This window comes from Thermostichus vulcanus str. 'Rupite' (assembly GCF_022848905.1).
Taxonomy (GTDB): domain Bacteria; phylum Cyanobacteriota; class Cyanobacteriia; order Thermostichales; family Thermostichaceae; genus Thermostichus; species Thermostichus vulcanus_A.
The window spans coordinates 1-48,578 of the sequence record NZ_JAFIRA010000029.1; the positions used below are offsets into that span (position 1 = coordinate 1).

Below are 48,578 nucleotides of genomic sequence, written 5' to 3' on the forward strand. Positions count from 1 at the left end.
AGCGTTCACGGTTTTGAGTGGTATCTAAGCTTAGAACGCTGGCTCCCCCTTCATCTCTTCAATCTCCAAAACTACCGCACAGCAAGGCACCCAGCTATCTGTAAGCAGCTTTTGTCAGTCAATCAGGTTTGAACCTGATCCCCCTCTTGGAAAAGTTTCAGGTTCTTTGGATTCCCCTCTCGATGACTTGCGAAATGAGTAGTTTCCCAATTTTATGTGGAGCATAAATCATGTTAGATATATCCTTCGATTTAAACAAAATAGGGAATGGTGTTATTGCTTTTGATCAGGAAACATATATGATCTCTCGGATTGATGATGCAATTCAATCGTATTTCAGAAGATATGATCATATGGGATATGAGTTAGATAACTACTTTGCCAACACAAAGAAGATCAGAACAAATGTCTCTCATCAGGATAAGCCCAACTGGTTTAATCAGAAAGGGATCCCTTGCTCTGTCCTTGCACCAGAAACTAACGGTTGGCAGACTGGGCGAGTGAAAGTAAAACTGCAAGTGACGCTTGAGTTTTACCCAGACAATCCAGAATCATTCATGGAAATTCCTGCAGAGAAAGATGAGTTGCATTTAGAGAATGGATCGCCTTTGGATGATCTACGTGTCATGGAAGAACAGTGAGAATGAAAGAAAAATATGGTGGGCAGAGAATCCTCATCCCTGCTGTTGTGAGAGAATATATCTTGCAAAGAGATGGGTTTCGCTGCTTGAGTTGCGGGAAAACTGCTTCCCAAGCAAAACTTCAGATTGATCACATTGTTCCCATCGCTCATGGGGGGAGCAATGATATCAGCAACCTACAAACCCTTTGTCGGGACTGTAACTTAAGGAAGAAAGACCGCCTGGATCCTCGATTTCGCCAACACTTTCGACTTTAATTTTGATCCTAAAGCGAGGGCGGATAAGTCAAAAACGGCATTGGGACTAAAGTCCCATGCACCAGTCCAACCTGAACTTCTAGGCCCTCTTTGGGTTCAAACTTCGTGCGAATGTATCCCAAGCCTATGTAGCCTTTTGAAGTTAAACCTACACTGGTCAAAGAGCCAATTTTATCCTCTCCATGCCAGATTTCTGACCCAGGTTCAGCTGTGCCACGCAAATGGATGCCCCAAAGAGTTTGTCGAATCCGCTTATAGGTGACTTGTTTAGCCAACACTTCCTGGCCAATGTAGCAACCTTTCGAGAGAGAAATGGCCCGCCAAAGTCCAGCCTCCAGGGGGTTGTAATCGGCGGTGAGCTCTCGGTCTGCGGCTGGGCGACCCGCTTCAAGGCGTAATTGTTCCCATTGCTCAGCTCCCCCGAGTTCCGCCCCAGCTTGCAGCAAACACTCTTGAAGGGGTGCTTTCCCGCTCAGCTCACCCCAAAGCCTAAAGCCCTGCTGTGTTAGGCCCGTCCCGCAAGCCAGGTGAACCCGGATCCCCTCGAGCTCCACCTGTCGGTGTTCATATTGTTCATTCGGGATTTGCTCCGAACCCATTAACCCTTGCAGTACCGACTTACTTTCGCTGCCCAGCAACACAAATCCAAAGGTCTGTTCCGTCTCGTCTGATAGCTGTGCTCCCCTGACGAACGGTAACATCCGCCCCAAGCTTTGAATAAGCGGGCTGCGTCGCTGCGGGGAAGTCCAGACCCAGCAGTTCTCTTCTCCTACATACACCGTGGTCAAATCCAGGATCCCTGCCGTGGGAGTGACAAAGACAGTCTCTGCTCCCTGTCCGGGTTTGAGGGCCTTGAGATCTTGCGTGCTTTGGTTGTGCAGGTACTCTAACCCAGGGGATCCCTTCATGTGCAGGCGACCCCAATCCGAATGGTCAAACAGCAGGGATCCAGTCCAATCCTCTCTTAGCTGTGCAGTGGGTGCTCCAGAAAGCCGAGACATGACTCACCCCAAATCCACATGGATCAGTATCGTTCTCTTTCATTCTCACCATTTCATCATTGATTAATTGACACTCCCCCGGTTAGAAACCGGGGGATTCTCCCTTCTAGCTCCCCACAGCTTGAAGCTGTGAGGGATTCATAGCACTCCGTGCCGTGCAGAGCACGAGGGAGTTCAGGGGATTGCCAACTACCCCATCCCCTGAGCCGACCCTACCTATTACGGGCAGGGCTTCTTTTAGACTCAAAGGACACGAAAACCCGTCCCACTGGGCAATGTTCATGACGCTCCGCGTCTTGCGTAGCAAGATTGCGGCATTCCAGTCGGCATCACAGCAATACCCGTCCTGCCCGGTGAACAAATGCCCACTCCTTTTCCCAATGGCCTCCGGCCCTGCGGAGCAGATCAATCCTGTCCTGTGGTCGGTTTTGGATGTGTAGGCAGCCGGACGTTTATGCAGCGTCCTGCCCGCCATTTCCAGCTTGTAGGCAACCTTCCACTCCAGGTCGTAGTACGACCAGGTATGGCGCGATTTCCCGGCATCCGAACGCGCCTTCTGGCTCTGTCTGGATTGGCGGATACCCGAGAGGTCTTCCATCCACACATCCGCATTTACCGCATTGGCAAACCGCACAATGCGACGGCTAACGGTGTGGTTGACCGCCCTCATCCAACGGGCTTCTTTGCGCTCCAGTCGCTTGAGTGCTCGGTATTTACCCGCCTGTTGCAACTGGGCACGACGCTTCTGGAAACGACGACGACGGTGAGCTACCTCTCCACCCCCAAAAAACACCGCCCGACCCCAGCGGGTGGCCGCCACTGCCAAACGGTTCTGCCCCCGGTCAACACCTAACCGTTCCGTACTCTTCACTTCGGGAACTTCCCAAGTGATAGACAGAACGGCATACCAAACCCCACGTATTTGCATCAGTTTTAGAGTCCCTCGCTCACAGTCCCGCTCAGCTAAAAGACGTTCGAGACGTTCAGCATAGTAGGAACTGCCAACCTCAAGGGGAACCCGCTTGTCACCCTGAATTGTGGGAAAACTCACTGAGTAGGTGCTACCTACTTTGTGCAGCTTCCAGTTTTGGTTGTTGACCTCTGGCCAGAACACTTTGAAGTGTTTGACCCGCTGGCCGGCTTTCCCCTTCAGGACACGAATCACCTGGTTGGAGAGGGCCGACTTGAGTGGGGTTACCACTTTGGCGGTTGTCAATGCTTTTCGTTCCTTTGGACTGATGCGGAGCAGTTCGTTTGCCAGCTCGGTTGTCGCACAAACCGTCTGGTTAAACATCTCTGCTTTGACCACATTGAGGTCAAGAAACTTGAGCTTGAGTGTGGTGGTGACCCGTTTCATGGGGACTATTGTATGTACTATTTCTGTTGCTGAATAAATTCAGTCTGTGCGCTTATATCCCCCGGTTAGAAACCGGGGGCTTTACGCTGCTCTTCGTAAGCAGACTCCTGCTGGGGTCTAGCAGGTCATCAGTTAAGTCTTACTTCCGAAAGCTTTGTAGCCACTGCTTAACCTAGAATAGGCTAGTTCACTCCGTTGCCTGTGGCAGATCCCTAGCGCACCTACCGTGATCGAGGTTGAAGTCCATCAACAGTTGCGGCAGCTTTTGCGGCAATCTCCTGAAGCCCTGTGGCCTCATCAATTGACGATGGCTCGTATGGTGGCGCGGGGGTTGCGGCTGGGTCGTAGCGCCTTGATTCAGGTGCCCAGCGGCGGCCAACATCGTCTGAGCTATTTGCTCCCGGCTTTGATGTGGCCCACTGCCACCCTCCTTTGTGCCACAGCCTCCGTGCAGGCTCAAATCCTTGGGGAAGAAATTCCCTGGCTACAACACACGTTGCAACTGCACAAACCGGTTTTACAGAAAGACCATTGGCCAGCCCCCGATTTTCAGGGGTTGCTGTTGGTGGATCCCTTGGATTGGCTGCGAGCGCGCCTGTACCCAACCTCCTCCGGTCGCGTTAGCGGGACAGACTCCTGGGTGCCGACCGGGATCCCTTTGATTATCGATGGGGCAGAAGATCTGGAAGATTGGGCCTACCAAGCTTTGACAGTCACCCTTCAAGCAACCGATTGGCAACAACTCCGACAAATCTTCCCTGCGCAGGCTGAACGGATCTCTCAAGTACAGGTGAGCTTGGCTCTGCAACTGTTGCGGCGACCCCTTTCCCGGTGCTTGTTGCAAGCGGATGAACTGGCCCACTTAGAACAGGTGCTGTCTTTAATCGGACATTACTCGGGTTGGTTGCCGGATCCCTGGGAACACCTTCGCCAACGGAGCCCTAGCGCACTGGAACAACGTTGGGTGTGGTGGGCCGAAGTGGATCGCGAAACCGGTAGCTTTACCCTCCACAACAGCCCATCTGCTCTTCAGGAGTGGCTGGCTTCTATCTGGGCAACTCAGCCAGTGGTGATCATTGGAGAAGCCCTGGATTTGGATCGCCAAGCCCAAACCTACCGGCAACGCCTGGGATTGCCGGATCTCACCCCTTTGCGGTTCCTGTCTGGAGAGGGATGGTCTCGTTCTAACCCTACTGTAGCTGCTACCAACGCTCCTTGTGTGGAGTTGGAATCTTTACAAGGCTTTTCCCTCTATTTGCCCCGCCTGCCTCTACCCAACAGCCCACTCTTCCAACATCATCTGCTACAAGAACTCAAGCACTTGGTTGCTCAGGCAAAGGGGTTTGTTGTGGTGCTGGTCTCGGATCAACCTCTACAAGCCCAGGTGGGTACTGCTTTGGCAGCAGAGTTTGGCTCGCGGGTACGGGTCAATAGTGTGTTGCCTGATGCTCGCGTCAGCGGGACGGAGTCCTGGCATGGCATTTTGGTGTGTGACTGGCACCACTGGCTACAACACAAGGCCAGCCTTCCCTGCCCGGTTCTGTTGGCGATTGCCACCTTACCGTTCCCGTCTGTGGAAGATCCGAGAGTGGCAGGGCGAGTTCAGCACATGCAGCGTACTCAGCAGGATTGGTTTCGTCAGTACCTTTTGCCAGTGGCTGCTGCCCAACTGCAACGTGCTGTTGCTCCCTTGCGTCAGGGCTCTGAATCAAGTTTGGTGGCCATTCTGGATAGCCGCATCATTGCCCGTAGCTATGGGGCATCCCTTCTCAATGCTTTAGGGCCAAGTTTACGGGTTGAGCAGCGCAGTCAATGGTTCGTCTCCCTCTAGGGATCCCAGTTTTTGTTTCCTGACGAAGCTTTGGTCGTCCCCAAGCAGGTATGTTATGGATGGTGACTGCAGAAAATTTGCCAAGAACCTGTCCTGTGAGATTTGATTCTATGAGTTTGATTCTATGAGGTTGAACCGATGACCGTTGAACGCTGGACAGATGCCATGCTGGACAAGCTGGGATCCGATGTGGCGGCTCTGCTGGAGGGGCAACGGTTAATTGTGCAAATCTACCAGCAGGAACACGATGCTCGTGTGGAGGATCGCCGCCGATTCAATGCTTTTATTGAGAGGCAGGAGCGACTCAACGAAGAACAGCAACGCATCAATCAGGAACAGCAACGTATCAATCAGGAACAGCAACGTATCAATCAAACGCTTCAACAAACGCTTCAACGACTGGAGATCTCGATAGCCCGCATTGAAGAGCATCTTCGCTTCAGCCGGGAAAATGGCCATCGCAACGGAGCGGAATAGCCAGAGTTTGTATCCTGGGCAGCCAAACCCGACTGGAATCCACGTTATTCTGAAAGTAGTTGATTTCTACTCTTCCTTGCCATGACAAGTCCTGCTCTCAGTTCTGATACGGCACTGTGTGTGCAAGCGGTTTGGAAGCCATTGCGTCAGGCGATTGTGGAAAGCTCTGGTTTTCAAGGATGGTTACAGGGACGCGAGTTGCCCAGCCAAGATGCTGAGCTGGATCAGCTGGTGCATCACTATCTTGAGCAGACCTTGTCTCACTTGGCCTATTGATCGGTAAAGATCTTTCTCTAAAGTAAGATCTCTCGGATCTTTTAGGGATCTTTTAGGATCCCCACAGCCCCAGCCAGAGGGGCAAAGTCAATAAAACCGCTAAATACCCCACCGCCAGAGCCGTCACAGTAACCTCCCGATCCAGGTCGTATTCTTCCGTGAGTACCAACGTGGCAATAGCGGGGGGCATACCGGACTGCAAAACCAGTACCAATTTGGCGAGTGGTGGATAAGAGGTGAAGGCTAAACCCACGCCCACCAGTAAAGGGACGAGCAATAGCTTAATACATAGGGCCACTCCGGCTGGACGAAAAGCTCCCCACTGTTTAACCTGTGCCAACCGCATCCCCAGCAGCAGCAAACTCAGGGGAATCATACCCCAAGCAAAAGCAGTAAGCCCCTGCGAGAGCCACCCCGGCAGCGGTTCACGCGCCAGCAGTAGGCCCATTCCAAAGGACCATAGGGCAGGGGTGCGCAGGATATGGATCCCGACTTGCCAGGCTTGGGTACAGGCGTTGCCGTAGCGGCTGGCCACCCAGACCCCAAACCCATAGGCCATAAGCAAGGTGCCCAACAGATCGTAAAACAATGCCCAGCCAAAGTAAGCTCTCCCTGCCACCGCCAAACAAATGGGGTAGCCCAAATAACCGGTATTCCCGAGGGTGGCTGCTAAATGGAAACTACCCTGCTGGGCACTGCTCCAGGAGATAAGAGCTGTCCGTGCTGCTCCTTCCCACCGCTGCTGTTGCCACCAGAGCCAAGTACTGGTCATTCCAAATCCCAGCCCCACCGACAGCCAGCAGATCAGGGGAGCAACCCAGATTTGTCCAGAGAGATCCACCCCCTGCATGAATCCGATGATACTGAGAGGTACCCCGACCCAAAACATGAACCGCCCCAGTGGATAGGGCCCTACCCAACGATCCCAGTGGGTGGGCATGCCTTTCTGGAGAAGGAACCCCAGCATTGTCCAGCCCAGCAACGGCAAGTAGACCTGAAAAAGGGTGGTGAACACGCAACAGTAGCCTCAAAGAGCGCATGGGATCCCGTCAGGGGTTTGGGATCCCATCAGGCAGGTGTCAGAAAGGGAGCTCCGAGGGTTCCCGTAGGGCAAAAATGCGCCGAATCACTTCTTCCACGACGCGATCCGGTGTAGAGGCTCCGGAGGTGATGCCAATTTGAACAGGCCCATTGGGCAGCCAACCTTCTGTAACCGTTATGTCTTGGTGCAGGGGCTTGTGACGGATGCGGTTACCAGGTTGGATACAGTCGGGGCCATCGATATGAAAAGAGGGCAACCCCTTTTCCAAAGCAATCTCTTGTAGGTGGGTGGTATTCGAAGAATTGAATCCACCAATCACCACCATGACATCCAAGGGATCCTCAATCAGCTCGAACATGGCATCCTGCCGTTCTTGGGTGGCGTTGCAGATGGTGTTGAAACTCATGAAGTGGTCATCCAACTGTTGCGGGCCATATTTACGCAGCATGGTGGTTTCAAACAGTTTGGCAATGGCGCGGGTTTCTCCTTCTAGCATGGTGGTTTGGTTGGCGATGCCGATCCGCTCTAGATCTTGATCCGGATCAAAGCCGGGAGAGGTGGCTTTGCTGAAACGCTGCTGAAAGTCTGCCGCATCTCCTCCTTCTAAAATGTAGCGAGCGACCCATTCTGCTTCTTCTAGGTTCAGCACCACCAGATATTTCTGGGCAAAGGAACTGGTGGCGAGGGTTTCTTCGTGATTGTATTTGCCGTGGATAACGGACGTGAATTGGGCCGCCCGATGCTTGTCCACTTGGTTCCAAACTCGGGAGACCCAAGGACAAGTGGTATCGACAATCTCATTCCCCTGTGACCGGAAAAACTCCATTTCCGACACACTCGCCCCAAAGGCTGGCCAAAGCACCACATCCTGCGGCTGAATTTGGGAAAAATCCTTTTTCCCATCCGGGCCTTTGCCGACAAAGCGGATCCCCATAGCCTCTAGGTGCTGATTGACTAGTGGATTGTGGATGATCTCATTGGTGATCCACAGTTGCCGATCCGGAAAGCGTCGCCGCGCCTCATAGGCATACTCCACAGCTCGTTCCACCCCCCAGCAGAAGCCAAAAGCCTTGGCCAGGCGAATGGTGATCTCTCCCTGTTGATAACGGTAAGACTGGGCGCGGATTTGCTCCACCAGCGGGCTTTTGTAAGTGGTTTGCAGATCCGATTGCACCTGATCCTTGTGTTCTTCAAACCCTTTGGCAAAGTAGGTAGCGGATCCCCGCAGGGCTTTGCGCAGTGCCCGTGGATCTTGTGGGGAGATTTCAGGAGAAGAGGGTTGGGAATGAGCCATTGTCACAACCGGTCAAGGGATCCTCTCTCAGCTTACGCCTACTCCTGAGCATTTGTGGTATCTACAAGGAAGCCTAGATCCTCAGAGGAACGGGATCCCGTCCTTTTCGCCTTCCAGGTTCGCACTACTCTGAAAAATAGCCTACAACCCTTTACACCAGGTGCACGCTAGCGCATCTGTCTCCGACAGGCTTTGCTAATGCCTCTTGTCCTACGCACGACCCGGAGGGTCACAGCGGCCCCAACACCAGTCACCTAGCACGGGGTCAATCCCCTTCGCGACAGCAGTGCGGAGCACTCTAGCCCTTTTGAAAGGGGTTAGGGACACCACCGCTTTGTAGTAAACCCGCGTTACTTTTGGGGTGGCGCAGCCTGCCGTAGACATTGTTGCTACGCAACGCTAATGCTACGCGACACGCGACTGCAGAGCATGAAAGAGCTGTATCTAGATTCAGAAGCTGTTTCTAAACTAACTTGCGGGTAGAGCGAGTTCGTCGATTGCCAGGAGTTTTTGCACAGGTAATATCCACTTCACTCTTTTTTAGCAGCTTCTAAGATTCAGAGTTAGAGTATGGCAACCGCCTCAGGTATTGGGGCCGTTTTCGGTTGGGTTGGTGAAGGGACTATGGCCATCATTTCCTCACGAGATGCTGATCACCCGCAACAGGGCACGCAACCAAGGAAGGTTCGTAAGGAATCTAAAGAACCTTTAGAGGCCACCCCAGACTCTCAACCCCAAAACCTCGCTGCCCCGGATCCCTTGCTCCTGAGGGTGGAAAATGCCCCCAAAACTGGTGAAGACTTGCTCCAGCCTCAAGCCCACCCCGCCGAAGGGCAAGAGGAATCTCTCCGTCCCCGCACTCTTGCGGAGTACATTGGCCAAACGGAACTCAAGGAAGTGCTGGCCATCGTGATCGCAGCGGCCCGGTCTCGCCAAGAGCCATTGGATCACCTGTTGTTCTACGGCCCACCCGGCTTGGGCAAAACCACCGTGGCGGCAGCTTTGGCGGCTGAAATGGGATCCCAGTTTTACATGACCACAGCCCCAGCCCTAGAAAGCCCACGGGACATTGCCGGGTATTTGGTACGCCTGAAGCGGGGGGATGTGCTCTTTATCGACGAGATCCACCGCCTGCCCAAAGTCACGGAAGAATTGCTCTATCCGGCCATGGAAGATTTTCGCCTCGATATCACCATTGGCAAGGGTCGCTCTGCCCGCATGACCTCTCTACCCTTGGAACGATTTACCCTGGTGGGGGCCACCACCCGCGTTGGGGCGCTCACGTCTCCGTTGCGGGATCGCTTTGGCCAGGTGCAGCGGCTACGCTTTTACGAACCTGACGAATTGGTGCAGATCGTGATGCGCACGGCTCGCCTCTTGAATACCTCTATCGATCCCGAGGGGGCGGCTGAGATTGCCCAACGTTCCCGAGGCACACCCCGTATTGCCAACCGCCTGTTCAAACGGGTGCGAGATTATGCCCAGGTGCGGGGGGATGGCCACATTAGCCAAGCGGTTGCCGCCGCTGCCCTGGAATTGTTCCATGTGGATCCGATGGGGCTGGATTGGACGGATCGCAAATTGTTGACCATGTTGGTGGAGCAGTTTGGGGGGGGGCCTGTCGGCCTGGATACGATGGCGGCGGTCACGGGTGAGGATCCCCAGACGATCGAGGAAGTCTACGAGCCTTACCTGTTGCAAATTGGATATCTGCAGCGCACCGCCCGTGGTCGGGTGATCACTCCTGCGGCTCTGCGGCATCTGGGTTACGAGGCTCAGTCGCCTTTACCCCTGTGGAGTTGAAGAACGGGATCCCTTTTCCCCGTCAAGAAACCCCCGGATCCCAGTGTGGAATCAGGGGGCTGGATGAATCCAGTGATGAATTCAGTTCAGCAAGCTAAGCAATGCCCTAGCTGCGATCATTGCCCACCGGGCTGAAGCTGGGCACCACCAGCTCTTTGTTTTGCTTGGTCAGGCGACCGTACAGATCTTGTGTGTTGGGGAAATTGGCGGCTGGCAAGGTGGGGAAGCGGCGATAGGGCACCACATCCTCATTGAAGACATCCCGATACTCTTGGGTGTTCAACAGGGCGCGCACAAAGGCTTTTACCCCTTGGGTGGCCAGGATCTGGTTGTACTTGCGGATCTCCTGCTGATTCAGTGGTGCACGCCCCAAGAAGTGCTTGGTGCCCAACTCGATCACCTTGGTATTCGGGTGGGGAGCATAGAATTCTGAGCGATACAGTTCCGAACACCCCAGCGCCTCGATGAACTCCTTGACGGTGATCTCCCCATTGCGCAACTTGGATTCGGCCACACTCAGCTCGGAACTGATGCTGTAAATGTCCATATCCCGCTCAAACACCTGCCGGTAAGCAGCGCGGATCAGGTTGTTCACTTCCGCCTTATTGGCGAGGCTGGTGAGCTTGAAGATCGGGGTTTCTTGGCGCACCTTTGGTACCCCCTGCTGCACTCGCCGCTGAATCTCCAACTCTCCCGAAGGCAGGTCTTGCGGCTGCCCCAACTTGACAAACAACGGGATATCGTCGTCGGTACGGATCGGCTTCGTTGCCGCCATATCGCTGGAACCGGGCCGCATCCGCCGCAGAGAAAGACCCCCAGGGGTGAGGTAGCGCTCGTAGGGCACTGTATCTTCCCCAAAGGCTTGCCGATATTCTTCACTGTCCAAGATCGTATCTACCACGGCATAGAACCCTTTCTTGGAGGCAATATCGAAGAGGGGGTTCATTTCCTGCCGCCCGTAGGTGGGCCGACCCAGCAGTTTGCGGTGGATAAACTCGATGGCTTTGCAGACGTAGAGGCTCGACCAGTACTTGTTGCGGAACAGATCCGATTTGGCCAGTTGGCGAATAAACTCCTTAACCGTGATCTCGCCGGATTCCAGCTTGATCTCCCAGCGGGTCAGCCGCTGCCCTTCGTAGGGCACATAACCGTACACCTGCTGATAACAGGCCCGAATCACCGCTTGGGTGGATCCCTCGCTGCCCGTTGCCCCAGAGCGGGCCCCAATTTTGCTGCTGCGGTTGATGGGGGTTTGGGTGAGTTTGAAGATCTTGGCCCCCAGGCTGCTGGGAATCGGGGCGGTGTTGGGGGTGGTGCGCTCGTTGGCTAGGGCAAAACCGCGCCGGATCAAGATGCGCTTGACATCTTTGTTGAACAGCGCTGGGCGAGTACTGGGGGAGCGAGTTTCTTTCGGGAAGATAGCCCCAAATTGGATCTCCAGTGGATCATTGCCAGAACCATACACGTGCTGATCCGGTAGAGGCCGATTGTAGCGGGCAAAGAGGGTGATGAATTGGGGCACTTTGCGCCGGGGAGCCGCGTAGTTGTAAAGGTCGAATTTGGCTCCCCAGTTGGCACTGGTTTGGGCTTCCACCCCCAGTTTGCGCAGGTAGGGTACAGTTTCTTCGCCGAAGTAGTCACCATATTCGCGGCTATCCACCAAGGCATCCACCAATCCGGCTAAGCCTTTGGTCGAGATGATTGAGAAGTAGGTCTGCACTTCCTCACGGGTTTCAGGAGCCCGCCCCAAGAAATGGCGGAAGGCTAGCTCCACCACTCGGCTGTTAATGAACGGTTCGTAGAATTGCTTGCGGTACAGCTCCGATTTCCCCAGGCGACGGATGAACTCCTTCATGGAGATCTCGCCGTTTTTCACCTTGGATTCCAGATCAGAAACCTTGAGGCTGTAGGCCCGCCGGATATCCCGCTCGAACACCTGGCGGTAAGCCGCTTTGATAACCTCTTCTTTCTCCGAATTGGAAAGCCCCGGCTTCATGGCGAATACCGGCACTTTCTCGGCAGCCAAGTTGTAAATCTGGGGCAGTTGTAGCCCTTGCAGACGGGTGCCATCGGCAGTGCTAGCGTTGCGTTGCCGCAGCTTGTCGGAAGGGCTAGGAGCAATGAACTCGCTGAGCAGAACATCGAAATATTGGTTGATAATGGCGATGGCAGCGGAATCCTTGCGGAAATAACCGGCGGAAGCCCGTTTCATCTCCTGAATGGCAACAATGGTAGCCTCCGCAGAACAGGCATTTTCGATAATCTCCCGCAAACCACGGGTGTTGACGGTGATGATGCTGGGATCCCCGGCGACTAGGGCATAGGTGACGTAGCGCAGGAACCAACTGATGTCCCTCAAGGATTTGCGCATATTGGCAGCGCCGTAGCGGGAGACGTTGATGGGACGAAAGTTAGGCGGAATTTCAACGCCACTGGCACTGAAAATGTTGCGAATAGCCTCGACAAAACCACCGGTAGATTCAACGTAGAAAGCGGTGCCCAGCTTGAAGCCTTCCTTCACATCCTCCACCACGTCCGGACGCTCTAGGTAGGCCATCGGCGACCCGCCGGTAAAAATGCGGTTGGCAGCACGACTGACAATAATTTCGGAGTTATCTGCAATCACCTGGGCGATTTCCAGCCGTTTCAGGCCATTGGAGAAAAAATCATCAAGACGATCCAGCTCGGTGCGCCCCAGATAGCGATCCTGCTGTTCCGCTTGGGAGATGGTCGATACGGGCACGGTTTGGTAAAGACGGGGGCGGGAGACGACTGTGCCACCTGATGCGTTGATACCCATCGATCTTTTAAACTCCGTTTTGATCGAAAAAATTTGCCAGCAAAGGCCGAGGACGATGTCCTGTGAAAAGGGGCTACCTTGCGATCCAACCCGAACCCCTCGCTAAGAAGGATGGAAGCCGGATCCCTGAAGGAGAAGCCAAGCCTAGAATACTAGGGTGATGCACCCAGAGTGGGAGGGTTGTTGCAGTTTGTAACACTGTTTCTCATCCTGAAGACATGGATAAGACATGGATCCCAGCCCAGCTCTCCTCTTCTCCCACCCAAAGCTTACTGTGATCCGTGTCGATTGGCGGCAAGGGGATTACGCACAGGTTGCCACCCACTTGCAGCAGCAAATTGAACAGGGATCCCTGACCGCTGAGCTTTACTGGTGCCTGGGCTCAGCCCAACAGTTTCTGGGCCAGGAACTGGCAGCGCAGCTAACTTGGCAGGAGGGGGTGGCCCTCCTGATGGAGAGGGGTGTGCCAGAGATTGAGGCTCTTCATCAGTGGTTGAGAACCCTGCAGGAGTTGGCGGAAGAGTTGTGGGAAAGTGGCCACTGGCCGCAGGCGGCCATGCTGTACCAGCAGTGTTTGGAGGGGGTCGATTCTGTGGAGGGGCTGGAGCGGGCTTTTCCCACGGCTTTGGCGGCTCACCGAATTGGTTTGACCCAAGAGCGACGGCGGCTGTGGTCATCAGCGGCGGCTTGGTTTGAACAGGCTTGTCAACGGGATCCGACGGCGGCGGAGAGCTTTCTACAGTGGGGGCTGAGCCTATTCAAGTTGGGCCGATTGAAAGAGGCGATCGGGCCGCTCCAACAAGCTGCTCAGCTGCGCCCGGACTGGGCTGAGCCTTGGGTGCAATTGGGCTTGATCTGGCTGGATTTACGGGATCCCCAGCAGGCTTTGCACTGTTTCCAGGCGGCTGAGGCGCGGGATGCCACCGCTCAAGGACTGCACAGCTATTGGGTAGAAGCCTGGGTGCAGTTGGATCAGCCCGAGGCAGCCTGGCAACAGTGGCGGCGGGCTGTTGCAGTGGAAAAAGACCGGCTACGGGCCTTGGGGGTTAGCCCTGATGGGCAGGGCCCTCTGGAGCTTGGGTTACCGATGGAAGGGGAGGCGGATGAGGTGGCCTGGCCGGCAATGTATGCTGCTTGGCGGCAACGCTTCGCCCCACCTTCGGCAGGATCCCCCATCCCGCAGGCAGGGACTTCTCTGCAAAGCAAGCCGTCCGTGTCTGATCTCTGGCCCGTACCGACTCAGGGCTATCTCACTACGAAGCACTGGCACCAAACCACGGGAGAAGGGAGCTACCAACCCCTGGATCCGGCAGGGAGCATGAGCTTGAGATCCCCTCCTGCTCGGGATCCCAACCTGCTGCCAAAGCTACGCCCGCAACGGATTCCTTTGCCAGAGACTTTTGTGGCTCAAATCCCCCAGGGATCCGTCCATGCGGGCCATTATCCCCGCCACTTGTACGCCAGCTTCGGCAGTGCTGTCTTGACCCGCCAAGGGGAGCTGCTCACGGATTTGTCTCTATGTTTGCCACCGCCGGAATTTCTCGACCAGGACTACTGGCCGGATCACCTGCAACACCACCCGATTTTGGATTTACCGCATCTCCCCCCGCCGATCCGGTTGGATGGCCCCGTAGCCCTGTTGCCTTTAGGAGCGGTTAACTACTTCCACTGGATGGTGGATATTTTGCCCGCCCTCGATATCCTGCGGCGAGCCGGGATCCTCAGCTCCCCCCTCCCCATCCTGATTCACGGCTATCAGGGCAAGCCTTTTCAACAGCAAACCTTGGCCACCTTGGGGATCCCGTCAGAACGCATTCTCAGTTTCGAGCCGTTGGGGGGATCCCATGTGCAAGCCCAAACCTTGATCGTGCCCTCCACCGCCGGGCCGGTGGGCTGTCTGACCCCTCAGAGTTTGCAGGTGCTACAACGGTTGGCCCAATTGGTTCAACCTAGCTTGTCCCACTCATACCCCCGCCGCATTTACATCAGTCGCCGTTCTGCCCGTTGGCGACGGGTGATTAACGAAGCGGAGGTGCTGGCTGCTCTGCAACCTTGGGGCTTTGTGTCGGTACAGCTGGAAACCCTCTCCCTGCCGGAGCAAATTGCCCTGATGCAGGGGGCAGAAGTAGTGATCGGGATCCATGGAGCGGGCCTGACCAATCTCGCCTTTTGTCGGCCCCAGACCCTCGTGATGGAGATCCTGCCCAGCAATGCCCTGCTGCCCTACTTTTGGACGATTGCGCAGGTGGCAGCGTTAAGGTACTTCCCGTTGGTGGCCCCCGTTTGTGACCCGGCCTTGGTGGCCCTGCTTGCCAGCCCCGAGCTGGATCGAGAAGATGCCTGGGTTCCCATTCCCAACTTGCTGGAGGTGTTGGAACGGGCAGGACTGGATCCCTAAGAGGAAGATAAATTAAGAGAACCTAGCGAAACGGTTTTGTCGGGCTTACTCTGGCTTGCCCGCTGCTATGGGGATAGACAGTTTTGGGTTGTATTGTAATCACAGGGGTAAAGCCAATCATCGGAGCTACCTCCCACGCTCACCCATCCGCGAGTATTCTAAGCCAGGATGTTAGAGAAGATATGTTCACTCAAGCTGGCTCCTACTGGGCATGGAGAAAGAAACTCTCGATAGCTTTTTGTCCATCCAAGGGGTAATGGGAGTGGCACTCCTGAGCCGTACAGGTCGCCCTTACTTCTATCGATCTTTTCAGGATTTGGATAGCCGCCAGCAGCAGGCCCTTGCCCAGGGCTTGTTTCAGGTCTTGGAAACCATGCCTCAGGGGTTTGACTATTTCGACTTCCAGTTTGCCGAGCAGCGGGTGTTTGTCTACCCCCTCAGCGCCGAATGGGTGTTGCTGGTGGCGGTCAATGACGACATAGTGATGCCCGTCTACAGCTTGGCCGTGCATCGCCTGCGTACAGAACTGCAGCGGGATACCCAAAAGGGTCTGGTCACCTTTCGCCTCTTCACCAGCCAACTGGAGACCAGCTCAAGCGCTACTCAGCCGACAACCTCTACCCTCCCCTCCGCCGCTTCTGGTACGCGCATGGAGATGGATACCTTTATGCGCTCCCTGAACCGTCTCTGTCAAATTACAACTGGCTATCTGGGTAAAGCGGTGATCGTCAACTACTGGAAAGCAGCACGGCAGGAGGTGCTACAACAACAGGGATCCGACGCGGAATGGTTGAACCAGTTTGAGATCGAGCGCAGTGGCCAGATTCGCTATAGCGGTACCCTCAAGGAATTGGACGAGACCCATCAGAAGGTACTGCGGGATTGGGTACTGGCGTTTTTCCATCGTTGTGAAGAGGTGATTCATGATTTTCGCAACCTGATCAAATCGGCTGAACTGCGCCTGTAGAAGGAACGATGAAATCCCTCTAGATACTGCCATTGGAGGACTCTGTCTAGTTTTTGGCTGACGAAAATACAAGCTAAGCTATGACCATGACCGACCCGGATCACGCTAGGTGCAGAAGGGATCCCTGCCTAGGGATTGCTCCTTTTGCCGCCGCAAACCGGTGCAGTAAAGATCTGCTTTGCTACCGCGATGCCGCCGGATCCCTCGTTACCCTGTGCTTAGGGCACGCTACGCGAAGGAGTTGCCATGCTGAGAATCGTCACCCAGATGATCGAGGCTGAAGCCGAGCTGAGACGGATCTCGGAGCGCACTCAGGCCGAACAACACATTCACCGCGAGGCGACAGTGCGGGAGATCCTGCAATCGGTACGCCGTCAGGGGGATCGTGCCCTGCTGGAGTACACGGCTGAGTTTGACCAAGTGGAGTTGAGCCCCTCGGAACTCAGGGTGTCTGGGGCAGAGCTGGAAGCAGCCTACCAAGCAGTATCGCCTCAGTTGCTTACTGCCTTGCGACTGGCCAAAGAGCGCATTGAAGCTTTTCACCGCCAGCGGGTGCCTAGCAGTTGGGTGATGTTTCCCGCCCCTGAAATTATTCTCGGTAAGCAATATCGCCCGGTGGATCGAGCCGGTCTGTACATTCCTGGTGGGCGAGCGGCTTATCCCAGCACGGTGTTGATGAACGCCATCCCTGCCCAAGTGGCTGGGGTTCCTGAAATTGTTATGGTGACACCGCCGGGATCCGATGGATCCGGAGGGAAAGGGGTCAACCCTGCTATTTTGGTGGCCGCCCAAGAAGCCGGGATTCAAACCATCTATCGGGTCGGCGGAGCCCAAGCGATCGGAGCTTTGGCCTACGGAACGGAGACGATCCCGAAGGTGGATGTGATCACCGGCCCCGGTAACATTTATGTCACCCTGGCCAAGAAGCAGGTGTACGGCACGGTGGGGATCGACTCCCTAGCCGGGCCCTCTGAGGTGTTGATCATCGCTGACGAGAGCGCCAACCCGATCCATCTGGCGGCAGATTTGCTGGCCCAGGCGGAGCATGATCCCTTGGCAGCGGCGATTCTCCTCACCCCCGATCCGAAGTTGGCCCAACAGGTGCAACAGGCGGTGGCCACCCAAGTCGAGGCTCATCCCAATCGGCTGCTGGTGGAAAAGTCGGTGGCCAATTACGGGCTGATTGCCATCGTGCCGGATTTACAGACAGCCGCGGCTCTGTCCAATCTGTTTGCTCCGGAGCACCTGGAGTTGCAAGTGGCGGATCCCTGGGCTTTGTTGGAGCCGATTCGTCATGCGGGGGCGATTTTCTTCGGGCACCACACCCCGGAAGCCGTGGGGGATTATCTGGCCGGCCCGAATCACACACTGCCCACCGCCGGGGCAGCCCGTTATGCTTCCGCTTTGGGGGTCGAGACCTTTCTCAAGCATTCCAGCCTGATCCAGTACGGTCCTATGGCGCTGCGGGAGGTGGCAGGGGCGATTCAGGCCCTCACCCAGGCGGAGGGGTTACCCGCCCATGGCCAGTCGGTACAACTGCGCCTAGAGGAAGACCGCAGCTAAGAGCACCGCACAAGAGATCTCAAAGCCGTTGTCGAACCGCAGAAGGTGGGTGAAGGGGATGGTGAATCCGATCAAGCACAATGCTCTCCAATGTTGGGGAGGCATCCTTACCCTTCTGGTCATCTGGACTGGAAGGGGGATGGCCTTAGCAACTCCTCTCCTCCAAGACGGGATCCCATCCCCTTCGCTGCCTACTAAGTCCGTTGCCATTCCTTGGGATTGGGTCTATGGCTTGCGGGATCAAGCGCGGCAGCGGCAATGTACCTTGGTGGGTCTACTGCGCAGCGATCCCTTACCCGCTCCGGATGGGGATTGGCAGGTGTATACCCGTCTGGATTTGGTGGCCACGCCGGAAGTGGGGCGGTTGACGAGTGTTCTGTTTGCCGAAAATACCCGTACTGGGGCACTCCAGGTGCTGTATCAGGCGGCAGCTTCCGTCTATGCCCCTGCGGAGCCGTTGGATTTTGCCATGATCCTGCCTCTAGCCTGGCAAGATCACACCCTGCTGGCGCGGGAGTATGAGGGTTGGTTCCAGACGGATTTGAGTTGGGATCGCGCCGTGATCTGGCCCTTACCGGTCTCTTCCACAGGGATCCCGCCGGTTCAAATTTGGGATTCGCCACCCGCGCTGGGGTATGCTGAGCTGCTGGGTTGGGATCCCCAGGCGCAGGAACGGGTGTTGTTTGCGGTCGCGGATAGTCTTGGAGATCTGCCTCGTTTGGTGAGTGTTGGCTCAGATCAACAGATCCTGCTGCGGGCCACTGCGGTGACTCTTTCGCCCACTCCGTCTTCTCTAGAGGGTTGGCAGGGAGCTATGCCCGCAGACGAGGAACCCCTCTGCCACCAGGACCGCTTTGGACTGGAGTATTGAGGGGTGTTGGATGCAAGCATGAACACGGGGGATGAAATAACGATGTCTAGACCGGAAGTGCGGCGGGGCTGGCCTCTGGAGGCGTTTGTGGGGGATGTGATCGTCTGTACGCTGGAGGGATCCCATCTGGATCAGGTGACCGAGATTCGGGTGAGCCCAGCGGGCAAAGGGATCCGGGTTCGCTTTGGGGATCCCTTGGGGCAGGCGAAAGAAGCCGTGCAAGCCAGTGCCGAACAACTGACCGTCACCTTTGAGATCGATCCCAGTACCTATCCTGGAGAAAAGCGGATTGAGCTGATCTCTCCAGCCGGAGTGAGTGATCCGCTGCCTTTTTTGGTGATGTTGTAATCCGGATGAGGAGTTGACGATGCCGTTTCAGGGTGCCCCGACTGACCTGGGAGTGTTGGTGCTGGGGGTGGGTTTGTTGTTGGGGGCTGCGGCATGGGCCTGGCAGCTGCGGCGACGCAACCGAGCCGCCCAAGAGACAGAGACCGAAACGGTTTTGCCACCCCCACCGGCTGATCTCTCCCCAGCACAAACCGCCCAGCTGGATCCCTTCAACCGCGCCCTGTCCAAGCAACCGCAGGATCCCATCGCCTGGTACAACCGTGCTACCCTCCTCGACCAGATGGGTCAATACCAAGCGGCTCTGGCTAGCTACGACCGCGCTCTGGAGCTGAAGCCGGACTTTCCCCAAGCCTGGAACAACCGGGCCTCTGCCCTTGATGCTCTGGGCCGCCATCAGGAAGCGCTGGCCAGCTACGACCGTGCCCTGCAACTGCAGCCCGATTTCTTCGAAGCCTGCTTTAACCAAGCCAATACCCTTGGCCAGTTGGGTCGCTGGGAAGAAGCGTTGCGCGCCTACAACCGTGCCCTCAAGATCAGCCCGGATAGCCCAGAAGCCTGGTATCTACATGGGTTAACCCTGGCTTCTTTGGGTCGTTTCGAGGGATCCCTAACCAGCTACGACAAAGCACTCGCCATCAATCCGGTAGATGCCCAGGTGTGGCAAAGCCGTGGGTTAGCCCTGTTTCGGCTGGAACGCTACGCAGATGCTTTGGCCAGCTACGAACGGGCCCTGCAACTGGGGTTGGAATCGGCTGCCCTCTGGGCCAGCTACGGCCTCGCCCAGCACCGCCTGGGCAAGGCCATGGAAGCGCTCAACAGCTACGATCGTGCCCTAGAACGGGATCCGGAACGGGGACAAATTTGGGTTTATCGCGGCTTGGCCTTGATGGATTTGAACCTCTACGAGCTGGCCATTCACAGTTTTGCGCGAACCCTACAGTTGGATCCTGACCATGCAGAAGCCCATTACTCCCAAGCCTGTTGCTATGCCTGGGAGGGCCAAGTCCCCCAGGCGGTGCAAGCCCTAGAGCAAGCCCTGCGGTTGGATCCTGAACGATACCGCCCCATGTTAGCCTCGGAACCCTATTTCGACCTGATTCGGGAAGATCCCAGTTTTGCGGCCTTCTTGACAAGGGCGGATTCCTCGCTCTCATCAGCTACCACCTGAGATCGAAAGACCGTACTCAGGTGCCCGTCAGACGTAGAAAATACAACAATTTATTCGATCCGAGGGTAGAATCACGCTCTTTTGCGGATGAAACTTGAGTTTTTTCCGTAGAGATGCCGTTGCCCGGGCGAAGAAAGCTGGTCAAACTGAGAACGTCGGGGTTAGTAGCAAATCTCAGCCATTCTGAGTGATGTAGCTGACACTACCTCCAGCTTGCCTTACGGCCTGATTGGACGGAAATGCGTATATAAAAATACTGGGTTTTCTTTCTGTGGTTTCTCTAGTATACCTAGCCGTCAAAGTGGTTGCCCATGACGATTGCCCCTCGCCTCCCCCTTTCAGCTCTGACTCCGCTGCCTTCGCCCGATGCTCCTCTTGGCGATTCTGGATTCCCAGCCGCGTGTGACGCTATGGCATCTACTGAGGATGTTAAAACTCGCACTACTGAACTGTTGCGGCTGTACCACCAGCGTCCGGATCCCTGTTTGCGCAATCGTTTGGTGGAACTGAACCTGGGCTTGGTGCGTAAAGAAGCTCATCACTGGCGCAATCAATGCACGGAAGGGTACGACGACCTGATGCAAATTGGTTGCTTAGGGTTGATTCAGGCGATCGAACGCTTTGACATTACTCGTGGCTTGGCTTTTAGCTCCTTTGCCATGCCCTACATTCGGGGAGAAATTCAACACTACCTGCGGGACAAAAGCCCGACGATGCGGATCCCACGCCGCTGGGCTACCCTACAACGGCAAGCCAAGAAGGAGATCGCCCGGTTGCGGCAAGAGTTGGGCCGTCCTCCCTCCGAAGCCGAGGTGCGAGAAGCACTGGACTTGACGGAACAGGAATGGCAGGAGATGGAGCTAGCCCTACAAAACAGCCTTTTGCTCAGCCTGGATGCTCCCATTCAAACCGAAGAGGATAGCGTTGCTTTGGGTGAAATTGTTCCGGATCAGCGTTACCGCAGTTTTCAGTTGGCGGAAGAAGATCGCATTCGTCTCCAAAATGCCTTGGCCAAACTGGAGCAACGCACCCGCACCATTCTGGAGTTTGTCTTTTTCTACGACCTCACCCAAAAAGAGACGGCAGAGCGGCTGGGTATCAGTGCGGTCACCGTCTCGCGCCAGGTGAAAAAAGGTCTGGAACGCCTGACCAAGTTGTTAAATCAAGATATCTTTTGAGGCTGGGATCCGTCCGGGATCCCTACTCTTGGGTCTTGCGGGAAGTCCGTTCCTGCAACTTCTGCATTTCGGAGCGGACATCTAGAGCAATCTGCAGGGCAGCATCCAAGAGTCGTCCCTGTTCACTAGCCTGCTCACTCACTTGTAATGCCGTTAGGGTGGCAAGGTTGCTGGCAAACAGTTCACTTTGGCTGTCGATGAAGGCTTGGTTTTGCCGCAGAATCCGTTCTGTTTTCAGGGCCCGCACCAAATCCGCGCGGGTTAGTTTCAACCCCTCGATCACCTGAGCCCGTTGGGTTAGTTGTACCGTCCCATTGCCCGCCTCCTCCAGCTCATCGTTGATCTGAATCGCCTGGATTAGATTGTTGTACCGATCCACCTCTTCCAGCAGATTCAACAGCAGGGGCATGCGGCGGCTACGGACCATCCAGAAAGCCTGGTGCAGAGCCGCTAGAACCACAAAGATCCCCCATTCCAAGGCCAGGGATCCCCAGGTGACAGAGCGCAAACCAGGGATCAAAATTCGGCCCAAAAGGGTGAGCAGGGATCCATTCCAAACCACCAGCCGACAGAGCAGATCCAGTACCAGCAAAAGGCGCAAGGAATCCCAGAAGGCCGTAAAACTGCGCAGCCAACTCCAAGCCCCCCGAACAGAGCGAGGTCGGTACAGCCAGCCAACGGGCACCTGGGTTAGGCTCTCCACTTGGGCCGAGGAAATGCGCAGCCCTTTCAAATCCGGTCGCATCGCCCTAAGCGTCATAACAGTTGACCGTTGCGATTGACAGCCTATTCTTCTTCACTTTAACCATCAACCCTCTATTCCTTGCCCTGAGACGGAACCTCGGATCCCTTTGCCTGAGAATGCTTGATAAGATGTGGGTCGCCGTTGGTGTGCTGATTTGGAGGACAAGGGAATGGTGACCAGCCAACTGCGCCAACTGAAGGCCCATTTGGTCGATGCAGAAAACTTCGCCCCCTTCGGGCAGGTGATCTGCCCGATTCCCGACCACAAGCCCTTCGATGGCCAAGATGCCCAGTTGTCTTTGAATCAAGGCCAGCCCCGCTTCTACATCATGCGTCTGCCTCGTCGCGGTCTTAAATTTACCCAGATTACCCATCATGCCCATTGCACCCAATGTCTGGGATCCCTGAATGGCAAGGAGTGGTTCGTTGGGGTTGCGCCACCGGCGGATGAGCTGCATGTGGATCAGATCCAGGCATTTCGGGTGCCGGGGGATCGCTTCATCAAGTTGGAGATGGGCACTTGGCACGCTGGCCCCTACTTCGACCACGAAGAGTTTATCGATTTTTACAATCTAGAACTGTCTGACACCAACATCACGGATCATGAAACCGTGAACCTACTGCAGACCTACAACCTGGAGTTTCAGATCAATCCCTGATCGGTCTGTGGACACCCTGGAGTCAGCCGCTTGTCACGGCATCCTCTCGAGAGTCAGCTCTGCATCCTTTTGAACCGTCTGATTGACCTGATTAAATTGAATAACCGAGTTGAATAGCCAGTCGATAGGGCCTGGGCAGTGCAGGTTCAACCTTTGCACTCCGGTCGAGTACTCTTCAAGAAGTTTGAGGGATCCCATGCTGAGAACGGATGGATCAAGCCCAGTAGTAAGCCCAGCAGTGAACTCAACCAGGCCGTATCCCTTGGGGGCAATCCTCAAGCCCTTGGGGCTAGGTCTGGGCTTGTTATTGGCGAGTTTGTTCCTCTGGACGGGATCCCTGACCTGGCATTGGGCAGCCCACAGCCAAACCCCTGCTCTCACCGATGAACTCACCGTTGTCCGGTTGCCGGGGCAAAACTGGGCCAATATCGAGCGGCAACTGCAGCGCAGCAGCCTCACCTACCAAGTGATCGACCAGCTCAATCCGGCAGTTTTACAAGGGCGCAAGATCGTCTTTTTGCCAAATGTGAATCGCCTCACGCCTGCTCAGGCCACTGCCCTGAGCGAATGGATGCAACGGGAGGGCGGACAGGTGATTGTTAGTGGCCCTTTGGAAATTCCCGCTGAGGCTCGGGATCCCTTGCGCAACTTAATTGGGGCCTACTGGAGTGGGGATATTCCCATCGCCAGCCCGGTGCGCTTAACGGGGTTTGCTGGGGAATGGGCGCGTGGGGTGACTGCCAATGATGCCATTGCGGGGGGGGCCCTATTACCCACTGGCACCGAAAGCCGCTTGACCGCCGTTTGGGAAGGGGTAGGAGGAGATGCCTATGCCGTGATTGCCAGCCGACAAAGTGTGTACCTGGGTTGGCGCTGGGGAGAATTCCCCGACGAAACCGCTCAGTTGGATCGGCAGTGGCTGCAAGCCGCTTTACAACGTGCTCAAGGGGGATCCGCCCCCCTTGCGGAACAACCTGTGGCTCCACCCCCTCTGCCGATCAACACCTTCGAGCTGCTGGCGATGCGGCAAGAGTTAGGGGGGTTATTGGGGCGCGTGGAGGGATCCCTCTTGCTGACCCAGGCGACCCAAGGCGGGTCAGGCGCGACAGAGTACGAGCCGATTTTGGCGCGCGCCCGCGACGTTCTGCGACAACTGCCGGCCTGGGTAGAGGCGGGGCAATATACGCAAGCACGGCAGGCGTTCGAACAGGCACGAGCAGATTTGTGGGCCAACTACCCAGTGGATCGGCTGACGGCATTGCCGGAGGTACGGGCGATTTGGTTGGATCGGGGCACGATTGTCGAGTCCCGCTCGGAAACCGGGTTGGCGCAGGTGTTCGACCGGCTCGCCCAAGCCGGCATCAACACCGTCTTTTTCGAGACAATGAATGCTGGGTTTGCCATTCACCCTAGCCGCGTTGCCCCCCAACAAAACCCCTTGACTCGGGGCTGGGATCCCTTGCGAGCCGCGGTGCGCTTGGCCCATGAGCGCGGTATGGAGTTGCACGCCTGGATTTGGACCTTTGCGGTAGGCAATATCCGACACAACATCCTGCCGGAGATCAACCTACCCCAGGACTACATCGGCCCGGTGCTCACGGCTCATCCCGACTGGGCCAATATGGACGACCGGGGAAACCTCTTCCCGCGTGGGCAACCGGAAACCTGGCTGGATCCGGCCAACCCGCAGGTGCGCAGTTATCTTTTGGCTCTCACCCGCGAACTGGTGCAGGACTACCGGGTGGATGGGATCCACCTGGACTACATTCGCTATCCCTTTCAAAATGCCCCCAGCCGCAATGTGTTTGGTTTTGGCCGAGCGGCTCGACAAGGGTTTCAGCAGCTTTCCGGCGTGGATCCGCTGCAGTTGGATCCTCTCTCGGATCGCTCCCTCTGGCAGTTGTGGACGCGCTACCGCACCCAGCAAGTTAACGAGGTGGTGGAGTCCATTGCCCGTACTGCCCGCTCTCTGAATCCGCACGTGATCCTATCAGCAGCCGTCTATGCCCTGCCCCAAAACGAACGTCTACAAAAGCTGCAACAGGACTGGGAGGAGTGGATCCAAGCAGGGGAACTGGACTTGTTGATCCCCCTCACCTATGCGGGCAATACGCGGCGTTTGGCGCAACTGGTGCAACCGAACCTGGAAATCGTCAGCCGCTCCTCGGCCCTGTTTTTACCCAGCCTCAATTTGTTGAACCTGCCGGCGGTGGAATTTTTGGATCAAATGCAGGTGGTGCGGGATCTGCCCACCGGGGGGTTTGCCCTGTTTGCGGTGCGTCAGTTTACGCCTGAGCTGGAAGAAATCCTCAGCCGCTCAGCCATTGCCTCCGCTCGCATTCCCCATCGGGATCCCTTTGGGGCCATTCAGGATCGCTTCCAATCGCTCCAGCAGGAGTGGATGTTTTTGAGCGAACAGGGACAACTGCGGCTCCTAGAACCGGAACGAAGCCAATGGGTGGAGCAGATCGAGCAGGTGGAGGGATCCTTGGCGGCATTGGTGGCGGATCCCACCCTGGAAACACTGGCACAAGCCCGTCAACAGCTAGGCCGCCTCAGGGAAAATCTCGGTGCTTGGATGCGGGTGAAGTCTCTGCAAAACCCGTATCGAGTCCAGATCTGGGGTAACCGTCTGATGGCGTTGGAAATGATGTTGCGCTACGGAGAACAAATGCTGCTGAGAACTTCAGCTGCTACTTCCTTACGGGGTTAGGAGTTCTAGGCCCTGCCCGCTGCGTTCACTCCCATTTACTCTCTTGAAGACAGATGTGGACGGATCCCCAGAGTCTCCGGAGGAGGATGTGGAAATGGACAACTGCATTCCCGCCCAGTCGGGGTCAAAATCCGGCGGGAATCGGGTGCGCTGGTCAAAAAAGGCCCCCTCCAGATTCGTGAAGCGCAAATTAACGTGGCGCAAATCCGCTCCTCGCAGATCCGCCCCTTGCAACACCGTCCCCTGCAGCAGGGCTTCTTCAAGGCGGGATCCCCGCAAATTGGCCCCCCGTAGACAGGTTCTCCACAACCGGGCTCCCCGTAAATCGGCAAAGCGCAGATCCGCCCCCGCCAGCTGGGCTGTGTGCAGTTGGGTTTGGCGCAGATCCCCAAATTTCAAGTCAGCAAAACTAAGATCTCCCCCCATTAAGCTGGCCTGGGCCAATCTGGCCCGACAAAGCAAGGCTTGACGCAACCGCACATGCCAGAGACGTGCCGACCGCAGATCCCCACGGGATAGATTGATCCCATCAAAATCCCGTTGGCCTGCCGCATACCGTTCCAACAGCTCCCCGACACTGGCCACTGGTTTCATGTCGCTCATCCACCCCCACATCCCCAAGTGTAGAGCCCAGTTGGCAAATCGTGCCTCTCCACAGCAGAAATGAAGCCAGAAAGGGGGGCAATCTCGACTCCTCGTCTTCTCAACAGGCTTGATAGCCTAGAGGGAGCGAAACGGGATGACTATGTCAGATACTCCTGCGGTCTCAGTGCAACAGCTACAGAAACGCTATGGATCCACAGTGGCGGTAGCAGATGTGTCTTTCCAAGTGGAACCCGGCCAAATCTACGGCGTTCTCGGCCCCAACGGGGCAGGTAAAACCACCACCCTGCATTGCATTTGTACCCTTTTGCGTCCGGATGCGGGCCAGGTGGAGGTGTGTGGGATCCCGGTGCAGCAAAATCCCAGAGCCGTGCGGGAAAAACTGGGATTTGTGGCCCAGGAAGTGGCTTTGGATAAGGTTTTAACCGGACGGGAGCTATTGCAACTGCAAGCAGATATCTACCACATGCCACGCTCCTTAGCGCAGGAGCGGATAGCCGCCGTGTTGCAATTGTTGGGCCTGACGGATCGCGCCGACGAGCGCACCGGCACCTATTCCGGCGGGTTGCGCAAACGCTTGGATCTGGCGGCAGGGTTGTTGCATCAACCGCAGGTGCTGGTGTTGGATGAGCCGACGGTGGGCCTGGATATCCAGAGCCGGTTGGCGATCTGGGACTGCTTGCGCCAACTGAAGGAGATGGGCATCACGGTGTTGCTCAGCAGCCATTACTTAGAGGAAATCGACCTGCTGGCGGATCGGGTGGCCATTATCGACCGGGGCAGGGTGATTGCCGAAGGTACCCCAGAGGAGCTGAAAGCCCGCGTCGGCGGAGAACGCATCACCGTCAAGTTGCAGGAATTTGCCCCGGCGGAGCTAGCCCAACGGGGAGCCGAGTTGCTGGGATCCCTACCTTTTGTGCAGCAGGTGCTGATCAACAGTGCACAGGGCAATGCCCTGAACTTGGTGGTGAAAAAAGAAGCGGGGGAGGATCCCCTGGGATCCATCCGAGCCTACTTGCAGGAGCACGGATTGGAGGTGTTTAGCAGCAGCCAATCTCGTCCTAGCCTAGATGATGTGTACTTGGCAGCAACGGGGCAAACCCTCCTGGATGCGGAGCTAGCCGCTGCTGAGGCCATCGTGGGCAAAAAGAAAAAGTAGAGAAAAAGGTAAAGTTTGGGACCCTGTCTCTTTAACCATCCCATCCGACTCAACAGATCACTTCACTTGCACCGAGATTTTTCTATGACTCAAACTCTCTCTCAGCCTCAACCCAATCGGATCCCTATCTTCACCTCTGAATTTTGGCAGGAGACCTTTGCTCTAACCCGCCGCTGGTTCATTCAACTGAAGCGTCGCCCCACCACACTGTTGGTCGGCATCATCCAGCCTCTGCTGTGGCTGATTTTGTTTGGGGCCTTGTTCCAGAATGCGCCTGCAGGTATCTTTGGGGCTGGACAAAACTACACCCAGTTTTTGGGGGCAGGGGTGATCGTGTTCACGGCTTTTGGCGGGGCCTTGAATGCGGGAGTGCCGGTGATTTTCGACCGGGAATTTGGCTTTTTGAATCGGCTGTTGGTGGCTCCCCTCACCTCCCGCTTTTCGATTGTCTTGGCCTCTAGCCTGTTTATCGTCAGCCTGGCGTTGGTGCAGACGGCGGTGATTGTCGGGGCCGATTATGCCTTTGGAGCCGGGATCCCCAATGGAGCAGGGTTGGCAGTGGTGGCCTTGATCGTCGGCTTGCTGGTCTTGGGTTTTACAGCCCTGAGCTTGGGGTTGGCCTTTGCCATGCCGGGGCATCAGCAGCTGTTGGCCTTTATCTTTTTGGTGAACTTGCCTTTAATCTTCTCAAGTACCGCCTTGGCCCCCCTGAGTTTCATGCCCTCCTGGTTGCGTTGGGTGGCCAGCCTCAATCCGCTGACTTTTGCAATTGAACCGATTCGCCATCTCTACCGCAGCAGCGACTGGAGCTTTACCGATGTGGTGCTGCAAGCCCCCTGGGGGGATCTCACCCTAGCGGGATCCCTGGGTTTCTTGGCAGGGTTTGTGGTGGTGTCAGTGATCCTGGTACAGAGTGTGTTGCGCAAGGGTTTGGCTTGAGAATCCCTGAAAGCGGATGGGCAGGGGGGAGGAAATGACAACCAACGAAGATCGGCTTGACCGAGTGGAGCTCCTTTTGCTTCAGATGGCCGAACAGTCCGCCAGAAATGAACAAACCATCGACCGTCTGGCCGAGCAAACCACTCGCAACAGCCAAGCGATTGACCGCCTAATCGAACAGTCCGCCAGAAATGAACAAACCATCGACCGTCTGGCCGAGCAAACCACTCGCAACAGCCAAGCGATTGACCGCCTAATCGAACAGTCCGCCAGAAATGAACAAACCATTGACCGTCTGGCTGAACAAACCACTTGCAACAGCCAAGCGATTGACCGCCTAATCGAACAGTCCGCTGATTATGAGCAAGCGATCCAAAACTTAATTCAGCTCACCAGCGAGACCCGTTCTGATCTGGCCCATTTTGCCGAGTGGGCAGAAACCGCTACCCAATCCATGGAAGCAATGCGCGCCATGCAAAGCCGACAAGAGATTCTCTTACAAACCCTAAATGCCCTACAGGAACGCCAAGATGCCCGCATTGCCGCCCTAGAAGAGCAAAGACTGCAAGATCAACGAGAACAGGCGCAGTTCCGGCAGAGGATGGAAGAGCTGCGGCAGCGCCAAGTAGAGTCTGACCAACGCTTCGAGATCCTGCTGGAGGAAATTCGGTTCTTGATTCGGCAACATCCCCAATAGAGCATCCCCTGAGCAAGGAAAGCTCAAGATTGTCTAACTATTCCAAGCACAACAGAGATTGCAAAGAGATTGCACCTGAGATCGGGCTGTTTACAGCCACTGGCGGGAGGCCGTTTTTTCCATGTCCGCTTGGGCCTGCTGCAACATAACCAAAGGGCTATCGGGCTCGGGAGACAAGCTCAAAGAGGGGGTGAGGCTACGGGCTTGTAGGGCCATGTGGAGTTGCAGTTCCGTCACGTACTCACGCAAGCCGGAGGTGGAGGAGGTGAGAGCCACTGGAGAATAAGAAGCAGACATCACAGTTAAGAGTCCCTCGTCTTGTTTCCACAATCGCTCTGTTAAGCTATCACGCCACCCCCCTGCCATAGGGTTCCAGAATGTTAGGTTTGATTAAGCTTTGAAACAGACTTTGCAGAGGATGATGCTCCTGAACGATTGGCAGCGCTCCAAGCTGGATCCCAGCGATGACACCCTCTTTTACGACTATCCCCGCTTTGTGACCCATGTGGATGCTGGGTTCATTGGACAGCTCACGGATCTGTATCGTGTCCATTTACAACCCCAGACCCGAATTTTGGATCTGATGAGCAGTTGGGTCTCCCATCTGCCGCCAGAACTGACCTTTGCCCATGTGGAAGGACACGGCATGAACCGAGAAGAATTGGCGGCTAACCCGCGCCTGAATCACTTCTTCGTACAAAACCTCAATCAAAACCCAATCTTGCCCTTACCAGATCAATCTTTTGAGGCGGTGTTAAATACCGTTTCGGTGCAATACTTGCAGCAACCGGAGCAGGTATTTGCCGAGGTCTATCGGGTTCTAAAACCGCAGGGGATCCTTATTGTCAGCTTTTCCAATCGCATGTTCTTCCAGAAAGCAATCCAGGCGTGGCGGGATAGCTCGGAATCAGGGCGGGTTGAGTTGGTGAAGCGGTATTTTGAGTCGGTGCCAGGGTTTGAAATAGTTGAGGTCATCCAACGGGTAGCCCCCCTGAGTTGGGTCAGTTTTTTGGGGGGTGGTGGCGGGGATCCCTTTTATGCCGTGATTGGGCGGCGCTCGGCCTAGGAAGTCGGCTGAGTGGGCGTTCTCTACTGGGTTATGACCGGCTAAAGTTTCTTCATCTGCTTTGTCTGCAATCTGCAACAGGTTCCTTTGTCCCCCCTTCGCCCTCAAGACTCCCTTAACCCGACCCAGGATGCTCCTCCACCCCAGCTGATCTCTGAGATTGGTGAGGCAGGGTTACTGCAGATTGTGCAGCGCTATTGTCCAAGCCAGGTGGTAGGGGATGATGCGGCGGTCTTGGAGGCTCCCAAGGGGCAATTGGTGGTGACAACCGATGTGCTGGTGGAGGGGGTACACTTTAGCGATTTAACAACCCCCCCTTATGCAGTGGGTTGGCGCTCGGTGGCAGCCAATTTATCGGATCTGGCAGCCATGGGATCCCGGCCCCAAGCTTTGGTGATTGGGTTGGGGCTGCCTAGTTCCACGCCGATTGCCTGGGTGGAGGAGCTGTACCGGGGCATGCAAGCCTGTAGTGCCGGTTGGGGATCCCCGTTGGTGGGTGGGGATCTGTGTCGGTCTCCCCATCGGTTTGTGGCGATCACGGCTTTAGGCGAGGTGCCGCCGGGACGGGCTATTCAACGGAAATTCGCTCAGCCGGGGGATTGGCTGGTGGTGACGGGGCCGCATGGAGACGCACGGGCAGGACTGGAGCTGCTGCTGCACCCAGAACAGGGATCCTCAGCTACTGCAGCTGAGCGGGAGTGGCTGATCAAGGCTCACCAATACCCGCGCCCACGCCTGGATACTTTGCCGATCTTGGACGGGATCCCGGATCCCTTGCGCATGGGCGGTATGGATACTAGCGATGGCCTAGCCGATGCCCTAGTGCAACTGTGTCAGGCCAGTGGAGTGACGGCCACAGTCGATGAGCAACGGATCCCAATTTCAGCGGCCTTGAGGCAGGTCTTCCCAGAGCAAGCGCTAGAGTGGGCTTTGTATGGGGGAGAAGATTTTGAGTTGCTGCTCAGTCTGGAGCCGGGGGTGGCGCAACAGCTGCTGGATCGGTTGCCAGGCTCGGTTTGTATTGGGCAGGTCACAGGCTGGGATCCGGAGGGAACCGTCCGGTTGCGGGGAGGGGGGATACTCAGCCGCCAGCAGGCTTTCCAGCATTTTTGACCGCTCTTTTGCTGTGAACTAAGAGAACTGAGGTTCAGAATCTTTCTCAGGCACGTCTATCCAGTGTCTATCCAGTTAGGGATCCCTTTAGCTCAAGCCCTTTCCAAGTCCTTTCCGTGTTGGGGCTAACTTCTCTTTTTGGGGATTGCTTCCATAATCAGGAGGGGATCCCACCTATGAGCGCAGCCGATGGAGACACTAGTGCTGGTTTTACAAGAGGAGCCAATTCTCTCCTTCGCCCTGTTGCTGGGGGTAATCCTGGTGGTGCCGCTGCTGTTCGAGTGGCTGCGCTTGCCGGGGTTGGTGGGTCTTTTGGCGGCAGGGATCGCTTTGGGGCCGCAGGGGCTAAACCTGTTGACTGCAGAGCTGCCGACGGTGCAGTTGCTCTCGGATATCGGCGTGGTTTATCTGCTGTTTGTGGCCGGGTTGGAAATCGACTTGGAGCAGTTTCGCCAAACCCGCAACCGTTCCGCCACCTTCGGGTTTTTCACCTTTGCCATCCCCCTGCTCGTGGGCACCCTAATCGGGCGTTTTTTTGGCTTTGGCTGGAACTCGGCAGTCCTGCTGGGATCCCTGTTTGCCTCCCATACCCCGCTCGGCTACCCGATCGTCAGCCGTTACGGCCTGGTGAAAAATGAGGCGGTACTGGTTACCATCGGCGGCACCATCTTCACGGATATTGCATCGCTGCTGGTGTTGGCGGTTTGTGTGGGTATTCATGGTGGGGAGTTTACCATTTGGAGTCTGTTGGGTCTGCTGGGATCCCTGTTGATCTATGCGGCAGCAGTTCTGTTTGGTTTGGATTGGTTGGGCCATCGGTTTTTCCGCCGTACCGGTAGCGAAGAGGGCAACCAATTTTTGTTTGTGCTGCTGGCTTTGTTTGTGGCCGCGTTGGGGGCACAGTGGATTGGGGTCGAGAAGATCATCGGTGCTTTTTTGGCGGGTTTGGCCGTTAACGACGTGCTGCGGGAGGGGCCGGTCAAGGAAAAAATTGTGTTCGTGGGTAGTGTTCTGTTTATCCCTGTCTTCTTTGTGGATATGGGGCTGCTGATCGACTTGCCGGCTTTTGTGCAGACCCTCAGCTCCATATGGCTAATGTTGGCTATTTTGGTGGGGTTGAGCTTCAGCAAGTATTCTGCCGCCCAGCTCTGTCAGTGGTTGTATCACTATACCCCCGCCCAGAAGTTAATGATGTGGTCGCTCTCTTTGCCTCAAGTGGCAGCAACCTTGGCGGCAACGGCAGTGGGGTTTCAGGTGGGGTTGTTAAATGCCTCTGTCCTCAACAGTGTCATTGTGTTGATGTTGGTCACCGCCACCCTGGGCCCGATTTTGACCAGTCGAGCCGGGGCACAAATGGCCATGCAGGAGGAACAGGCCCAGCTCACACCACCCGTGGATCCCGCTCAGGAGAAGCCGCGTCCCCCTCAAGATTCCTACGTGGTGGTGGTGCCAGTGGCCAATCCGGAAACTGAGCAAAATCTGCTGGAGATGGCCGCCCTACTGGCCAAACACGAACAAGGCCGCATCGTGCCTCTTTCGGTGGCGACCGGTCACGTCCACATGGATGCGCCATCGCTGCAAGCCTCTCTAGAGCATGGTGAGTATTTGCTTAAGCGAGCGGTGGAGTTTTGTCAGCAGTTTGAGGTACAGGTCACCCCCCTCAGCCGGATCGACAGCCATATTGCCCAGGGAATCAGCCATGCCAGCCGTGAACAGAAGGCCAGCCTGATCGTGATGGGGTGGAGCGACACCACTGGATTGCGGGCCCGCCTATTTGGCAATGTGATCAATAGTGTGCTCTGGGCTACCCATTGCCCGGTTGCCGTTGCTCGGTTGCAGCATCCTCCCCACAAACTGCAGCGCATTCTGGTGGCCTTGGAAAATTTTCGCTCTCAGTCGGCCCGTTCGGTGCGCTTAGCCCAAATTTTGGCCACCGCCAATCAAGCGGAGATCACCTTGCTCCATGTCTGCCCCAGCGGCACTTCCGAACCCGATCGCCACTGGCTGGAAGCTCAACTGACCGCGTTGGCAGAACAGCCCAGTCCTGCCTCCGGTTCCAGATTAGAAGTGAAAGTCCTGGTCAGCGACGATATTGTCAAGACCCTCTTGAAAGAGGCGGAAGGTTTTGACTTGGTGGTGTTGCCGTCGTTTCGTCGGCGCAATCGCAGTGGGGGATTGTCCTTTAGCGATGTCACCACCGAAGTTCTGGAACGGCTCAATAGTTCCTTGGTCATGCTGGGAGAACCCCTCGAGCTCGGCCAATAGCGCCTCCAAACGGGATCCCTCGTGATGCCGACAGCGCTGGATCAGCTCCCCCGATACCCCCACCAATCGTCCCAACCACTCGTCCGGTAGCGGAGTTAACAAAGTGGGGCCGAAGCGTTGGCAGAGGTGTTGCCAAAGGAGAGCCGCCCGCCGCAGACTGGGATAGGATTCCGTCAACTTTTGCATGGCTTCGGCACTATGGGCACGGCGACGATACCCCCACTGACGCTCCAGGAAGGTGTCCGGGGCCTGGAGATACACCTGACCAATCGGCAGAACCGCGCGACAATCTCGGTCAATGGCCATGCCGACAGCCCCACCAAATTCCACCAGCTCAACCATATGGGTCTTCTCCAGCAGTAACCCATGGGATCCGATCCCTTTCACCAGCCAAACTTGGCCGCTGCGCACATGCTCCAAGAGGGTAAGGGGATCCCAGGAACCCGCCCAAGGGGGAGCTCCGCCTGGGATCCTTTCTACAGAGGGCGGAGTGCTATAGATGTTGATGGGTATGGGGGTGCTGTTTGATATTGTCGGCATCGCTCACCTCCATCACCGCATTGATGATTCGTCGGGGCTTGACACTGTAGTTCAGCTTAAAAACCCCCTGCTCTGGCGTACAGGTTTGATGCAGAGGAATGTGGCGAAACTCGGGCTTGCTGCGATAGGTCCGGGTAGCCGCTTGCGCTCGTTCCACAAAGTCTTCTCCGGCAAAGACCCCTGCTGGGATGACATCCGCTGGCAACACCGGGATCCCGTCCTGGACAATTTCCCCATAGGTGGTGGCATACAACAGATGGTAGGAGGTGCTGCGGCGCTCCTGCACCAGGCAATCCAGAGCAGCAGCAGGAATGGGCTCCGCCACCTGAACCTCCATCAGGCGGCCCTCCTCATCCCGCTGGAAGCAAGTGGCCACCCCCAACACCACATATTCCAGTCCCTGTACCGCGTTTGAGCCGAGGCTGAGTTGAGCAGTATCCGACATCCATCCAGATCTCCACGCCAGTTGGCCAGTTGCCCCGGTTCCGAGTTCCGTTGTCGAAACCTCAGGACACAGACCGTCCTCACCATAGCAACAATTCCGGCGTCGGGCATCTCCAGGCTGGGCTAGGTGAGTGACTGTTTTGGATAGGGATCCCGGACTTCCCTGGTGTTTTGCAGCCGAACCTCTTTTTGACGCGAAGGGGCGATATTCCCGTCGAAACTGCGCAGATTCAGGGAGCCGAGAACCTGATATGGTAGGCGTTATCCTGACTGCCTTGCCTTTTTGCTCCGTGCAGCCACCCCCTCTGATGCGAGAATTGCCCCCTGATGCTTCCAATTCTGCTGGTATACCGCTTGGGGATCAAACCCTGGCTCTGATGCGTGTGCAGGATGCTTTGGATCAATTGGAGGCGGCGATTCTGGATAGTCCCCGGCTGTTCTGGTCCCGCACCCTAATCGAAGAAGACAGCATTCTGGAGCAACTGGACTTCATCCGGCTGAACATGCCAACAGCTTTAGAGGAAGCGGAGGAATTGCTGCGCCAACGGGATCGCATTTTGGCTCAGGCGGATCGCTACGCCCAAGAAATTGTGGCAATGGCGCAACGGAAGGCCGAGCAGCTGCTCAACGAGTCCACCATCCTGCGGCAGGCCCAGGCACAAGCGGAGCAGTTGTTGCGGCAAGCCTATCAGCAGAGTGAGGAACTGCGTCGTCAATCGCTACAGGAGTCGGAGCGTCTGCATCAGGAGGCTCACCACTATGTCGACCAAGTCTTGCAAGACTTGGAACTGCGGTTATTGGAGTCTCTGCGGGTGATTCGCAACGGGCGGCAAAACCTTCAGCCCTAAGTTATCCCTTCAGGGACTGTCCACTTGTCCTTTTTTGAGTCAATATAGGGGTAACATCCAAGCTTGCTTACCCTGCGGATTCGTGGTAGTCAAACTGGCCGCTTGCGGGGAAGACGAAGATAAGTTCTGGATGCCTTGTCAGGAACTCGATCCGCTGCCGATTGCTGTTGCCGAAGGGCTCCCGACCTTTCGTGCTGGTGTGACGCAGTTCTGCCTTCGCTTCACCCAAGAGCGTGTGTCACTCTTCTTCTGCGATTGCCACAGAACTGTATTTCCGAGCCATCTGTGCCAGCGGGCTCATTTAATCTGCGAGTTCCGGCTTCCACCCCGTTTGGGGAGCCACCCTGTCGTTTAGGAGATTCTATGCCCATTGATTCGAGAACCCGTAAGAGCCGTGAAAGTACCAGCTCGCGCCCGCGTGACCGTCGTCGTGAATCTGTCAAAGGCAGCAAAGCGGCAGTTCCCACCACCAGCCTCTCTCTGCCGCAGTTGATCCAAGAGAATGCCGTACTCCAGTCCCGCAGCCAGTTGCTTCTGATGTACAGTGACTTCCAAACCGAAATGCCCAACGATGGCAAAACGGGCATTGGCACCTGGCTACAGTCCCGCCTCAAAGAGCACGGTATGCCCAGCCTGATGCGGTTTGGCCCTCGCTCTCGCCCTCAGGTGTTCCGCCGTGATGAATTTTCTGAGTGGATCAAACTGGCCCTTGGCCCCGTCAGCCCCACAAGCGATGCTGTTCACTAAATGTTCACTAAATAAGATCTTTACTGGAAGATCTACTGACTACTGGTGAGATCTAGATGAGATAGAGACCAGCAGGTTTGCCTAGAGGCTGTGTTGCCCTGAGTTAAGCGCTGAGGGGCAGCCTCGAGGTAGCAGTCCGTTGGGGGTTGCCAGGGATCCCATTGTGTCCATTCAGGGTATGGGTGGAGTCGCTGGGATCCGCATCTGGCAGAAGCAAATCCCGGATCAGACGCGCTGCAGAACGTTGCAACCAGCGGGAGGCCAATTGACGGCCCAGTTGCTGCGCTTCCGGTTTGGTGGCCACCTTCGCCACGACCGGGACAAGCTGCATTGGTTGGAAAGCGGGGTTTCTACTCAACAGCTCCCACAGCCGTTGCAAATGCTCCATCGTATCTGAGGTGGGCTGGGCCATGGATCCCGTCTGAGATCCTGGACTGGAGAAAATGACATCCACCAGGCGATCCCGCAGGAAAGCACCCCGTTCGGAAAAGATGAAATCCAGCGCCTTTTCCAGGGATCCCTGTAGGTCGAACTCTTCGCTGTTGCTGGCATTGCGCAGCAGGTTTTCCAGGCGGTTCCAGCGAAATTGTCCTTGGTTAAACAGCAACTCCCGTAGGGAAACGCGCAGCTCTGGGGCTGGGTCGCTGAGCAGACGCTGGGCCACATAGGGATAGGCCACACTCAACACCTTAAAGTTGGGATCTAGACCGATGGCGATCCCCTCCAGCGTCAGCAAAGAGCGGATGATCAGGGCGTAGTAGGCGGGCACCCGGAAGGGAAAGTCATACATCACCCCGGAGAGCTTATCCGTTATGCTTTTGAAGTTCATTTGGGCCACAGAGCTACCCATCGCTTCGGCAAAGACAGCCTCTAGAGCGGGAATGATTGGGGTTAGATCGGTATCTGGGCTGAGGAATTCCAAATCCACGTAGTCTTGAGCCAGGGCAGCAAAATCCCGGTTCACCAAATGCACGATGGCCTTGATCAGGCCGTAGCGCTGATGAGGTTGAATGGTGCTCATCATGCCGAAATCGATATAGGCCAGCCGCCCATCCGCCATCGCCAAGAGGTTGCCGGGGTGGGGATCGGCGTGGAAAAAGCCGTTTTCCAGCAGCTGTTTGAGGGAGCAATTCACCCCAATCTCGATCAGGTGTCGTCCATCCAAGCCAGCGGCAGTGATCTTGTCCAATTGAGTCAGCTTGGTGCCATCGATCCACTCCATTGTCAGCACCTTGGTACGGGTGTACTCCCAGTAGATTTTCGGGGCGTAGATAGAAGGATGGCGATAAAGCTGGAGAAAGCGCTCGGCATTGCGTCCCTCTTGGGTATAGTCCATCTCTTCGTACAGCCGTGTAGCAAACTCCTCCACAATGCCGACCAAATCGCTACGGATGCGGCGGAAGGTTTGCTTGGCCCAGATGGCCAGCCCGCGAATGATGTACATGTCCAGGGAGATGCGCCCGATCAAATCCGGGCGTTGTACCTTTACTGCAACTTTCTCTCCCGTGTGCAAATAGGCTTGGTAAACCTGCCCCAAGCTGGCGGCAGCAATTGGGTTGGGGGTGATCTCGCGGTAGATTTTGTCTAGAGGTTGACCAACTTCCGACTCGATTAAGTCAAAGGCAATCTTGTTGTCAAAGGGGGGCAATTCATCCTGGAGTTTGGCCAGTTCCTCCAAAAACAAAGGCGAAACCAAATCAGGACGGGTGGAGAGGGCTTGGCCAATTTTGATCGCCGTTGGCCCCAATTCCGTGAGAATTTCCCGCAGTCGGGCCGCATGTTGGGGACGATTCTTGAGTTCTACCCCTCGCCAGCGATCCCAGAACACCCAAGCCAGCAGGCCTAAAAAGGGGCTGACCAACTGAAACAAGCGTCGTAGCACCAGATCCCAGCGGCCCCGATACTGTTTGGCCAGTTGCTCCGGGTCGTAACGCAGGGCTGGCTCCGAAACTACAGGCTGGCTGCGGGATCCCGGCGGGGTGGATGAAGCCCCAGAACCTGTCGCTGCAGAGACAAAGCTGTGTTGTGTCGCAATTGATGTTGACGGTGTTGCGCCCATAAAAGCCCCAACGGATCCCGTAACACATCTTAACTTGCCACCTCAGGCAAGCGCCTCCGCAGGGTTAGGGTAGGCTCACTCCATCTGGCTGAGGGAATCATGCCAAGGGATCATCACCCGCTCCAATAGGTTCACCAGGGTTGGGAGAAATCCAATCGTTGGGATCCTACCTGGGGCCACTTTTGGGATCCCCCTAGAATGGGAAAATTGCAACGCCTGTCTTTGTGTCTGGATCCCTCCTTCTCCCACCCCCTCAGGATTCAACTCGGTTTGAAGTCCTCAAAGCTCGCCACCTGTTGTTGGCTTTTTTGCTGATCAATCTGATGGTGGGTTTGGGGGTGGTGCTGCTGGCCAGGGTCTTAAGTTTGCAGGCGGACGATCCGCTGCTGGCCTACGTCGTTTATAGTCTCACCTTCATCTTCACCTGTGGTTGGAGCTGGCAGCGGGGGCGACAGGCGAATTTGCGGATGGGGCAACTGTGGGGAAACTGGCGGGCTCCGGTTCCCTGGGGATCCCTGCTGCGGGTGGTACTGGCTTTGGTGATGCTCTCCATGGGCACAACCCTGTTGATGCTTTACTTGGTGTCCCTACCCTCACCGGAGCTGGCGGAGTCGATGCTGCATTCACTGGGGGAAGATGCCAGTGGAACGGCTTGGCCGCCAGTGTATCAGGGATTGCGCTGGCTCTCGATTGTAGCGGTGGCGCCGGTAACTGAAGAATGGCTGTTTCGCGGCATTTTGCTGCACCGTTGGGGCCTCAAGTGGGGGATCCCCAAGGGTCTATTGGCGTCTTCCGTTTTGTTCGGGCTGTTGCATCCCAACCCGATCGGGCTGACGGTATTTGGCTTGGTGATGGGCTTGTTTTATTTGCAGACCCGCTCCTTGACTTTGCCCATCCTGGCCCATGTCTTGAACAATATCCTGGCTTTAACGCTGGGATCCCTGGGGGGAGAAGGGGCTGAGCCAAGCAACCCCATTGGCATTTTTTACCTGTACTACGGCCTGTTCTGTCTGATTTTGGCTGGACTGATTTTGGTGCCCTTTATCCGGTTTCATTGGCCAGGACGCGGCGCTCAGCTGCCCTATTTTCTCAACGGCTGAATACAGCTCTTGCGCGGGTTTCTGACCGAAAAATCGGGGAGCGTGAGGGGTGCGACACAAGCCCCCTGCCTTGTTGCTACGCAACGCTTACGCGACTAGGCACGGGGAGAATGTCAAAACAGTCAACAATACTTGTGTCCTTACTTGTGTCCTTGAACTTCAAGGTTGAGGATCTGCGGGGTATGTATGCGGTGTTCCTTCCGGAGCAGGTGGCTGTTAGCCCGGAAGCGGATCCTTAATTTCCCCCACCCGGCGCTGTAAAACACCCTCCCGTAAACGAGACCTGCTGCCCTCAGAGACAGCTTCCTGTTTGACCGTAAAATATATTGAAAAATATATTGATATATGGTTATATACTTGATAAAGTGAATTTATGACAAGATCTTCGGTTTTTCCTCACCCTGGCTTCTGGGAGGTGGTCTATGGATTCAGCCCTCGTTCCTTTTGAAGGGCCTTCGCTGCCTCGTCGCCGTCTGCTGAACTTCTTAGCCGGTTCGACGCTGGCGGTAGTGACGGGATCCACTCTGTATCCGCTGGCCCGTTACCTGACTCCACCGCAGGAGGGATCCGCGGATGGCGCCGGGGTGGCCAAAGATAAGCTTGGACATCCCATTCCAGCGGCACAACTTTTGGCAGAACCGCCGGGGACTCGCGCTCTGGTGGCGGGGCTGGCAGGGGAGCCCACTTATCTCACGGTGACCGAAACGGGATCGTTGGATCCGATGGGCATTGTCGATAACTGCACCCACCTGGGATGTACCTTTCCCTGGAACCCGAACACGCAGGAATTTCAATGTCCCTGTCATGGATCCCGCTATGCGGCTGACGGATCGGTGCTCCGTGGCCCTGCCCCCCTGCCCTTGAAATTAACCCGTGTCGAGGTCAGGGATGGGCTGATTTGGTTGTCTCCTTGGTTGGATCTGGATCCGCGTACTGGCAAGCAACCGTGGTGGGTATAAGGAGCGTTTCCCATGGCTCATGTGATCGTCATTGGCGCAGGGTTGGGAGGCTTACCCACTGCCTATGAATTGCGGCATCGCTTACCCCAGGGATCCCATCAGGTGACCCTCATTTCCAATACCCCCACGTTTACCTTTATTCCCGCCCTCCCTTGGGTGGCTTTGGGTCTCAAGTCCCTGGCGGATATTCAGGTGCATTTGCCCCAACGAGTCGAAAAAAGGGGGATCCGCTTCGTTAAGGGGGCCGTGACCGATTTGCAACCCCAGGCACACACCCTTAGGGTGAATGGCGAGTCTCTTAGCTACGACTACTTGGTGGTGGCCACCGGGGCGGACTTGGCCTTGGAGGCTGTTCCTGGCTTAGGGCCGGAGCAGGGGTTTACCCAATCGGTGTGTACTCCTCACCATGCCCACTGGGCCCAAAGGGCTTGGGCAGACTTTCTCCAGCAACCAGGGCCTTTGGTGGTAGGAGCGGTGCCGGGAGCCAGTTGTTTTGGCCCGGCCTATGAATTTGCGCTGCTGGCGGATTGGCAATTGCGCCAGAAAGGGCTGCGGGATCAGGTGCCAATTACCTTTATCACCCCTGAACCTTACGCTGGGCATTTGGGCATTGGGGGCATGGCCCATTCCGCAGCATTGGTCAGCCGGTTGATGGCCCAGCGGCAGATCACGGTTTTGGAGAATACCGCCATCGCTCGCATCGAAAAGAATCATCTTTATTTGAACCACGGGGAAGGGATCCCCTTTGCCTACGCCATGCTTCTGCCACCCTTTCGGGGGGCTCCATTCCTGCGAGAAACCCCAGGTTTGACCGATCCACAGGGCTTTCTGCCCGTGACTCCCACCTACCAGCATCCTGACTTTGACACCCTCTACAGTGTGGGGGTTGTCTCCCAATTGGCGCCTCCTGAGAAGACTCCTTTGCCCGTGGGGGTACCCAAAACCGGCCAAATGACTGAGGCAATGGGGATTGCAGTGGCCCACAACATTGCTCTGCGCTTGGGAGTGCTGCAAGGGGATCCGGTGGCCCCGACGCTTGAGGCCATCTGCTTTGCCGACTTTGGAGATACGGGCATTCTCTTTTTGGCGGATCCCGTATTACCCGTGCCGGAACTGGGGCACCGCCGCCGCGCCATTGCCCTGCAGGGGCCTTGGGTCAGTTGGATGAAAACAGCCTTTGAGCAGTATTTTTTGGCCAAGATGCGCTGGGGGTGGGCGGTCCCCTGGTTTGAGCGGCTCAGCCTGCGGGGGGTGGGATTATCGCTGGTGGAACCTCTCCCCAAGCCGGTGGGCGGTTTAACCTCCCCAGGAGTTTGAACACCAGTCTCCAGTCGCGTAGCGTTGCGTAGCAACAGCAACTTTAAGCTCTTCTAAGCTCTTCTCGATTCTTCCTTCATCCCATGAAAACGCAAATTGGTGTACGTCGGCAGCCAACCACCTCAGGCTGGAATTGGGGCAGGGTGGGGTTCGCACTGTTGCTCCTCTCGGTGGGTGGGGTCGGCGGATGGGTACTGGGATCCCGAACCCAATCGGCTCGGACAGGGGTGGTTCCCGACGCTGCTGTTCAAGAAGGTGTGCCCCTTCCCTTCAAGACCGTGGCAGTTAACCCGCAATCGGTCAGTAGCGAGCGGATCCTGGTGGGCAGCTTGGAAGCGGTGGAGAGTGTCAGCCTCAGCAGCCGCATTGTCGGTCGAATTCTGGAGTTTCCGGTTCAAGAGGGCCAGCGGGTTGCGGCCGGATCCCTGATTGCCCGTTTGGATGTGAGTGATGTCCAAGCGGCTTGGCAACAAGCCCAGGCCCAACGACAACAAGCCGAGGCGCAACTGCAACAGGCTCAAGCCAATCGGATTGCCGCCCAAGCTGGACTCAAGGTGGCGGAAGCGCTGCTTCACCAAACACAGGCCCAAAAGCAAGAAGCAGAAGCGGAACTGAGCGAGGCACAACTCCACCAACAGCGGATGCAAGGGTTACAAGCCGAAGGGGCGATCACGCAGGCCCAGTTGGATCAAGCCAGTACGCGGGTGGCCGTGATTCTGGCCCGCATTGCCCAAATCGAGGCAGGGATCCAGCAGGCAGAACAAGGGATTGCCCAAGCCCAAGCCCAAATGGCCCAAGCAGAAAGTGGGATCCCCCAGGCTCAAGCAGCCATTGCCCAGGCCCAAGCTGTGATCGACCAAAGCCAAGCCAATTTGGAGTATGGACGCCTTTTGGCGCCCTTCGATGGGGTGATCACCCGCAAGTATGCAGAGGTGGGATCCCTGGCTGGGCCGGCTCAGCCCCTGGTTCATTTGGAGAGTACCGAGCGGTTGCGATTTTCTGTAACGGTGCCTGAATCTCAGGTATCTCAGATTCAGGTGGGACAGTCGGTACCCATTGCTTTCGATAGCCTGAATCAGACCGTGGAGGGAACGATTCAGCAGATCATCCCCAGTGCGGATCCAGTCGCCAGAACTGTGGTGGTGAAAGTAGACGTGCCAGCCCTAACAGGAGGGATCCCGGGATTGCTGGGGCGACTGACTGTGTTGGGGCCAACCCGACAAGCCCTACTCATCCCACAGGAGAGTGTGGTGGAACAGTTTGGGATCACTGGAGTGTATCGGTGGGTGGCAGGAAAGGCCGTTTTTACTCCCGTTGTGATTGGATCCCGCTATGGAAATCGGGTGGAAATTCACGCAGGGATCCAGCCGGGAGAACAGGTGATTCAGGACGCGACCGCTGTTCAGATAGGATCCCTGTGAGGGGTGCATAAACCCGTTAGACCCGTCTTATTGAGGTTTTGACAACATTCCCCAGATTTTCACAAAGGCAGGCTAGGGTAAAAAGGTCTGGCTAGAAGGCTGTTTTTTCACCCCAATCCAGTTGTCCAGTCTCGATAGTGGAGGGTCTGATCATGAGCTTAATCGGCAACATTATCTGGCTGATCTTCGGAGGCTTTCTGACGGCACTGGGCTATATCTTGGGGGGACTCAGTCTCTGCCTGACGATCATCGGCATTCCCTTTGGCTGGCAGAGTATCAAGCTGGGATTTGCGGTACTCACACCCTTCGGTCGAGAGGTGGTGGAGTATCCCGATGCCAATAGCCCGCTGCTGCTGATTTTTAACGTGATCTGGCTGTTGCTGTTCGGTTGGCCCTTGGTGCTGAACCATCTGTTTTGGGCCCTGATTTTGGCGGTCACTATCATCGGGATCCCGTTTGCCAAGCAGCATATGAAGTTGATCATTCTGTCGTTGTTGCCCTTTGGCCGCGATCTGCGCTGAGGGATTGTGTGGACTTGTTTGTGGATTTGTTGAAGGGTGTTTCTGAAATATTCAATCTGCTCGAACTTCCCTGGCAAAACTGCAAGAATGGGACTTATACGAGTTGACTGTGATTTGGATCACGCTTGGCTAGGGGATCCCATCACAGACGGGTTGAGCGGGAAACGAGAGACTAAACCCATTGCAGAACTGTTGCAGAACTAAGGAGGAAGGCCATGCGTATCATTTGGATCGCGGTGGTGGCCAGTGTTTTGGGGCTGTTGGCGGTGATGCCGTTTGCCCAATCGGATCCCCAGGAAGAATGGCTGCACGGAGAACAGTGTGCCACAGATGGGCCGGTTATTTGTCTGGAGTGAATCCTGATCCAGAGATGGGGTTTACTGCGAGCGCAACCATTGGGTGAGCAATACTTCGATGAGTTCCGAGAGATCTTGATCCGCTTCCAACAGGATTCGCTTCACGGCTCGGTGGGTGTCTTTGGGAATATAGGCCGTGAGTTTGACGTACTCAGAGCTGCTGGGCTTGGGGGGGCGAAGGTTTTCGGTGGCCTCCGGTGGTTCGGGGGCAAGCGTGGTGTCGGGAATTTTGTAGGCTTGGGCGCTTAACTTTTTCGGGGCAGGACGGGATGGGATCCCTTCCGGTTGCATAGCCAAGAGGCGCTCAAACTTGCTCATGACAGAATCTCCCCACCGACAGCGACATAATCTGACCAGGCTTGTTTGGCTCGCGCTTCTGGGATCTCGTTAATGCAAACCCCCTCTAGGGCAGCCCGTTGAAAGGCCACGGTGCGGCGAATGGAATTTTGGTAGAAGGGGATCCCGGCTTGTTTGAGGAAGCTCCGCGCTTCGGCCCCATCCCGGTTGGGCCAAGGAGGAATCAGGGTGAGCAACACTTTGTAGTGCTTTGCCCCCAATCGGTGCAGAGCCTCGGTGGTCAACATCAAAGCGTCCAAAGCCAAGGCATCGGGGGAGCAGGGCAAGACCAACAAATCACATCGCTGGGCCAGACTACGCAACTGCTCCGGGGTGGGGCGGGCGGGCGTATCGATCACCGTGTGCTGGAAACCAGCGGGGGTAGGCGTGCTGGGATCCCCGGCCAGCACTTTAATGGGAAATAGGGATCCCCGTTCTGCCCAGCGGGAGGCGGAGCGGTTTGGATCCGCATCGATCAGCAGAGCCGACTCAGGGGTGCCGTTGCTAGCCTCACCCCGCTCCTGTTGGAGGTAGAGGGCCAAATGCACCGCCGTGGTGGTTTTGCCCACACCGCCTTTGAACCCCAAGACCGCAATATTCATTCGGCCACACACGCTCCCATCCCGGTTTTACTGCCCAATTGCACAGGCGGCAAGAGGGAAGGGGTTGCGCATAGCCGCGCCGTCGGTTACGGCTTCTGGGTAGAACGGTGCCGCCCAGAAGCTTATGAAGTTTCCCTAGAGGCGCAATCGTTGGGATCCGCAAATGGGATATTGTAATGCTTGCTTTGGTTGAACGGCTGCGTGAGGCTGGGCTGCCGGGCATTTGGATCCCTAGCCGCTGCAAATCCACAAGCATTCCCTTCCTCTTCTGGAGAAGCCACCCATGTCCTACCCTTCTTGGTCACTCTCCCGCCAAAAGTCCTCTGGCTGGCAGATGCTTTGGGGTTTGTCTCTCACACTGATGGTAAGTGCCTGCGGGGGTGGGGGTGGGTCTCGCTCTGTTCCCCCGATTCCGGCTCCTTCTACGGGACGAATTGAGGGATCCCATTTTGATGACTTGAACGGCAATGGCCTACGGGAGCCGGGAGAAGCAGGTCTACCGGGCATTACGACTTTTCTGGACTTGAATGGCAATGGCCGCCTCGATGCGGGGGAACCCAGCGTAACCAGCGATGCCAGTGGTAATTTCCGCTTTTTTGACCTGCCCCCAGGTACCTATCGAGTCACCGCCATTTTGCCTCCAGGGCGGATCTTTACCACACCGCGTTCTGGCCTACAGCTAGAGCAAATCGTGGGTGGGAGCAATGCTCCAGCAGGGGCGTTTCCCTGGATGGTGGCCTTAGTGCTGGCAGATCGACAGGATCCTTTCCAGGGGCAGTTTTGTGGGGGATCCCTGATTACACCGGAGTGGGTGATCACGGCAGCCCACTGTTTTTTCAACGATCAGGGTCAGCAGGTGGTGAACGCCCAAAACCTGGATCTGTTGCTGGGTACCAACCGCCTAGAAGTGGGATCTGGCCAGCGCATTCGCGCTGCTCAAATCGTCATCCATCCCAGCTACAATCCACAACTGGGAGAACCAGGGGGAAATGACATTGCCTTGGTACGCCTTTCTCAGCCGGTTTCTTTGGCTACCCTACCTCTTGTGCAGCCCAATCAACTGAATCTGACCGCCCCAGGCACTGCTGCCACCATTATCGGCTGGGGAGCGACTCAGCAAAGAACTGCAGGTCAGGAACCGAGTGGATTCCCAAGGGATTTGCAACAGGCCACCGTCCCCATCGTTTCCAATGCCGAGTGTAACGCGCCCCAATCCTACGACGGCACCATTCTCGACAGCATGTTGTGTGCTGGATTTCCCCAGGGGGGAGTGGATTCCTGTCAGGCAGATAGTGGTGGCCCTTTGGTTGTGCCCAATGGAAATGGTTTTGCGCTGGCCGGGATCACCAGTTTTGGGGTGGGTTGCGCCTTGCCCAATTTTTTTGGGGTGTATACGCGCGTGTCCAGTTTTGCGGGTTTTGTGCAATCGGTGATTGGCAGCACTCCAACCCCTAGCCCCACTCCAACAGGCACTCCGACCCCCGGGGCAACCGCTTCATTCACTGTGAATTTGGTTGGGGGTGAGGTGGTTTCGGGTCTTAACTTTGGTAGCCGCGCTCGGTAAATCCGGGCAATAGCCCAGGGATGGTTTATTATAGGGATCCCTGTTTTTCTTCAATAAATTCGATGGAGGAGATGGCTCCCTTATGACCCAAGTGACGATTGGCGAAAACGAAGGTATTGAATCTGCATTGCGCCGCTTCAAGCGTCAGGTTTCTAAGGCGGGCATCTTGCGGGATCTGCGCAACCATCGGCATTTTGAAACCAACTTAGAAAAGCGCAAGCGCAAAGCGGTGGCTGTCCGACGGAACCGCCGCAAGTCCATGGCCTAAGAGGAGCTGGAACCTTAAGGTTTAGGGTTGGGATCCGCAATGGGGTTGGCCTCCAGGGATCCACTCAGCACATCAATTTCTAGCATTAACTCTTCTCCAGCGTAGATCTCAGGCAGGGGAGCAAACGGCGCTGAGCGTTGAATGGCGCTGAGGATGGCTGCATCCAAAAGGGGATCTTCCGAGGGGGTTTGTAGGCGCAGTTCCCGCAGGGATCCCTCCCGATCCAGGCGAATACGCACCACCGTCAAGTAGGATCCAGCGGCTCGCTGAACCATCCAGTGTTGGCGGACTTTCTCTTGTAACTGGGCTAAGTAGTCTCCCCAGTCCAGATCAGCAGCAGTATCTAGGCTGGGTGGGCCAGGTCCCTCAGTCTTGGGGTTTGGGGATCCCTGGCTTTCTGATTTGAAAAGGCTTTCTGGAGCAGGCAAAAGCGCGCTGAGGGAGTCTTTTGGCTCGCTTTGCGAAGGGGCATCCGGTGTTGGCGGCGGCAAAATGGGTCGGGGCTCCGCCTGTGCCAGCAGATGCGGTTGGGGGAGAGGCTCTGGGGGAGAGGCTGCTTCTGAAGGGGAGCTACTTGCGTCAGGTTGAGAGGCCCTTGGTGAGTTTGGCGGCTCTACGGGTGGAGCTGGGGATGTGGCAGGTTCAACAACGTCGGCTGGGGTGGAGAGTAGATTGTGCAAATGGTGTTGATATGCCTGCAGAGGCTCTCGTTGTTGGGAAGTTGGGGACAGTGTATCCAGCCATTTTTCTGTTAGTTGCAGAGCTTCCGCCCAATTTTGATCAGCCACAGCATTCTCCAGGGCAGATTCCAGCTGTTGCTGGTGCTGGGGAGTCAGGGAGCGGGGAGGGGAGGGGACTTCCGGAATATCTGCGGGCGGAGGGATGAAGGGCTGGGCTTGGTGGGGAAAAGACTGGGCTCGAGCTCCCGGAAGAACGGTTGATGAAGAAGAGGACACTGCCTCAACATCAAAATCAAACCAGTCTCTGGATCTGGCCACTTGCGAGGGCCGCGCCGATAAGTAGGGATCCCGTGGATCAGAGGTTCCGGATGCACGGGCGGAGATAGGGGCAATAAACTCCGGCTCTGGGGGCGGCTCAGCTTCCACCTCCACCCACTGAAAGGAAATGATCTCCACCTCTTCCGGGATCCCCGGCTGCCAGCCCACCAGTCGGATAGAGAGAAGATGCAACCCTGCCGAAAGGAGATTGGCCAAGCCCAAGCGCCAGGGTAAGGAGCGGCGTTCCTGTTGTCGTTTTTCCTCAGAACGGCTCCGTTTGGAATAATTGTCCCCCGCTTGCCACGACTGCTGCGCGGGTGAACCTGTACAGGTAGTCCCCTCCAGCGCAATGGGAAATCCTTCGGGAGCCTCCCCCAACTCGTCTGGGATCCCGACCCTGGCCACATCTTGAGTCTCTTGATCATCAGAATGAGCAGTGTGGGATCCCTCTGGCTGAACTGGAGAAGTCTCCGGTGCCTCAACCGCCGCTGACGAACCCGAGGGAAGGGATCCCTCTAACCCCGGTCGCTCCTCTGTTTGCACTGTGCCACTCCTTCTCACAACCCCATCCCAACAGGCTTCTGTTGGTCAGGCAACCTCACACTTCTGTTGGGCCAAAGCTTGGCCCCCCTTGATCAATAGCTCATTCCTACGCAAAAGGGCAGTTGTCTGGGGCGAAACGCTCACAGTGTAGTGCGGAAAAGCTGTGTTGGCGAATACGGATTTCTGCAGTTCCAATGCCTACCATCTTTACCTGAGGACAACCATTTGGGCCATCTAGGCTCACAAAAAGCTTGCCCAGTTTATGACGCTCTGCGTCGTTCGGAGGACGATAAAAACGTTCCTTAACTCCCTCGTGGTGGAGATGGTTCATGCTTGTCACTCAGCAACCTGTCCTGAAGCGATTTTGGTACCCTGTGATCCCGATGTCGGCCCTAGAAGCCGGCCCCCAAGCGTTTACATTGCTGCAAACTCCGCTGGTGCTCTGGCTGGATGAGTCGGGGCAACCCTGCGCTGTTTTGGATCGCTGCTGCCACCGCTCCGCTCGACTCTCCAAAGGGATGGTCTGCAATGGCCATATTCGCTGCCCTTATCACGGTTGGGAGTTTGATGGTTCAGGAGCCTGTGTGAAGGTACCCCAACTTACGAAAAGCAGCGTAAAGCCCCCGGTTTCTAACCGGGGGATATAAGCGCACAGGCTGAATTTATTCAGCAACAGAAATAGTACATACAATAGTCCCCATGAAACGGGTCACCACCACACTCAA

The 48,578-nt window shown here is 56.2% G+C and carries 44 protein-coding genes and 1 pseudogene; 32 read left to right on the plus strand and 13 right to left on the minus strand.

All coding sequences use genetic code 11. The features are described 5' to 3' along the window. Positions 1-230: 230 nt before the first annotated feature. Positions 231-641, plus strand: a complete 411-nt coding sequence (locus JX360_RS11155) for a KGK domain-containing protein (RefSeq protein WP_244350834.1) — start codon at positions 231-233, stop codon at positions 639-641. A 2-nt stretch (positions 642-643) separates the two neighbouring features. Further along, complete coding sequence (locus JX360_RS17970) at positions 644-898, plus strand: HNH endonuclease (RefSeq protein WP_244350835.1); 255 nt, start codon at positions 644-646, stop codon at positions 896-898. Between the two features lie 8 nt (positions 899-906). Here JX360_RS17970 and ygfZ read toward each other — a convergent pair whose 3' ends face one another. Then, positions 907-1,899: a CAF17-like 4Fe-4S cluster assembly/insertion protein YgfZ gene (gene ygfZ / locus JX360_RS11165; RefSeq protein ID WP_244350836.1), complete on the minus strand. Its 993-nt coding sequence runs from the start codon at positions 1,897-1,899 to the stop codon at positions 907-909. A 106-nt stretch (positions 1,900-2,005) separates the two neighbouring features. Next, positions 2,006-3,256, minus strand: a complete 1,251-nt coding sequence (locus tag JX360_RS11170; RefSeq protein WP_244350837.1) for an RNA-guided endonuclease TnpB family protein — start codon at positions 3,254-3,256, stop codon at positions 2,006-2,008. 226 nt (positions 3,257-3,482) lie between these two features. On the opposite strand from JX360_RS11170, the gene JX360_RS11175 reads away from it, so the two are divergent. From JX360_RS11175 to JX360_RS11185, 3 genes are all read left to right on the plus strand, one after another. Beyond that, complete coding sequence (locus JX360_RS11175; protein WP_244350838.1) at positions 3,483-5,087, plus strand: helicase C-terminal domain-containing protein; 1,605 nt, start codon at positions 3,483-3,485, stop codon at positions 5,085-5,087. A 138-nt stretch (positions 5,088-5,225) separates the two neighbouring features. Continuing rightward, positions 5,226-5,564 carry a hypothetical protein gene (locus JX360_RS11180; RefSeq protein ID WP_244350839.1) on the plus strand — a complete coding sequence of 113 codons (339 nt, stop codon included), beginning with the start codon at positions 5,226-5,228 and terminating at the stop codon, positions 5,562-5,564. Between the two features lie 81 nt (positions 5,565-5,645). Continuing rightward, positions 5,646-5,840, plus strand: a complete 195-nt coding sequence (locus JX360_RS11185) for a hypothetical protein (RefSeq protein ID WP_244350841.1) — start codon at positions 5,646-5,648, stop codon at positions 5,838-5,840. Positions 5,841-5,892: 52 nt separating this feature from the next. Here JX360_RS11185 and JX360_RS17740 read toward each other — a convergent pair whose 3' ends face one another. After that, positions 5,893-6,855 carry an AEC family transporter gene (locus JX360_RS17740; protein ID WP_244350843.1) on the minus strand — a complete coding sequence of 321 codons (963 nt, stop codon included), beginning with the start codon at positions 6,853-6,855 and terminating at the stop codon, positions 5,893-5,895. A 64-nt stretch (positions 6,856-6,919) separates the two neighbouring features. Further along, positions 6,920-8,176 carry a 4-hydroxy-3-methylbut-2-enyl diphosphate reductase gene (locus JX360_RS11195; protein WP_244350845.1) on the minus strand — a complete coding sequence of 419 codons (1,257 nt, stop codon included), beginning with the start codon at positions 8,174-8,176 and terminating at the stop codon, positions 6,920-6,922. A 624-nt stretch (positions 8,177-8,800) separates the two neighbouring features. Between JX360_RS11195 and ruvB the strand changes: the two genes are divergently transcribed. Next, entirely contained in the window at positions 8,801-9,979 is a 1,179-nt protein-coding gene (ruvB, locus tag JX360_RS11200; protein ID WP_244350847.1) for a Holliday junction branch migration DNA helicase RuvB, read from the plus strand. A 106-nt stretch (positions 9,980-10,085) separates the two neighbouring features. Here the strand turns inward: ruvB and JX360_RS11205 are convergent, their stop codons facing one another. Beyond that, a complete protein-coding gene (locus tag JX360_RS11205; RefSeq protein WP_244350849.1) occupies positions 10,086-12,779 on the minus strand; it encodes a phycobilisome rod-core linker polypeptide in 2,694 nt (897 codons plus the stop codon). A gap of 229 nt (positions 12,780-13,008) precedes the next feature. Here JX360_RS11205 and JX360_RS11210 point away from each other — a divergent pair, with 229 nt between their 5' ends. The 7 genes from JX360_RS11210 to JX360_RS11240 all read left to right on the plus strand — a co-directional run bounded on the left by JX360_RS11210 (position 13,009) and on the right by JX360_RS11240 (position 21,272). Beyond that, the gene (locus tag JX360_RS11210; RefSeq protein ID WP_244350851.1) at positions 13,009-15,177 is read left to right on the plus strand and encodes a glycosyltransferase 61 family protein; all 2,169 of its coding nucleotides are present in this window, start codon (positions 13,009-13,011) and stop codon (positions 15,175-15,177) included. Between the two features lie 211 nt (positions 15,178-15,388). Further along, positions 15,389-16,144: a hypothetical protein gene (locus JX360_RS11215; protein WP_244350854.1), complete on the plus strand. Its 756-nt coding sequence runs from the start codon at positions 15,389-15,391 to the stop codon at positions 16,142-16,144. Between the two features lie 246 nt (positions 16,145-16,390). Beyond that, a complete protein-coding gene (gene hisD / locus JX360_RS11220; RefSeq protein ID WP_244350857.1) occupies positions 16,391-17,707 on the plus strand; it encodes a histidinol dehydrogenase in 1,317 nt (438 codons plus the stop codon). A 139-nt stretch (positions 17,708-17,846) separates the two neighbouring features. Continuing rightward, complete coding sequence (locus JX360_RS11225; RefSeq protein ID WP_244350859.1) at positions 17,847-18,578, plus strand: hypothetical protein; 732 nt, start codon at positions 17,847-17,849, stop codon at positions 18,576-18,578. A 42-nt stretch (positions 18,579-18,620) separates the two neighbouring features. Continuing rightward, the gene (locus tag JX360_RS11230; protein ID WP_244350861.1) at positions 18,621-18,926 is read left to right on the plus strand and encodes a hypothetical protein; all 306 of its coding nucleotides are present in this window, start codon (positions 18,621-18,623) and stop codon (positions 18,924-18,926) included. 19 nt (positions 18,927-18,945) lie between these two features. Further along, positions 18,946-20,094, plus strand: a complete 1,149-nt coding sequence (locus tag JX360_RS11235) for a tetratricopeptide repeat protein (RefSeq protein ID WP_244350863.1) — start codon at positions 18,946-18,948, stop codon at positions 20,092-20,094. Between the two features lie 410 nt (positions 20,095-20,504). Further along, on the plus strand, positions 20,505-21,272 hold the full coding sequence (locus JX360_RS11240) for an RNA polymerase sigma factor SigF (RefSeq protein WP_244350865.1): 768 nt from the start codon (positions 20,505-20,507) through the stop codon (positions 21,270-21,272). 22 nt (positions 21,273-21,294) lie between these two features. On the opposite strand, the gene JX360_RS11245 is transcribed toward JX360_RS11240, so the two are convergent. Next, the gene (locus JX360_RS11245; RefSeq protein WP_244350867.1) at positions 21,295-22,032 is read right to left on the minus strand and encodes a hypothetical protein; all 738 of its coding nucleotides are present in this window, start codon (positions 22,030-22,032) and stop codon (positions 21,295-21,297) included. A gap of 154 nt (positions 22,033-22,186) precedes the next feature. On the opposite strand from JX360_RS11245, the gene JX360_RS11250 reads away from it, so the two are divergent. Together JX360_RS11250 and JX360_RS11255 are read left to right on the plus strand one after the other, a co-directional pair. Beyond that, positions 22,187-22,675: an ureidoglycolate lyase gene (locus tag JX360_RS11250; RefSeq protein WP_244350868.1), complete on the plus strand. Its 489-nt coding sequence runs from the start codon at positions 22,187-22,189 to the stop codon at positions 22,673-22,675. Positions 22,676-22,913: 238 nt separating this feature from the next. After that, positions 22,914-25,388 carry a glycoside hydrolase family 10-like protein gene (locus tag JX360_RS11255; protein WP_244350871.1) on the plus strand — a complete coding sequence of 825 codons (2,475 nt, stop codon included), beginning with the start codon at positions 22,914-22,916 and terminating at the stop codon, positions 25,386-25,388. Here the strand turns inward: JX360_RS11255 and JX360_RS11260 are convergent. Further along, entirely contained in the window at positions 25,377-25,991 is a 615-nt protein-coding gene (locus tag JX360_RS11260) for a pentapeptide repeat-containing protein (protein ID WP_244350876.1), read from the minus strand. The two genes, JX360_RS11255 and JX360_RS11260, sit on opposite strands and share 12 nt — an antisense overlap. A 136-nt stretch (positions 25,992-26,127) precedes the next feature. Here JX360_RS11260 and JX360_RS11265 point away from each other — a divergent pair, with 136 nt between their 5' ends. The 3 genes from JX360_RS11265 to JX360_RS11275 all read left to right on the plus strand — a co-directional run bounded on the left by JX360_RS11265 (position 26,128) and on the right by JX360_RS11275 (position 28,786). After that, complete coding sequence (locus tag JX360_RS11265; protein ID WP_244350877.1) at positions 26,128-27,150, plus strand: ABC transporter ATP-binding protein; 1,023 nt, start codon at positions 26,128-26,130, stop codon at positions 27,148-27,150. Between the two features lie 84 nt (positions 27,151-27,234). Beyond that, positions 27,235-28,089 carry an ABC transporter permease gene (locus JX360_RS11270; protein WP_244350880.1) on the plus strand — a complete coding sequence of 285 codons (855 nt, stop codon included), beginning with the start codon at positions 27,235-27,237 and terminating at the stop codon, positions 28,087-28,089. A 34-nt stretch (positions 28,090-28,123) separates the two neighbouring features. Then, complete coding sequence (locus tag JX360_RS11275; RefSeq protein WP_244350883.1) at positions 28,124-28,786, plus strand: coiled-coil domain-containing protein; 663 nt, start codon at positions 28,124-28,126, stop codon at positions 28,784-28,786. Between the two features lie 90 nt (positions 28,787-28,876). Here JX360_RS11275 and JX360_RS11280 read toward each other — a convergent pair whose 3' ends face one another. Next, positions 28,877-29,083, minus strand: coding sequence for a hypothetical protein (locus tag JX360_RS11280; protein ID WP_244350886.1), 207 nt, complete (start codon positions 29,081-29,083; stop codon positions 28,877-28,879). Between the two features lie 124 nt (positions 29,084-29,207). Between JX360_RS11280 and JX360_RS11285 the strand changes: the two genes are divergently transcribed. The 3 genes from JX360_RS11285 (at position 29,208) to JX360_RS11295 (ending at position 33,230) form a co-directional block, all read left to right on the plus strand. Continuing rightward, positions 29,208-29,852: a class I SAM-dependent methyltransferase gene (locus tag JX360_RS11285; protein WP_425244393.1), complete on the plus strand. Its 645-nt coding sequence runs from the start codon at positions 29,208-29,210 to the stop codon at positions 29,850-29,852. A gap of 87 nt (positions 29,853-29,939) precedes the next feature. After that, positions 29,940-30,965: a thiamine-phosphate kinase gene (thiL, locus tag JX360_RS11290; RefSeq protein WP_244350894.1), complete on the plus strand. Its 1,026-nt coding sequence runs from the start codon at positions 29,940-29,942 to the stop codon at positions 30,963-30,965. A gap of 189 nt (positions 30,966-31,154) precedes the next feature. Next, complete coding sequence (locus JX360_RS11295) at positions 31,155-33,230, plus strand: cation:proton antiporter domain-containing protein (protein WP_244350896.1); 2,076 nt, start codon at positions 31,155-31,157, stop codon at positions 33,228-33,230. 493 nt (positions 33,231-33,723) lie between these two features. On the opposite strand, the gene JX360_RS11300 is transcribed toward JX360_RS11295, so the two are convergent. Further along, on the minus strand, positions 33,724-34,215 hold the full coding sequence (locus tag JX360_RS11300; protein WP_244350899.1) for a hypothetical protein: 492 nt from the start codon (positions 34,213-34,215) through the stop codon (positions 33,724-33,726). 250 nt (positions 34,216-34,465) lie between these two features. On the opposite strand from JX360_RS11300, the gene JX360_RS11305 reads away from it, so the two are divergent. Together JX360_RS11305 and JX360_RS11310 are read left to right on the plus strand one after the other, a co-directional pair. Next, positions 34,466-35,062, plus strand: a complete 597-nt coding sequence (locus tag JX360_RS11305; protein ID WP_244350902.1) for an ATP synthase F0 subunit B — start codon at positions 34,466-34,468, stop codon at positions 35,060-35,062. Positions 35,063-35,425: 363 nt separating this feature from the next. Further along, a complete protein-coding gene (locus JX360_RS11310) occupies positions 35,426-35,809 on the plus strand; it encodes a hypothetical protein (protein WP_244350905.1) in 384 nt (127 codons plus the stop codon). A 103-nt stretch (positions 35,810-35,912) separates the two neighbouring features. On the opposite strand, the gene JX360_RS11315 is transcribed toward JX360_RS11310, so the two are convergent. Then, positions 35,913-37,868, minus strand: coding sequence for an ABC1 kinase family protein (locus JX360_RS11315; RefSeq protein ID WP_244350907.1), 1,956 nt, complete (start codon positions 37,866-37,868; stop codon positions 35,913-35,915). 224 nt (positions 37,869-38,092) lie between these two features. Here JX360_RS11315 and JX360_RS17745 point away from each other — a divergent pair, with 224 nt between their 5' ends. The 6 genes from JX360_RS17745 (at position 38,093) to JX360_RS11345 (ending at position 43,542) form a co-directional block, all read left to right on the plus strand. Next, positions 38,093-38,968: a CPBP family intramembrane glutamic endopeptidase gene (locus JX360_RS17745; RefSeq protein ID WP_244350912.1), complete on the plus strand. Its 876-nt coding sequence runs from the start codon at positions 38,093-38,095 to the stop codon at positions 38,966-38,968. A gap of 422 nt (positions 38,969-39,390) precedes the next feature. Continuing rightward, positions 39,391-39,927, plus strand: coding sequence for a cytochrome b6-f complex iron-sulfur subunit (gene petC, locus JX360_RS11325; protein WP_244350916.1), 537 nt, complete (start codon positions 39,391-39,393; stop codon positions 39,925-39,927). Positions 39,928-39,939: 12 nt separating this feature from the next. Further along, positions 39,940-41,244, plus strand: coding sequence for an NAD(P)/FAD-dependent oxidoreductase (locus JX360_RS11330; protein WP_244350919.1), 1,305 nt, complete (start codon positions 39,940-39,942; stop codon positions 41,242-41,244). Positions 41,245-41,387: 143 nt separating this feature from the next. Beyond that, complete coding sequence (locus tag JX360_RS11335) at positions 41,388-42,665, plus strand: efflux RND transporter periplasmic adaptor subunit (RefSeq protein WP_244350922.1); 1,278 nt, start codon at positions 41,388-41,390, stop codon at positions 42,663-42,665. 152 nt (positions 42,666-42,817) lie between these two features. Then, positions 42,818-43,186, plus strand: coding sequence for a YccF domain-containing protein (locus tag JX360_RS11340; RefSeq protein WP_235277948.1), 369 nt, complete (start codon positions 42,818-42,820; stop codon positions 43,184-43,186). Between the two features lie 215 nt (positions 43,187-43,401). Continuing rightward, positions 43,402-43,542: a hypothetical protein gene (locus JX360_RS11345; RefSeq protein ID WP_244350923.1), complete on the plus strand. Its 141-nt coding sequence runs from the start codon at positions 43,402-43,404 to the stop codon at positions 43,540-43,542. Between the two features lie 21 nt (positions 43,543-43,563). Here the strand turns inward: JX360_RS11345 and JX360_RS11350 are convergent, their stop codons facing one another. Further along, complete coding sequence (locus tag JX360_RS11350) at positions 43,564-43,860, minus strand: hypothetical protein (protein WP_244350925.1); 297 nt, start codon at positions 43,858-43,860, stop codon at positions 43,564-43,566. After that, the gene (locus JX360_RS11355) at positions 43,857-44,480 is read right to left on the minus strand and encodes a ParA family protein (protein WP_244350927.1); all 624 of its coding nucleotides are present in this window, start codon (positions 44,478-44,480) and stop codon (positions 43,857-43,859) included. Before JX360_RS11355 ends, JX360_RS11350 begins: the two co-directional genes overlap by 4 nt. A 283-nt stretch (positions 44,481-44,763) precedes the next feature. Here JX360_RS11355 and JX360_RS11360 point away from each other — a divergent pair, with 283 nt between their 5' ends. Next, positions 44,764-46,044, plus strand: a complete 1,281-nt coding sequence (locus JX360_RS11360; RefSeq protein ID WP_244350929.1) for a trypsin-like serine protease — start codon at positions 44,764-44,766, stop codon at positions 46,042-46,044. Positions 46,045-46,126: 82 nt separating this feature from the next. Then, positions 46,127-46,312 (plus strand): 30S ribosomal protein S21, encoded by a 186-nt coding sequence (gene rpsU, locus JX360_RS11365; RefSeq protein WP_011432857.1) that lies wholly within the window; start codon positions 46,127-46,129, stop codon positions 46,310-46,312. Positions 46,313-46,326: 14 nt separating this feature from the next. Here the strand turns inward: rpsU and JX360_RS17750 are convergent, their stop codons facing one another. Continuing rightward, positions 46,327-47,853, minus strand: a complete 1,527-nt coding sequence (locus JX360_RS17750) for a TonB C-terminal domain-containing protein (RefSeq protein WP_244350931.1) — start codon at positions 47,851-47,853, stop codon at positions 46,327-46,329. Positions 47,854-48,182: 329 nt separating this feature from the next. Between JX360_RS17750 and JX360_RS11375 the strand changes: the two are divergent. Next, positions 48,183-48,476 (plus strand): annotated as a pseudogene (locus JX360_RS11375) (Rieske 2Fe-2S domain-containing protein); the annotation flags it as partial. Between the last annotated feature and the right edge of the window lie 102 nt (positions 48,477-48,578).

What these genes read in the sequence shown, in the direction of transcription:
- JX360_RS11155 (WP_244350834.1), top strand. Translation starts at nt 231, where the DNA reads ATGTTAGATATATCCTTCGATTTAAACAAAATAGGGAATGGTGTTATT.
- JX360_RS17970 (WP_244350835.1), top strand. Translation starts at nt 644, where the DNA reads ATGAAAGAAAAATATGGTGGGCAGAGAATCCTCATCCCTGCTGTTGTG.
- ygfZ (WP_244350836.1), bottom strand. Translation starts at nt 1,899, where the DNA reads ATGTCTCGGCTTTCTGGAGCACCCACTGCACAGCTAAGAGAGGATTGG.
- JX360_RS11170 (WP_244350837.1), bottom strand. Translation starts at nt 3,256, where the DNA reads ATGAAACGGGTCACCACCACACTCAAGCTCAAGTTTCTTGACCTCAAT.
- JX360_RS11180 (WP_244350839.1), top strand. Translation starts at nt 5,226, where the DNA reads ATGACCGTTGAACGCTGGACAGATGCCATGCTGGACAAGCTGGGATCC.
- JX360_RS11185 (WP_244350841.1), top strand. Translation starts at nt 5,646, where the DNA reads ATGACAAGTCCTGCTCTCAGTTCTGATACGGCACTGTGTGTGCAAGCG.
- JX360_RS11195 (WP_244350845.1), bottom strand. Translation starts at nt 8,176, where the DNA reads ATGGCTCATTCCCAACCCTCTTCTCCTGAAATCTCCCCACAAGATCCA.
- ruvB (WP_244350847.1), top strand. Translation starts at nt 8,801, where the DNA reads ATGGCCATCATTTCCTCACGAGATGCTGATCACCCGCAACAGGGCACG.
- JX360_RS11205 (WP_244350849.1), bottom strand. Translation starts at nt 12,779, where the DNA reads ATGGGTATCAACGCATCAGGTGGCACAGTCGTCTCCCGCCCCCGTCTT.
- JX360_RS11210 (WP_244350851.1), top strand. Translation starts at nt 13,009, where the DNA reads ATGGATCCCAGCCCAGCTCTCCTCTTCTCCCACCCAAAGCTTACTGTG.
- JX360_RS11215 (WP_244350854.1), top strand. Translation starts at nt 15,389, where the DNA reads ATGGAGAAAGAAACTCTCGATAGCTTTTTGTCCATCCAAGGGGTAATG.
- hisD (WP_244350857.1), top strand. Translation starts at nt 16,391, where the DNA reads ATGCTGAGAATCGTCACCCAGATGATCGAGGCTGAAGCCGAGCTGAGA.
- JX360_RS11225 (WP_244350859.1), top strand. Translation starts at nt 17,847, where the DNA reads ATGGCCTTAGCAACTCCTCTCCTCCAAGACGGGATCCCATCCCCTTCG.
- JX360_RS11230 (WP_244350861.1), top strand. Translation starts at nt 18,621, where the DNA reads ATGTCTAGACCGGAAGTGCGGCGGGGCTGGCCTCTGGAGGCGTTTGTG.
- JX360_RS11235 (WP_244350863.1), top strand. Translation starts at nt 18,946, where the DNA reads ATGCCGTTTCAGGGTGCCCCGACTGACCTGGGAGTGTTGGTGCTGGGG.
- JX360_RS11240 (WP_244350865.1), top strand. Translation starts at nt 20,505, where the DNA reads ATGGCATCTACTGAGGATGTTAAAACTCGCACTACTGAACTGTTGCGG.
- JX360_RS11245 (WP_244350867.1), bottom strand. Translation starts at nt 22,032, where the DNA reads ATGACGCTTAGGGCGATGCGACCGGATTTGAAAGGGCTGCGCATTTCC.
- JX360_RS11250 (WP_244350868.1), top strand. Translation starts at nt 22,187, where the DNA reads ATGGTGACCAGCCAACTGCGCCAACTGAAGGCCCATTTGGTCGATGCA.
- JX360_RS11260 (WP_244350876.1), bottom strand. Translation starts at nt 25,991, where the DNA reads ATGAGCGACATGAAACCAGTGGCCAGTGTCGGGGAGCTGTTGGAACGG.
- JX360_RS11265 (WP_244350877.1), top strand. Translation starts at nt 26,128, where the DNA reads ATGACTATGTCAGATACTCCTGCGGTCTCAGTGCAACAGCTACAGAAA.
- JX360_RS11270 (WP_244350880.1), top strand. Translation starts at nt 27,235, where the DNA reads ATGACTCAAACTCTCTCTCAGCCTCAACCCAATCGGATCCCTATCTTC.
- JX360_RS11275 (WP_244350883.1), top strand. Translation starts at nt 28,124, where the DNA reads ATGACAACCAACGAAGATCGGCTTGACCGAGTGGAGCTCCTTTTGCTT.
- JX360_RS11280 (WP_244350886.1), bottom strand. Translation starts at nt 29,083, where the DNA reads ATGTCTGCTTCTTATTCTCCAGTGGCTCTCACCTCCTCCACCTCCGGC.
- JX360_RS11285 (WP_425244393.1), top strand. Translation starts at nt 29,208, where the DNA reads ATGCTCCTGAACGATTGGCAGCGCTCCAAGCTGGATCCCAGCGATGAC.
- JX360_RS11295 (WP_244350896.1), top strand. Translation starts at nt 31,155, where the DNA reads ATGGAGACACTAGTGCTGGTTTTACAAGAGGAGCCAATTCTCTCCTTC.
- JX360_RS11300 (WP_244350899.1), bottom strand. Translation starts at nt 34,215, where the DNA reads ATGTCGGATACTGCTCAACTCAGCCTCGGCTCAAACGCGGTACAGGGA.
- JX360_RS11305 (WP_244350902.1), top strand. Translation starts at nt 34,466, where the DNA reads ATGGTAGGCGTTATCCTGACTGCCTTGCCTTTTTGCTCCGTGCAGCCA.
- JX360_RS11310 (WP_244350905.1), top strand. Translation starts at nt 35,426, where the DNA reads ATGCCCATTGATTCGAGAACCCGTAAGAGCCGTGAAAGTACCAGCTCG.
- JX360_RS11315 (WP_244350907.1), bottom strand. Translation starts at nt 37,868, where the DNA reads ATGGGCGCAACACCGTCAACATCAATTGCGACACAACACAGCTTTGTC.
- petC (WP_244350916.1), top strand. Translation starts at nt 39,391, where the DNA reads ATGGATTCAGCCCTCGTTCCTTTTGAAGGGCCTTCGCTGCCTCGTCGC.
- JX360_RS11330 (WP_244350919.1), top strand. Translation starts at nt 39,940, where the DNA reads ATGGCTCATGTGATCGTCATTGGCGCAGGGTTGGGAGGCTTACCCACT.
- JX360_RS11340 (WP_235277948.1), top strand. Translation starts at nt 42,818, where the DNA reads ATGAGCTTAATCGGCAACATTATCTGGCTGATCTTCGGAGGCTTTCTG.
- JX360_RS11345 (WP_244350923.1), top strand. Translation starts at nt 43,402, where the DNA reads ATGCGTATCATTTGGATCGCGGTGGTGGCCAGTGTTTTGGGGCTGTTG.
- JX360_RS11350 (WP_244350925.1), bottom strand. Translation starts at nt 43,860, where the DNA reads ATGAGCAAGTTTGAGCGCCTCTTGGCTATGCAACCGGAAGGGATCCCA.
- JX360_RS11355 (WP_244350927.1), bottom strand. Translation starts at nt 44,480, where the DNA reads ATGAATATTGCGGTCTTGGGGTTCAAAGGCGGTGTGGGCAAAACCACC.
- JX360_RS11360 (WP_244350929.1), top strand. Translation starts at nt 44,764, where the DNA reads ATGTCCTACCCTTCTTGGTCACTCTCCCGCCAAAAGTCCTCTGGCTGG.
- rpsU (WP_011432857.1), top strand. Translation starts at nt 46,127, where the DNA reads ATGACCCAAGTGACGATTGGCGAAAACGAAGGTATTGAATCTGCATTG.